Source organism: Variovorax boronicumulans (assembly GCF_040544675.1).
Lineage (GTDB): Bacteria > Pseudomonadota > Gammaproteobacteria > Burkholderiales > Burkholderiaceae_C > Variovorax > Variovorax boronicumulans_D.
This window is the reverse complement of record NZ_JBEPKK010000013.1, coordinates 110,877-165,006: the sequence shown is the minus strand read 5'-3', so window position 1 is coordinate 165,006 and position 54,130 is coordinate 110,877. Positions and strand designations below refer to the sequence as shown.

At 67.0% G+C, this 54,130-nt stretch carries 60 protein-coding genes (2 of these 60 only partly in view); 42 read left to right on the top strand and 18 right to left on the bottom strand.

Annotated elements, in window-relative coordinates:
- From rpsC to ABIC90_RS21545, 5 genes are all read left to right on the top strand, one after another.
- Positions 1 to 889 carry the 3' portion of a 30S ribosomal protein S3 gene (gene rpsC, locus ABIC90_RS21565; protein ID WP_093247293.1) on the top strand. Its footprint begins 35 nt before the window's first position, so the window shows 889 of its 924 coding nt (coding positions 36-924); the start codon falls outside the window, past its left edge; the stop codon is at positions 887 to 889.
- 28 nt (positions 890 to 917) lie between these two features.
- Positions 918 to 1,334, top strand: coding sequence for a 50S ribosomal protein L16 (gene rplP, locus ABIC90_RS21560; RefSeq protein WP_021012789.1), 417 nt, complete (start codon positions 918 to 920; stop codon positions 1,332 to 1,334).
- A 55-nt stretch (positions 1,335 to 1,389) separates the two neighbouring features.
- The gene (gene rpmC / locus ABIC90_RS21555) at positions 1,390 to 1,599 is read left to right on the top strand and encodes a 50S ribosomal protein L29 (RefSeq protein WP_280812268.1); all 210 of its coding nucleotides are present in this window, start codon (positions 1,390 to 1,392) and stop codon (positions 1,597 to 1,599) included.
- A 9-nt stretch (positions 1,600 to 1,608) separates the two neighbouring features.
- Complete coding sequence (rpsQ, locus tag ABIC90_RS21550) at positions 1,609 to 1,878, top strand: 30S ribosomal protein S17 (protein ID WP_354357685.1); 270 nt, start codon at positions 1,609 to 1,611, stop codon at positions 1,876 to 1,878.
- Positions 1,879 to 1,951: 73 nt separating this feature from the next.
- On the top strand, positions 1,952 to 2,458 hold the full coding sequence (locus ABIC90_RS21545; protein ID WP_354357683.1) for a peroxiredoxin: 507 nt from the start codon (positions 1,952 to 1,954) through the stop codon (positions 2,456 to 2,458).
- 14 nt (positions 2,459 to 2,472) lie between these two features.
- Here the strand turns inward: ABIC90_RS21545 and ABIC90_RS21540 are convergent, their stop codons facing one another.
- Positions 2,473 to 3,060, bottom strand: coding sequence for a GNAT family N-acetyltransferase (locus ABIC90_RS21540; RefSeq protein ID WP_354357681.1), 588 nt, complete (start codon positions 3,058 to 3,060; stop codon positions 2,473 to 2,475).
- On the bottom strand, positions 3,057 to 3,767 hold the full coding sequence (locus ABIC90_RS21535) for a cytochrome b/b6 domain-containing protein (RefSeq protein WP_354357679.1): 711 nt from the start codon (positions 3,765 to 3,767) through the stop codon (positions 3,057 to 3,059). Before ABIC90_RS21535 ends, ABIC90_RS21540 begins: the two co-directional genes overlap by 4 nt.
- 156 nt (positions 3,768 to 3,923) lie before the next feature.
- On the opposite strand from ABIC90_RS21535, the gene ABIC90_RS21530 reads away from it, so the two are divergent.
- A complete protein-coding gene (locus ABIC90_RS21530) occupies positions 3,924 to 4,370 on the top strand; it encodes a c-type cytochrome (RefSeq protein WP_354357677.1) in 447 nt (148 codons plus the stop codon).
- 93 nt (positions 4,371 to 4,463) lie between these two features.
- Here ABIC90_RS21530 and ABIC90_RS21525 read toward each other — a convergent pair whose 3' ends face one another.
- Complete coding sequence (locus tag ABIC90_RS21525; protein WP_354357675.1) at positions 4,464 to 4,961, bottom strand: TlpA disulfide reductase family protein; 498 nt, start codon at positions 4,959 to 4,961, stop codon at positions 4,464 to 4,466.
- A 105-nt stretch (positions 4,962 to 5,066) separates the two neighbouring features.
- On the opposite strand from ABIC90_RS21525, the gene ABIC90_RS21520 reads away from it, so the two are divergent.
- The 14 genes from ABIC90_RS21520 to ABIC90_RS21455 all read left to right on the top strand — a co-directional run bounded on the left by ABIC90_RS21520 (position 5,067) and on the right by ABIC90_RS21455 (position 18,772).
- On the top strand, positions 5,067 to 5,600 hold the full coding sequence (locus ABIC90_RS21520; RefSeq protein ID WP_354357673.1) for a hypothetical protein: 534 nt from the start codon (positions 5,067 to 5,069) through the stop codon (positions 5,598 to 5,600).
- A 161-nt stretch (positions 5,601 to 5,761) separates the two neighbouring features.
- Entirely contained in the window at positions 5,762 to 6,217 is a 456-nt protein-coding gene (locus tag ABIC90_RS21515; protein ID WP_354357671.1) for a PTS sugar transporter subunit IIA, read from the top strand.
- Positions 6,186 to 6,455, top strand: coding sequence for an HPr family phosphocarrier protein (locus ABIC90_RS21510; protein WP_354357669.1), 270 nt, complete (start codon positions 6,186 to 6,188; stop codon positions 6,453 to 6,455). Before ABIC90_RS21515 ends, ABIC90_RS21510 begins: the two co-directional genes overlap by 32 nt.
- Before the next feature lie 10 nt (positions 6,456 to 6,465).
- Complete coding sequence (ptsP, locus tag ABIC90_RS21505) at positions 6,466 to 8,265, top strand: phosphoenolpyruvate--protein phosphotransferase (RefSeq protein ID WP_354357667.1); 1,800 nt, start codon at positions 6,466 to 6,468, stop codon at positions 8,263 to 8,265.
- Between the two features lie 187 nt (positions 8,266 to 8,452).
- The gene (locus ABIC90_RS21500) at positions 8,453 to 8,839 is read left to right on the top strand and encodes a DUF4148 domain-containing protein (RefSeq protein ID WP_354357665.1); all 387 of its coding nucleotides are present in this window, start codon (positions 8,453 to 8,455) and stop codon (positions 8,837 to 8,839) included.
- A gap of 132 nt (positions 8,840 to 8,971) precedes the next feature.
- The gene (locus tag ABIC90_RS21495; RefSeq protein WP_354357663.1) at positions 8,972 to 9,436 is read left to right on the top strand and encodes a Spy/CpxP family protein refolding chaperone; all 465 of its coding nucleotides are present in this window, start codon (positions 8,972 to 8,974) and stop codon (positions 9,434 to 9,436) included.
- Positions 9,429 to 9,923 (top strand): DUF4260 domain-containing protein, encoded by a 495-nt coding sequence (locus ABIC90_RS21490; protein ID WP_354357661.1) that lies wholly within the window; start codon positions 9,429 to 9,431, stop codon positions 9,921 to 9,923. The genes ABIC90_RS21495 and ABIC90_RS21490 overlap by 8 nt, the downstream gene beginning before the upstream one ends.
- Positions 9,924 to 10,035: 112 nt before the next feature.
- Positions 10,036 to 10,758 carry a response regulator transcription factor gene (locus tag ABIC90_RS21485; RefSeq protein ID WP_354357659.1) on the top strand — a complete coding sequence of 241 codons (723 nt, stop codon included), beginning with the start codon at positions 10,036 to 10,038 and terminating at the stop codon, positions 10,756 to 10,758.
- Positions 10,755 to 12,149, top strand: a complete 1,395-nt coding sequence (locus ABIC90_RS21480) for a HAMP domain-containing sensor histidine kinase (RefSeq protein WP_354357657.1) — start codon at positions 10,755 to 10,757, stop codon at positions 12,147 to 12,149. The genes ABIC90_RS21485 and ABIC90_RS21480 overlap by 4 nt, the downstream gene beginning before the upstream one ends.
- A gap of 135 nt (positions 12,150 to 12,284) precedes the next feature.
- Positions 12,285 to 13,325 carry an NADP-dependent oxidoreductase gene (locus ABIC90_RS21475; protein ID WP_354357655.1) on the top strand — a complete coding sequence of 347 codons (1,041 nt, stop codon included), beginning with the start codon at positions 12,285 to 12,287 and terminating at the stop codon, positions 13,323 to 13,325.
- A gap of 172 nt (positions 13,326 to 13,497) precedes the next feature.
- Positions 13,498 to 14,055, top strand: coding sequence for a fimbrial protein (locus ABIC90_RS21470; protein WP_354357653.1), 558 nt, complete (start codon positions 13,498 to 13,500; stop codon positions 14,053 to 14,055).
- A gap of 210 nt (positions 14,056 to 14,265) precedes the next feature.
- Entirely contained in the window at positions 14,266 to 15,048 is a 783-nt protein-coding gene (locus ABIC90_RS21465) for a fimbrial biogenesis chaperone (protein WP_354357651.1), read from the top strand.
- A 20-nt stretch (positions 15,049 to 15,068) separates the two neighbouring features.
- Positions 15,069 to 17,780 carry a fimbria/pilus outer membrane usher protein gene (locus ABIC90_RS21460; protein ID WP_354357649.1) on the top strand — a complete coding sequence of 904 codons (2,712 nt, stop codon included), beginning with the start codon at positions 15,069 to 15,071 and terminating at the stop codon, positions 17,778 to 17,780.
- Positions 17,777 to 18,772 (top strand): fimbrial protein, encoded by a 996-nt coding sequence (locus ABIC90_RS21455; RefSeq protein WP_354357647.1) that lies wholly within the window; start codon positions 17,777 to 17,779, stop codon positions 18,770 to 18,772. The genes ABIC90_RS21460 and ABIC90_RS21455 overlap by 4 nt, the downstream gene beginning before the upstream one ends.
- 6 nt (positions 18,773 to 18,778) lie before the next feature.
- Here the strand turns inward: ABIC90_RS21455 and ABIC90_RS21450 are convergent, their stop codons facing one another.
- From ABIC90_RS21450 to ABIC90_RS21405, 10 genes are all read right to left on the bottom strand, one after another.
- Entirely contained in the window at positions 18,779 to 19,099 is a 321-nt protein-coding gene (locus ABIC90_RS21450; protein WP_354357645.1) for a hypothetical protein, read from the bottom strand.
- Between the two features lie 75 nt (positions 19,100 to 19,174).
- Positions 19,175 to 20,044, bottom strand: a complete 870-nt coding sequence (locus ABIC90_RS21445; RefSeq protein ID WP_354357643.1) for a DMT family transporter — start codon at positions 20,042 to 20,044, stop codon at positions 19,175 to 19,177.
- 195 nt (positions 20,045 to 20,239) lie between these two features.
- The gene (locus tag ABIC90_RS21440; RefSeq protein WP_354357641.1) at positions 20,240 to 20,926 is read right to left on the bottom strand and encodes an AraC family transcriptional regulator; all 687 of its coding nucleotides are present in this window, start codon (positions 20,924 to 20,926) and stop codon (positions 20,240 to 20,242) included.
- Between the two features lie 59 nt (positions 20,927 to 20,985).
- Positions 20,986 to 21,546, bottom strand: a complete 561-nt coding sequence (locus ABIC90_RS21435; RefSeq protein ID WP_354357639.1) for a hypothetical protein — start codon at positions 21,544 to 21,546, stop codon at positions 20,986 to 20,988.
- Between the two features lie 47 nt (positions 21,547 to 21,593).
- Positions 21,594 to 22,742 (bottom strand): SLC13 family permease, encoded by a 1,149-nt coding sequence (locus tag ABIC90_RS21430; protein ID WP_354357637.1) that lies wholly within the window; start codon positions 22,740 to 22,742, stop codon positions 21,594 to 21,596.
- A gap of 130 nt (positions 22,743 to 22,872) precedes the next feature.
- Entirely contained in the window at positions 22,873 to 24,420 is a 1,548-nt protein-coding gene (locus ABIC90_RS21425) for a class I adenylate-forming enzyme family protein (protein WP_354357702.1), read from the bottom strand.
- 223 nt (positions 24,421 to 24,643) lie between these two features.
- Positions 24,644 to 25,645, bottom strand: coding sequence for a lipoyl synthase (gene lipA, locus ABIC90_RS21420; protein WP_354357635.1), 1,002 nt, complete (start codon positions 25,643 to 25,645; stop codon positions 24,644 to 24,646).
- 7 nt (positions 25,646 to 25,652) lie between these two features.
- Positions 25,653 to 26,357 carry a lipoyl(octanoyl) transferase LipB gene (gene lipB, locus ABIC90_RS21415; protein WP_354357633.1) on the bottom strand — a complete coding sequence of 235 codons (705 nt, stop codon included), beginning with the start codon at positions 26,355 to 26,357 and terminating at the stop codon, positions 25,653 to 25,655.
- A 10-nt stretch (positions 26,358 to 26,367) separates the two neighbouring features.
- Complete coding sequence (locus tag ABIC90_RS21410; RefSeq protein WP_354357631.1) at positions 26,368 to 26,682, bottom strand: YbeD family protein; 315 nt, start codon at positions 26,680 to 26,682, stop codon at positions 26,368 to 26,370.
- Positions 26,679 to 27,575: a D-amino acid aminotransferase gene (locus tag ABIC90_RS21405; protein ID WP_354357629.1), complete on the bottom strand. Its 897-nt coding sequence runs from the start codon at positions 27,573 to 27,575 to the stop codon at positions 26,679 to 26,681. Before ABIC90_RS21405 ends, ABIC90_RS21410 begins: the two co-directional genes overlap by 4 nt.
- Before the next feature lie 136 nt (positions 27,576 to 27,711).
- On the opposite strand from ABIC90_RS21405, the gene ABIC90_RS21400 reads away from it, so the two are divergent.
- The 20 genes from ABIC90_RS21400 to ABIC90_RS21305 all read left to right on the top strand — a co-directional run bounded on the left by ABIC90_RS21400 (position 27,712) and on the right by ABIC90_RS21305 (position 49,346).
- Positions 27,712 to 28,218, top strand: coding sequence for an ATP synthase subunit I (locus ABIC90_RS21400; protein WP_354357627.1), 507 nt, complete (start codon positions 27,712 to 27,714; stop codon positions 28,216 to 28,218).
- Positions 28,208 to 29,086 (top strand): F0F1 ATP synthase subunit A, encoded by an 879-nt coding sequence (gene atpB / locus ABIC90_RS21395; RefSeq protein ID WP_013543870.1) that lies wholly within the window; start codon positions 28,208 to 28,210, stop codon positions 29,084 to 29,086. The genes ABIC90_RS21400 and atpB overlap by 11 nt, the downstream gene beginning before the upstream one ends.
- Positions 29,087 to 29,135: 49 nt before the next feature.
- Entirely contained in the window at positions 29,136 to 29,405 is a 270-nt protein-coding gene (gene atpE / locus ABIC90_RS21390; RefSeq protein ID WP_013543869.1) for a F0F1 ATP synthase subunit C, read from the top strand.
- Positions 29,406 to 29,438: 33 nt separating this feature from the next.
- On the top strand, positions 29,439 to 29,909 hold the full coding sequence (locus tag ABIC90_RS21385) for a F0F1 ATP synthase subunit B (protein ID WP_013543868.1): 471 nt from the start codon (positions 29,439 to 29,441) through the stop codon (positions 29,907 to 29,909).
- A gap of 7 nt (positions 29,910 to 29,916) precedes the next feature.
- Positions 29,917 to 30,447: a F0F1 ATP synthase subunit delta gene (locus ABIC90_RS21380; protein ID WP_354357624.1), complete on the top strand. Its 531-nt coding sequence runs from the start codon at positions 29,917 to 29,919 to the stop codon at positions 30,445 to 30,447.
- 49 nt (positions 30,448 to 30,496) lie between these two features.
- A complete protein-coding gene (atpA, locus tag ABIC90_RS21375) occupies positions 30,497 to 32,110 on the top strand; it encodes a F0F1 ATP synthase subunit alpha (RefSeq protein ID WP_354357622.1) in 1,614 nt (537 codons plus the stop codon).
- A gap of 21 nt (positions 32,111 to 32,131) precedes the next feature.
- Complete coding sequence (atpG, locus tag ABIC90_RS21370; protein WP_013543865.1) at positions 32,132 to 33,007, top strand: F0F1 ATP synthase subunit gamma; 876 nt, start codon at positions 32,132 to 32,134, stop codon at positions 33,005 to 33,007.
- 90 nt (positions 33,008 to 33,097) lie between these two features.
- Positions 33,098 to 33,472 carry a hypothetical protein gene (locus ABIC90_RS21365; RefSeq protein ID WP_354357620.1) on the top strand — a complete coding sequence of 125 codons (375 nt, stop codon included), beginning with the start codon at positions 33,098 to 33,100 and terminating at the stop codon, positions 33,470 to 33,472.
- A 126-nt stretch (positions 33,473 to 33,598) separates the two neighbouring features.
- Positions 33,599 to 34,999 carry a F0F1 ATP synthase subunit beta gene (gene atpD / locus ABIC90_RS21360; protein WP_354357618.1) on the top strand — a complete coding sequence of 467 codons (1,401 nt, stop codon included), beginning with the start codon at positions 33,599 to 33,601 and terminating at the stop codon, positions 34,997 to 34,999.
- A gap of 18 nt (positions 35,000 to 35,017) precedes the next feature.
- Positions 35,018 to 35,437 carry a F0F1 ATP synthase subunit epsilon gene (locus ABIC90_RS21355; RefSeq protein WP_013543863.1) on the top strand — a complete coding sequence of 140 codons (420 nt, stop codon included), beginning with the start codon at positions 35,018 to 35,020 and terminating at the stop codon, positions 35,435 to 35,437.
- Between the two features lie 258 nt (positions 35,438 to 35,695).
- On the top strand, positions 35,696 to 36,865 hold the full coding sequence (locus ABIC90_RS21350; RefSeq protein WP_354357700.1) for an ROK family protein: 1,170 nt from the start codon (positions 35,696 to 35,698) through the stop codon (positions 36,863 to 36,865).
- Positions 36,862 to 38,403: a sugar ABC transporter ATP-binding protein gene (locus ABIC90_RS21345; protein ID WP_354357616.1), complete on the top strand. Its 1,542-nt coding sequence runs from the start codon at positions 36,862 to 36,864 to the stop codon at positions 38,401 to 38,403. Before ABIC90_RS21350 ends, ABIC90_RS21345 begins: the two co-directional genes overlap by 4 nt.
- A complete protein-coding gene (locus tag ABIC90_RS21340; protein WP_354357614.1) occupies positions 38,357 to 39,397 on the top strand; it encodes an ABC transporter permease in 1,041 nt (346 codons plus the stop codon). The genes ABIC90_RS21345 and ABIC90_RS21340 overlap by 47 nt, the downstream gene beginning before the upstream one ends.
- A 142-nt stretch (positions 39,398 to 39,539) precedes the next feature.
- A complete protein-coding gene (locus ABIC90_RS21335) occupies positions 39,540 to 40,502 on the top strand; it encodes a substrate-binding domain-containing protein (RefSeq protein ID WP_354357612.1) in 963 nt (320 codons plus the stop codon).
- A gap of 77 nt (positions 40,503 to 40,579) precedes the next feature.
- Positions 40,580 to 41,746: a Gfo/Idh/MocA family protein gene (locus ABIC90_RS21330; protein WP_354357610.1), complete on the top strand. Its 1,167-nt coding sequence runs from the start codon at positions 40,580 to 40,582 to the stop codon at positions 41,744 to 41,746.
- Between the two features lie 49 nt (positions 41,747 to 41,795).
- A complete protein-coding gene (locus ABIC90_RS21325) occupies positions 41,796 to 42,506 on the top strand; it encodes a phosphatase PAP2 family protein (RefSeq protein WP_354357608.1) in 711 nt (236 codons plus the stop codon).
- Between the two features lie 76 nt (positions 42,507 to 42,582).
- Complete coding sequence (locus tag ABIC90_RS21320; protein ID WP_354357606.1) at positions 42,583 to 43,107, top strand: DUF3617 domain-containing protein; 525 nt, start codon at positions 42,583 to 42,585, stop codon at positions 43,105 to 43,107.
- An 85-nt stretch (positions 43,108 to 43,192) separates the two neighbouring features.
- Entirely contained in the window at positions 43,193 to 44,311 is a 1,119-nt protein-coding gene (locus ABIC90_RS21315; RefSeq protein ID WP_354357604.1) for a ligase-associated DNA damage response exonuclease, read from the top strand.
- Positions 44,308 to 45,987 (top strand): ATP-dependent DNA ligase, encoded by a 1,680-nt coding sequence (locus ABIC90_RS21310; protein ID WP_354357602.1) that lies wholly within the window; start codon positions 44,308 to 44,310, stop codon positions 45,985 to 45,987. Before ABIC90_RS21315 ends, ABIC90_RS21310 begins: the two co-directional genes overlap by 4 nt.
- Before the next feature lie 620 nt (positions 45,988 to 46,607).
- A complete protein-coding gene (locus tag ABIC90_RS21305; RefSeq protein ID WP_354357600.1) occupies positions 46,608 to 49,346 on the top strand; it encodes a ligase-associated DNA damage response DEXH box helicase in 2,739 nt (912 codons plus the stop codon).
- A 5-nt stretch (positions 49,347 to 49,351) separates the two neighbouring features.
- Here ABIC90_RS21305 and trxC read toward each other — a convergent pair whose 3' ends face one another.
- Positions 49,352 to 49,798: a thioredoxin TrxC gene (gene trxC, locus ABIC90_RS21300; RefSeq protein ID WP_354357598.1), complete on the bottom strand. Its 447-nt coding sequence runs from the start codon at positions 49,796 to 49,798 to the stop codon at positions 49,352 to 49,354.
- A 50-nt stretch (positions 49,799 to 49,848) separates the two neighbouring features.
- Between trxC and pdeM the strand changes: the two genes are divergently transcribed.
- Positions 49,849 to 50,559, top strand: a complete 711-nt coding sequence (pdeM, locus tag ABIC90_RS21295; RefSeq protein WP_436318232.1) for a ligase-associated DNA damage response endonuclease PdeM — start codon at positions 49,849 to 49,851, stop codon at positions 50,557 to 50,559.
- A gap of 130 nt (positions 50,560 to 50,689) precedes the next feature.
- Here the strand turns inward: pdeM and ABIC90_RS21290 are convergent, their stop codons facing one another.
- The 3 genes from ABIC90_RS21290 to ABIC90_RS21280 are packed head-to-tail and all read right to left on the bottom strand — an operon-like array spanning position 50,690 to position 52,758.
- Complete coding sequence (locus ABIC90_RS21290) at positions 50,690 to 51,220, bottom strand: TPM domain-containing protein (RefSeq protein ID WP_354357594.1); 531 nt, start codon at positions 51,218 to 51,220, stop codon at positions 50,690 to 50,692.
- 2 nt (positions 51,221 to 51,222) lie between these two features.
- Positions 51,223 to 52,146, bottom strand: coding sequence for a TPM domain-containing protein (locus ABIC90_RS21285; RefSeq protein WP_354357592.1), 924 nt, complete (start codon positions 52,144 to 52,146; stop codon positions 51,223 to 51,225).
- Positions 52,147 to 52,158: 12 nt separating this feature from the next.
- The gene (locus tag ABIC90_RS21280) at positions 52,159 to 52,758 is read right to left on the bottom strand and encodes a LemA family protein (protein ID WP_436318233.1); all 600 of its coding nucleotides are present in this window, start codon (positions 52,756 to 52,758) and stop codon (positions 52,159 to 52,161) included.
- Between the two features lie 73 nt (positions 52,759 to 52,831).
- Between ABIC90_RS21280 and ABIC90_RS21275 the strand changes: the two genes are divergently transcribed.
- Entirely contained in the window at positions 52,832 to 53,587 is a 756-nt protein-coding gene (locus ABIC90_RS21275; RefSeq protein ID WP_354357590.1) for a hypothetical protein, read from the top strand.
- A gap of 4 nt (positions 53,588 to 53,591) precedes the next feature.
- On the opposite strand, the gene ABIC90_RS21270 is transcribed toward ABIC90_RS21275, so the two are convergent.
- On the bottom strand, positions 53,592 to 54,130 hold the 3' portion of the coding sequence (locus ABIC90_RS21270) for a cysteine hydrolase family protein (protein ID WP_354357588.1). It continues 136 nt past the right edge of the window; the window shows 539 of its 675 coding nt (coding positions 137-675); its start codon lies off the right edge, out of view; the stop codon is at positions 53,592 to 53,594.

Genomic DNA, 54,130 nt, shown 5'->3' with positions numbered 1-54,130 from the left:
TGCGGTCACCCGTAACTGGTCCAGCCGCTGGTACGCAAGCGACCGCGATTTCGCGGGCATGCTGGCCGAAGACATCAAGGTTCGCGAATACCTGAAGAAGAAGCTGAAGAACGCTTCGGTCTCGCGCGTCATGATCGAGCGTCCCGCCAAGAACGCACGCATCACGATCTACTCGGCTCGTCCGGGCGTCGTGATCGGCAAGAAGGGCGAAGACATCGAAAACCTCAAGCGCGAACTGGGCAAGCAGCTCGGCGTGCCGGTTGCGGTCAACATCGAGGAAGTGCGCAAGCCCGAAATCGATGCGCAGCTGATCGCCGACAGCATCACGCAGCAGCTCGAGAAGCGGATCATGTTCCGCCGTGCCATGAAGCGCGCCATGCAGAACGCCATGCGTCTGGGTGCCCTGGGCATCAAGATCATGTCGTCGGGCCGCCTGAACGGCATCGAAATCGCTCGTTGCGAGTGGTACCGCGAAGGCCGCGTGCCGCTTCACACCCTGCGCGCCGACATCGACTACGGCACCTCGGAAGCCAAGACCACGTACGGCGTCATCGGCGTCAAGGTCTGGGTCTACAAGGGCGACACGCTGGGTCGCAACGACCTGCCGGCCGTCGAAACGCCGCGTCCCGACGAAGAGCGTCGCCCGCGTGGTCCCCGCCGTGATGGTCGCCCTGGCGACCGTCCGGGTGGCGACCGTCGTGGTCCCGGCCCCCGCGCCGGCGGCCGCGGCCCGATCGGTGGTAACACCGCTCCGGCCGATGGCAGCGACAAGCCCGCAGAAGCCACTGGTGCAGCGCCTGCTGCACCGGGTGCAGACTCGAAACCCGCCGTTAAGCGCGTCCGCAAAGCCGCGCCAGCTGCAGCAGCTGACGGTGCCAAGACCGAGTGATCGGTCTTAGAACTACGGAGTATTAAAAATGCTGCAACCTGCACGCAGAAAGTTCCGCAAGGAACAAAAGGGCCGCAACACCGGCATCGCAACCCGGGGTAACTCGGTTGCCTTCGGTGATTTCGGTCTCAAATGCACCGACCGCGGCCGCCTCACGGCGCGCCAGATCGAAGCCGCTCGCCGCGCCATTTCGCGTCACGTGAAGCGCGGTGGCCGGATCTGGATCCGCGTGTTCCCGGACAAGCCCATCTCGACCAAGCCCGCCGAAGTTCGGATGGGTAACGGCAAGGGCAACCCCGAGTACTACGTCGCTGAAATCCAGCCTGGCAAGATCGTGTTCGAGATCGTCGGCGTGCCCGAAGAACTCGCCCGCGAAGCTTTCCGCCTGGCCGCCGCCAAGCTTCCGCTGCGTACGACCTTCGTCGCTCGCCAGCTCGGCGCCTGAGAGGAGAACACCCATGGCAACCCGTAAGAAAAAAGAAACCGTGGCTCCGGCCAAGGTGACCAAGGCTGCAACCCTGCGCACGAAAGATGTCGCAGCGCTGCAAGCCGAAGTCAAAGACCTGCAAAAGGCCCATTTCGGCCTGCGCATGCAGAAAGCCACGCAACAGCTGTCGAACACCTCGACGCTGCGCGTGACGCGCCGCGACATCGCGCGCGCCAAGACCATTCTTGCGCAGAAGCAGCAAGAAGCCCAAGCCGCCAAGTAAGGAGTGAACATGACGGAAGCTAAAAAATCCCTCAAGCGCACCTTGATCGGCAAGGTGGTCAGCGACAAGCGTGCCAAGACCGTGACCGTGCTGGTCGAGCGCCGTGTGAAGCACGAGCTCTACGGCAAGATCGTGGCCAAGACGAGCAAGTACCACGCCCATGACGAAAATGGCGTGTACAAGATGGGCGACACCATCGAGATCACGGAAAGCCGTCCGATCTCCAAGACCAAGAACTGGGTTGTGACCCGCTTGGTCGAGAAGGCCGTTCTGGTCTGATCGCCGAGTCTCGAACGACTCCTCCAAAAACGGCCCACAATGTGGGCCGTTTTTCTTTTTCCGGAGCATCTACATGATCAAAATCGGCGACACCCTTCCTTCGGCCACCCTGCAGGAATATTCCGAGGTCGAAGGCGAAGGTTGCAGCATCGGCCCGAACGCCGTGGACGTGAGCAAGGCTTCGGCCGGCAAGACGATCGCGCTGTTCGCCCTGCCCGGCGCCTTCACGCCCACCTGCTCGGCCAAGCACGTGCCGGGCTATGTGCAGCACTTCGACGACTTCAAGGCCGCCGGCGTGGACGAAATCTGGTGCGTGAGCGTGAACGACGCCTTCGTGATGGGCGCATGGGCGCGCGACCAGAAGACCGGCGCCAAAGTGCGCATGCTGGCCGACGGCAGTGCCGATTTCGCCAAGGCCACCGGGCTCACGCTCGATCTGACCGGCCGCGGCATGGGCCTGCGCAGCAACCGCTACTCGATGCTGGTGAAAGACGGCAAGGTCGCCACGCTCAATGTCGAGGCACCCGGCAAGTTCGAAGTCAGCGACGCGGACACGCTGCTGGCGCAAGCTCGCGGCTGATCTGGCTCCGAGGCTCAGAGCTCCACTTTGAGGTAGTGGGCCCCGGCAATGGGGTTGTGATAGTAGGGCGGCACCTCCACGAAACCCAGGTCTTCGTAGAGTGCCCGCGCCGATTCCATCTCGTCGAGCGTATCGAGCAGCACGCACGCGTAGCCCGCGCCGCGTGCTGCATCGAGGATCGCCTCGGCCAGCTGCCGGCCCAGGCCCAGCCCGCGGAAGCCGGGGCGCACATAGAGGCGCTTCATTTCCGCCGCATTCGCATAGTCCGCGTTGTCGAGCGGACGCAGGGCACAGCAACCGGCGACATGTACCAGCGAGCCGTCGGCACGTTGCAGCGTCGGGCTCTGCCGGCCCGCGTCTTCCCTGATGTTTGCCGGGTCCACCAGCGCCAGCAAAAGCGCGCCCCGGGGTTCCACGTATTCGCCGGGCAACCCGGCCAGTTCGGCATCGAAATCCTGAAAGCAGAGGTCGATCTTCAGCGAGCTGGCGTAGTCGCTGAACACCGCGCGCGTGGCTTCGATCTCGTGGGCTTCACCGGGCGTGAGCAGCATGACGACCGGCGTGTCTGCCAGCGGCAGCGGGCGTGAAACTGGAGAGCTCATATGCGCAGCGACGCAATCCAGTTCGCCACGCCGGCGCACAGCGCGAACAGCACCAGCGCCAGTGCGCGCGATGCCGCATCGTCGCGGCTCGGGGCCACCCGGCCGCTCGCGTCGGCAAGCAGCTTGTCGCCCGACACCATCGGCCGCACCAGTCGGTGGCGCTTCACCAGCACATAGAACAGCACCGCGAGCACATGCAGGCTCACGAGCGCGATCACGATCCACTTGCCCTGCGCCTTGTGCCAGCCCGTGGCAAAGCTCACCACCGCACCGGACACGAAGCGGGTGAGCGGCCCTGAAGCGGAGATCTCGTCGTCGGCCATCAGCCCCGTGGCGACCTGGAACGCCAGGATCCCCAGCACCGCGAACACCGACAGCGCGCCCAGCGGCGTGTGCCCGATCAGATGGTCCGGATGCGCCCGCCCGCGCAAATAGGCCACGACGGAGCCCGGTGCATAGAGGAAGGCCGCAAACCGGGACCAGCGCCCGCCCACGAAGCCCCAGAGCAGCCGGAACAGCAGCAGCGACAGCACCGTGTACCCCAGGCGAAAGTGCCATTCCATGATGCCGGTCAAACCGGTGCCGATCAGGCCGAGAACGGCGACGGCCAGCGCCCAGTGAAAGAGACGTGTCGGCAGGTCCCAGACGCGCGTGCGCGACGCAGGGCCGGAGGCGGCCTGGAGGGCGGCCACAGAGGTGTCGGTCATCGGAGGGGCGCGGGGGCGCGAGGCTGCGGAAGGCGCAGATTAGCAAAATCCCGGCCCAAGGCTGCTTCGGGTTGTTGCTATGCCGCGGACATGTCCAGCCCCTACACTGCGCCGCAGCACTGCGTTCGACGGTGCCCCCACCCAAAAGGACCCACGATGATCCGACTTGCCTTGTTCGCACTTGCAGCCGCCTGCGCTGCCGTTTCCGTCCCGGCCGCGGCCCAGTTCGCCAAGCCCGAGGACGCCATCAAGTACCGCCAGAGCGCGTTGTTCGTGATGGGCCAGCACTTCAGCCGCCTGGGTGCCATGGCCAACGGCCGGGTTCCCTACGACGCGGCGGCCGCGACGGCCAATGCGGAAGTCGTGGCCGAGATGGCGAAGCTGCCCTGGGCGGCCTTCGGTCCCGGCACCGAAGGCGGCAAGGCCAAGCCCGAAATCTGGAAGGAAGACGCCAAGTTCAAGGAGCGCCAGCAGAAGCTCGTCGAGGAAACCGGCAAGCTGCTGGTCGCGGCCAAGGCCGGGAACATCGACGCGCTCAAGGCCCAGTTCGGCCCGACCGGCGCCAGCTGCAAGGCCTGTCACGACAGCTTCCGCAACCAGTAAGCAAGCAAGCGGCGGCTGCAAAAAACAAAAGGCGCTCTGCAAGGAGCGCCTTTTCGTTGGGGTACGCGAGGAATACAGCAGGGGGCGAGGGCTTCAGGCCTCCGCGAGCAGCTTCTCGATCAGCTTGTGCAACTCGGCGAAATCGGGTTCGCCCACATAGCGTTTCACGATCTCGCCGCGCTTGTTGACCAGGTAGGTGGTCGGCGTGAGCTTCACGTCGCCCCAGGCCTGCGCGACGCTGCCGGTGTTGTCGATCGCCACCTTGAACGGCAGCTTGCGGGTTTCGGCGAAGTTGACCACGTAGCTCGGCGGGTCGTAGCTCATGGCAACGGCCAGCGTGTCGTAGCCCTGGGCCTTGTACTTGTCGTAGGTGGCGATGACCTTGGGCATCTCGGCAACGCAGGTCACGCAGCTGGTGGCCCAGAAGTTGACCAGCGTGACCTTGCCCTTCATGTCGGCGGTGGTCTTCTGGCTGCCGTCGAGCAGCACGAAGGTGGAAGCCGGTGCGGCCGTGCTGCCGGAGCCGAGGTACACGCCCACGCCAACGGCCAATGCAAGAGCGACGGCGGCGGCAGCGATGTATTTTTTCATGGCAGCTGGAAAGAAGGAGCGGAGGGCGGCGCGATTTTAGGTCCGCACGCCGGATCGTGCTGGCGTATGCCCGCAGCTCCGGCGCGGCTCGATAATCGCTCCCCCATGCCGTCGTCGCTCCTTTCCCGCTCCAGGCTCGTGCTGCTCACAGCCGCAGCCGCGCTGCTCGCCGCCTGCAGCCCCACCTTCAACTGGCGCGAAGTGCCGATCGCCGGGGCCGGCCTGATGGCGATGCTGCCCTGCAAGGCCGACCACGCGACGCGCGCGATGCCGCTGGGCGCCGAATCCGTCCAGGTCGGCATGAGCGGCTGCGAGGCCGGCGGCGCGACCTTCGCGGTGGCCCATGCCTCGGCCAACAGCCCTGTGCAGGCCGATGCCTGGCTGCAGGCGTGGCGCGCGGCCACCCGCAGCCAGTTGGGGCCGCAGGCGACGGAAGCGCCGGCCACCCTTCAGCGCGCGAGCGTCTCGCCCGCGCCGTTGCGCCTCGACGCGCCGCAAGGCGCCGCACCCGTTCAGGTGCTCTGGTTCGCCCAGTCGCAAAAAGACGGCACCGTGGCGCTCTACCAGGCGACCGTGCTCGGCGCGCCGTCCTCGCCCGAGGCTGCGAAGACCTTCTTCGATGGCCTGCGCCTGCCATGAGCGCTGAGATGGCCCGCCACCGCCGCCATTGCGGGCCCGGCAACGGACAGTGCCTGTGCATCTCGCGCCGCATTGTCTGTTTTCCGGGGCTGCCGCGTTGTGCCATATCTCTACTTACGCCGGGCGCCCCCGCATAATCGACGCGTCGTCCTCCGAGCCGCATGAACAGCATCCTCATCATTGCCCACTCCCCGTTCGCGCAGGCGCTGCGGCAGTGCGCGCTGCATGTGTTTCCCGACTGCGAGCAGGCCGTTGTCGCGCTGGACGTGTTGCCCAACGTGTCGCCCGAGGAAACGCTGGCCGCCGCGCGCATCACGCTCCAGCAGCAACTGCATGCGCCGCGCTCGCAGGTGCTGGTGCTGGCCGACGTGTTCGGCGCCACGCCCTGCAACGTGGCGCAGAAGCTGGTGGACGGCGTTCATTCGCGGCTGGTGGCGGGGGTCAACCTGCCGATGCTGCTGCGCGCCGTCACCTACCGCCACGAACCGCTGGACACGCTGGTGCAGCGCGCCATCGCGGGTGGCACCGCCGGCGTCATGCAGGTGGCGGTGGCGGCTCCCCAGAACCAGGCAAAAAGAAAGCACAGTGATCAAGAAATCCGTGACCATCAGCAATAAGCTGGGCCTGCATGCGCGCGCATCGGCCAAGCTGACCAAGCTTGCAGGCAGCTACCCGTGCGAGGTGTGGCTCTCGCGCGGCGACCGCCGCATCAATGCCAAGAGCATCATGGGCGTCATGATGCTGGCCGCCGGGCTGGGTTCCACCGTCGAGCTCGAAACCAACGGCCCGCAGGAAGAAGAAGCGATGAACGCCATCGTCCAGCTCATGGACGACAAGTTCGGCGAAGGCGAATAAGGGCAACGCCATGACCTTCGCAGTCCACGGCCTCCCTGTCGCCCGTGGCATTGCCATCGGCCGGGCGGTGCTGGTGGTGTCCAGCCGCATCGACGTCGCCCACTACTTCATCAAGCCCGAAGAGATAGAGACCGAGATCGACCGCGTGCGCACTGCGCGCAACGCCGTCGCCGACGAACTCGCCAAGCTGCAGACCAGCGTCGCGCAGATGGGCCCGAACGACGCGCCGCACGAGCTCGCCGCGCTGCTCGAGGTGCACCAGATGCTGCTGCAGGACGAGGCCCTCACCGGCGGCGTCAAGCACTGGATCACCGAGCGGCTCTACAACGCCGAGTGGGCGCTGACCACGCAGCTGGAGATCATCGCGCGCCAGTTCGACGAGATGGAGGACGAGTACCTGCGCGAGCGCAAGGCCGACCTCGAGCAGGTGGTCGAGCGCATCCTGCACCGCATGAAGGGCACGGCTGCGGTGCTCGCGCCCAGCCCGCCGCGCCGCAAGCGCGCCGCCACCCACGACGAGGACGACGACCCCACCGCGGGCGACGGCATCGACGTGCCGCTGGTGCTGATCGCGCACGACCTCTCGCCGGCCGACATGCTCCAGTTCAAGAAGAGCGTGTTCGCGGGCTTCGTGACCGACGTGGGCGGGCGCACGTCGCACACCGCCATCGTCGCGCGCAGCATGGACATTCCGGCCATCGTGGGCGCGCGCACCGCGAGCCAGCTGGTGCGCCAGGACGACTGGGTCATCATCGACGGCGATGCCGGCGTGATGATCATCGACCCCTCGCCGATCATCCTGGCCGAGTACGGCTTCAAGCAGCGCCAGGGCGACCTCGAACGCGGGCGGCTCGCGCGGCTGCGCCACAAGCCCGCCGTCACGCTCGACGGCCAGCGCGTCGAGCTGCTCGCGAACATCGAGATGCCCGAAGACACCGTCGGCGCCGTCAAGGCCGGCGCGGTGGGCGTGGGTCTGTTCCGCAGCGAATTTCTCTTCATGGGCCGCGAGTCGTCGGCGCGCCAGACCCGGCTGCCCGACGAAGAAGAGCAGTACCAGGCCTACAAGCGCGCGGTCGAGGGCATGCAGGGCATGCCGGTCACCATCCGCACCATCGACGTGGGCGCCGACAAGCAGCTCGAAGGCAAGTCGACCAGCAAGCAGGAGCATCTGAACCCGGCGCTCGGCCTGCGTGCCATCCGCTGGAGCCTGGCCGATCCGGCGATGTTCCTCACGCAGCTTCGCGCCATCCTGCGTGCCGCGGCGCACGGCGAGATCCACCTGCTGATTCCCATGCTCGCGCACGCGAGCGAGATCCGCCAGACGCTCTCGCTGATCGATTTCGCGCGTGCCGAGCTCGACAACCGCGGCGCGGTGTACGGCCCCGTGAAGCTCGGCGCCATGATCGAGATCCCGGCCGCCGCGCTCACGCTCAAGCTCTTCCTGAAGCACTTCGACTTCCTGTCGATCGGCACCAACGACCTGATCCAGTACACGCTGGCCATCGACCGGGCCGACGAGGCGGTGGCGCATCTCTACGATCCCGCGCACCCCGCGGTGCTCAAGCTGGTGGCCGACACCATCGCCGAGTGCCGCCGCCAGGGCAAGGGCGTGGCGGTGTGCGGCGAAATGGCGGGCGACGTGGCCTTCACCCGCCTGCTGCTCGGCCTGGGCCTGCGCAGTTTCTCGATGCATCCCTCGCGCATCCTTGCCGTGAAGCAGGAAGTGCTGCGCGCGGACACCAGCAAGCTGGAGCCCTGGGCTCGCAGCGTGCTCGAGTCGGACGACCCCGCGGCCGCGCTCGCGGGCTGAGCGCGGCGGTACGCCGCGTTCGCCCTTCGCGAAACACCGAGGAACCGGCTTCGCCCGGCCTCAGGTGTTGCCCCCGGCAGGGGGCGAGCGACATAAAACGAAACACGCCGAAACCGCGGTGAAAGGACTTGCCGCGCCTGCGCAAGCACGATCAGGGCTCCTCAACACCCCCTGAAAGGCTTGCATCATGAAGTTCCTCTCCATCTCCGCCTCGCTGACCCAGATCCTCGCCGTCAGCTCCTTCGCCATGCTCGCCGCTGCCGGCGCGAAGGCCGAAAGCTACGAAGGCGTGCAGGCCGCCGTGTCGGCCAAGAGCCGCGCCGAGGTCAGCGCGGAAGCCGTGCGCACCGCATCGGCCCCCAACCAGAACGTCGTGCGCGGCTCGCGCGGCGCCGAAACCATGGCGGTCTCCACCGACCGCGCGCGCGTGGTGGCCGAAGCCGTGCGCACCGCCGCCGCGCCCGACCAGAACGTCTCGTCGGGCTCGCGCGTCAACAGCAAGGTCGTCTCGACGATGCAGAACCCCGTCGACGCACGCGCCGAAGCTGCGCGCGGTAACAGCAGCAAGCTCTGAACCCCAACGCCCGTGCTGCTGTCTTGCCCCTCGCAATAAAACGCAACACACCGAAACCGCGCTGAGAAGACGCCGGAGCGAGCAAATCGCACCATCGAACTTCCTCCATTCAAGACCACACAAGGATTTCTCATGAAGCACTGGATCAAACGCACCCTCTTCGGTTTCGCCGGCGCGGCAGTGGTGGCCGGCAGCATCGCCGGCTGTGCAGGCCAACGCCACGGCTGGAGCGGCGACAGCGCCGAGTTCCGCAGCAAGATGGTCGAGCGCGTGGGCAGCAAGCTGGAGCTCGATGCCTCGCAGAAGCAGAAGCTCACTGTGCTGGCCGAGAAGCTGCAGGCGCAGCGTGAAGCGATGCGCGGCGCAGGCGGTGCAGGCGACCCGCGCTCGCAGTTCAAGGCCCTGTTCGCGGGCAACAAGCTCGACCAGGCCGGCGCCGCGAAGCTGGTCGACGAGAAGACCGCCGCCGTGCGCAGCGGCAGCCCCGAGATCATCGCGGCCGCCGCCGACTTCTACGACAACCTGAACGCCGCGCAACAGCAGAAGGTGCGCGAGTTCATGGAGCGGGGCGGCCGCCGCTGGAGCCACCGTGGCTGAACTTGACTCACCCCCAGGCTTCGCGCACTTCGTGTCGCTGCGCCAACCCCCTTCGAGGGGGCGACACCTGTGGCCCGGCAAAGCCGGCTCCACGGTGTCTCACGAACAGGCAGTCGTGGGCGGCGTCCGCACCCTGCTGCGGCTCGAAGGTGCTTTCGTGCTGGCCGCGGCGTTGGCCGCCTACACGCAGTTCGGCCTGGGCTGGGGCGTGTTCGCGCTGTGGCTGCTCGCGCCCGATCTGTCATGGCTGGGCTACCTCGCCGGACCGCGCGTGGGCGCGGCGCTGTACAACGCGGCGCACTCGTATGTCGGCCCCGTCGCATTGCTCCTGCTCGGCGTGCTCGCCGCGATGCCGTGGGCGGTGGCGGGCGGGCTGATCTGGTGCGCGCACATCGGCATGGACCGCGCGCTGGGCTACGGGCTCAAGTACGGCGCGGGCTTCGGCTTCACGCACCTGGGCCGCATCGGCCGCACCGATCCATGGTGAACCCGGCCCTGTCCATGGCGACCCCGATCCACACGATGGCGGTGCGATGCCGCCCGGTCTGATGGTGAGCGAGGTCATCCGCCACATGTTTGCCAGGAGGCACAATCCCGCCATGCCGCGCATCCTGCTGATCGACGACGACGAACACCTCGCCGCGCCGCTGACCACCTACTTCGCACGCTTCGGCTGCACGCTCGAGAGCGCCGTGCGTCCGAGCCAGGGCCTTGCCATGCTGCGCGCCGGCACGTACGACGCGGCCATCCTCGACGTGATGCTCCCCGAGATGGACGGCTTTGCGCTGTGCCGCGAGATCCGCAAGGAGAGCGACATTCCCATCGTCATGCTCACCGCGCGCGGCGAGGTGATGGACCGCGTGGTCGGCCTCGAACTCGGCGCCGACGACTACGTGCCCAAGCCCTTCGAGCCGCGCGAGCTGGTGGCGCGGGTGCAGACCATCCTGCGGCGCCAGCGCAGCACCACGGCCGCCGCCAACGCCGCCGGGAACGGAAGCAACAATGGCAACGGCACGCAGCACCGCGTGTTCGACGGCCTCTCCATCGACCTGGACCGGCGGCAGGTGCTGCGCCAGGGCGAGCGCGTCGAACTCACCGGCACCGAGTTCGAACTGCTCGCGCTGCTGGCGGCCGAGCCCGGCAAGGTGTTCAGCCGCGACGACATCCTGAACCGCCTGCGCGGCCACGAGGCCGAGCTCTACACCCGCGCGGTCGACATCGTGGTGAGCCGCCTGCGCAAGAAGCTGGAGCCGCTGGACTGCATCAAGACGCTGCGCAATGCCGGCTACGCGCTGGCCGTCGCACGCAGCGAGCCTGCATGAGGTTCGGCACCAAAGACCACCGCGAAGCGTGGCGCCAGATGGCCTGCCGCCGCGCGGAAATGCGCCGCGAACTGCACGCCCAGTGGCACGAGAAGGTGCAGGGCAAGCGCCGATGGCGCCGCTCGCTGCGCATCCGCCTGGTCATGATGTTCGTGCTGCTCGCGCTGGTGATGACGGCGGTGTTCATGGGCGGCATGAAGAAGTCCTTCTCCGCCGGCTGGGCCGAGGCCGCCAGGCCCATGCTGGTGGACTACGCCGACCGGCTGGTCGCCGAGATCGGCACGCCGCCCGACGTGGGCCGCGCGCAGGCGCTGGTGGCGCGGCTGCCGATCACCATTCGCATCGTGGGCCCCGCGGTCAACTGGGACTCCAACCCGGGCGGCGCCGCCAGCCCCGGCGGCTGGATGCACGACCGCGACGAGGGCACCTGGAACGACAAGTGGTTCATTCGCCCCACGGCCGACGGCCACCGCGTGATCTTCGGCTGGGCGCCCAAGATCTGGCAGCTGGCGCCGCGCGCCGCGGGCTGGGCCACGCTTGCCATTCTTCTGTCGTGCGTGCTGCTGGGCTATGCCTATGTGAGCCGGCTCCTGCGGCCGCTGATCGACATCCGCGAAGGCGCGCAGCGATTCGGCCGTGGCGAGTTCACGCAGCCGATTCCGGTGCGGCGCAACGACGACCTGGGCGACCTTGCGGAGCGCATCAACACCATGGCCGACGACATCCAGGCCATGCTCGATGCCAAGCGCGGCCTGCTGCTCGCCCTCAGCCACGAGTTGCGCTCGCCGCTCACCCGCGCCCGGCTCAACGCCGAACTGCTGCCCGCCACGCCCGAGGGCCAGGCCGAACGCGAGGCCCTGCTGCGCGACCTCAACGAGATGCGCGACCTCATCAGCGACCTGCTGGAAAGCGAACGCCTGGCCAGCCCGCATGTGGCGCTGCAGCGCGAGCCGGTCGACCTGGCCCAGCTGGTGCGCGAGATCGTGGCCGAGATGCCCGGCGCCGACGATGTGCACCTCGACCTGGCCGAGGGCCTGCCGCCGCATGCGGTCGATCGCATGCGCATCCGCCTCCTGGCGCGCAACCTGCTGGACAACGCCCTGCGCTACAGCGCCGAGGCGCCCCGGCCGCCCTGCGTGTCGCTGCGCGCCGTGCTGGACGGCCAGGTGCAGGGCATCGAGATCGAAGTGCGCGACCACGGCCCGGGCGTCGACGAGGCGCAGCTCGAACGGCTGACCGAGCCCTTCTATCGCACCGACGGCGCCCGGGCGCGCGCCACCGGCGGCGTCGGCCTGGGCATGTACCTGTGCCGGCTGATCGCCGAGGCGCACGGCGGCAGCTTGACGGTGCGCAACGCGCACCCGGGCCTGCAGATCGTCGTGCGGATGTAGGGGCGTTTCCGCGCCTTGCGGCGGGGTGTGGGGCGCTGTCGCCTGCGCTACCAGGGCGCTCGGGGTGCGCGGCTACGATGCGCCTCCAGCCAGTCGGCCGGCCCGGCCAGCGCCAGTCAATCAAGGAGACTCCCCATGAGCAGCCCACTCACCAACCACCAGGTCCGCCTCGCCAAGCGCCCCGAGGGCACGGCCACCCGCGAGAACTGGAAGTTCACCACCGAGCCGGTCGGCGAGCCGGCCGAGGGCGGCGTGCTGGTCAAGACGCTGTCGCTGTCGCTGGACCCCGCGATGCGCGGCTGGCTCAACGACGCCAAGAGCTACATCGCGCCCGTGGCCATCGACGAGGTGATGCGGGCAGGCGGCGTCGGCCGCGTCATCGCCTCGAAGAACCCGCAGTTCGCGGTGGGCGACACCGTCTACGGCACGCTGGGCGTGCAGGAATACATCCTGATCCCCGAGGACCAGCTCAAGCGCAACGGCCTGGTCAAGATCGACCTGAACGTCGGCACCATCGGCCAATGGCTCAACGTGCTCGGCATGCCGGGCATGACCGGCTACTTCGGCCTCATGGACGTGGGCCAGCCCAAGGCCGGCGAAACCGTGGTGGTGTCGGGCGCGGCCGGCGCCGTGGGGCAAACGGTGGGCCAGCTGGCCAAGCTCAAGGGCTGCCGCGTGGTCGGCATCGCCGGCGGCGCGGCCAAGTGCGAATGGGTGGTCAAGGAGCTGGGCTTCGACGCCTGCATCGACTACAAGGCCGGCGAGGGCGCGGTGCGCGCGGGCCTGAAGGAACACTGCCCCAAGGGCGTGGACATCTACTTCGACAACGTGGGCGGTGAAATCCTCGACCAGGTGCTGGCCAAGCTGGCGCGCAAGGCCCGCATCATCATCTGCGGCGCCATCAGCCAGTACAACAACGCCAACAGCATGCCGGGCGCCGGTCCGCGCAACTACCTGAGCCTGCTGGTCAACCGTGCGCGCATGGAAGGCATCGTGGTGTTCGACTACGCCGACCGATACCCCATCGCCATCGCAGAACTCGCCGGATACCTGAAGGATGGCCGCATGAAGAGCAAGGAAGACGTGGTTTCAGGGCTCGATACCTTTCCTGAAGCGCTCAATCGGCTGTTCAGCGGTGAAAACTTCGGCAAGCTCGTGCTGCAGGTCGCCGAATAGGTATGCTTTTTTGCATTTGGGCGTATTTCACAATCGACCCAATAACAATGTCAACTACTGTTAACTGGCGATAAAGCAACATCTTCTTGCGTCTTTGAATAACTAAACTGCGGCCGCCCTGCATTCAGGCAGTCGCAATCTCAGTTCATTCAATTCCTAGGGAACGCAAAAAATGAAGAAGTCTGTACTCGTCAAGTTCGCAGCACTGGCCGTGGCCGGCGCCGTGTCGCAAGGCGCTTTCGCCGCTGACGGGACCATCAATTTCAACGGTGAAATCACTGCGGACGCTTGCTCCGTGTCGCCCAACAGCCAGAACCTGATCGTGCCGCTCGGCAAGGTCGCGAGCAAATGGTTCGAAGGCACCGTCGGCGGAAAGGCCCAGGTCGGCAAGAAGTCCACCCCCGCCAAGTTCAGCATCGATCTGCTGGGCTGTGACACCACCACCATCAAGAACGCGAAGGTCAAGTTCGACGGCGCGGCCGATGCCGATGTGAAGACCGCCCTGCGCGTTGGCGCGGGTGAGGTGAGCGGCGGCTTCGCCACCGGCGTCGCCATCGAACTCGGCGATTCGAGCGGCACAAAGATCGACTTGGGATCGCCATCCAAGGACTACGCACTGAGCGAGGGTGACAACTCGCTGAAATTCCAGGCGGCGTACGTCGCCACCAAGGACAAAGTGACGGTCGGCCCGGCCAACGCGATCGCTCAATTCACGATTGCCTACAAGTAAGTAGCGCCCCCGGCATTTCCTCGGCCAGCGTGAAGCGCTCACCGCTTCGTGTGGGCCGGATGCCATTCAGGCCTGTGCCGTGCCCGGACCTCCGCGTCCCGCCGGCACCGGCTTTTCTTCTTTCGCCTTTTTTTTACGGTGCCTCTCGGGGCGCCGAGTGGCGGGTGCGCATGTTCTTTCTTGCGTCTGACCCGCCATGAGGACTTTTCTATGTGCAGCAACCATCGCTTCTGTTGGGCTTTCGCCATCCTGCTGATGCTGGGTCTTCAATGGCCGGCCGTTGCGGGCGTATCGCTTGGCGGTACACGCGTGATCCTCGGCGAGAGGGATCGCGAAGCCTCTATTCCGATCAAGAACGGCGGCACCTCGCCTTACGTGGTTCAGGCCTGGATCGATGCCGGTGAAGGCAAGAACAAAACACCGCTGCTCGTCACGCCGCCTTTGTCGCGGCTCGACCCGGGCATGGAAAACATCCTGCGCATCATGCGCGTGGCCGGCGAGCTGCCGGCCGACCGCGAGTCGGTGTTCTGGCTCAACGTCAAGGAAATCCCGGAGAAGTCGAAGGAAGAGAACGTTTTGCAGATTGCAGTGCGCAGCCGCATCAAGCTTTTCTACCGGCCTTCGAAGCTGGCGGGCAAGTCCGATGAAGCGCGTGGCCGGCTCAAGTGGGCGGTGAGCGCGGGCGCCGAAGGGCAGGGCGCGCTGCTGAAGGTGAGCAACCCGACGCCCTATCACGTGACCTTCACTGCGCTGAACATCAACAGCGGCCAGCAGCTGATCAACGCCGACATGCTGCCGCCGTTCGGCGAAACAAACTACCCACTGGACGCGGTCAAGACGCCGCAGGCGATCCAGGTCAACTACACCACGATCAACGACTACGGCGGAGAGACGCCCGAAGAGCGGGTGCAGGTTCCCGCAGGCGCCGAACCGGTGGCTGTGAAGGCCGAGCTGGTTCCGCCCGCGCCTTCCATCGACGGCGCCAGGCGCTGAGACGCAAGAGACGAATCGCCATGCGCCGTTCATCCGCTCTTCGCGCGCCGTTCCGGCTGACCGTGTGCGCGGCCCTGCTGGGTGCGCTCGGCGCGCCCGGCCACGCGCAGGAGAAGCCGCAGCCGTCGGCCGGCTCCAGCTTCAACGAGGAATTCCTGAGCATCGGCGGCGACCAGCCGCATGCGGACCTCTCGCTCTTTTCCTTCGGCAACCGCGTGCTCGCGGGCAAGTACATGGTCGACGTGTCGCTCAACGAGCGCGGCGCGGGGCAGGCCGAGATCCGCTTCGCCGCCAAAGACGGCAAGAACGATGCCGAACCCTGCCTCACGCGCGGCATGCTCGATGCATGGGGCGTCAACGTGACGGTGTTTCCTGAACTGTCGGGTGCCGCGGAGGAGGCCTGCATCGAGCTGACCCAGGTCATCCCCGATGCGGCCGTGACCTACGACGCCGGCAAGCAGCGCCTGTTCGTGAGCATTCCGCAGGCGGCGCTCAAGCGCTCGGCGCGGGGCGCGGTCGGTCCCGAGAAATGGGACAAGGGCATCACCGCCGGCATGCTGGACTACCAGGTCAACTTCGCGCGCTACAGCGGCAATAACTATCGCAACGACGTGAACACGTTCGCGTCCCCGCAGAACGTGTTCGACGGCAACCCTTTTGCCGAGCGCGACAGGCGCCTGCAGCGCAACACCCTGTTCGCGGGCCTGCGCGCCGGTTTCAATTACGGCGACTGGCGCTTTCGCCACTTCTCAACCTACAACCGCGGCATCGACGGCAAGAGCCGCTGGCAGGGCATCAATACTTACGCGCAGCGCGATCTGGCTTCGATCAACGGCCAACTCCTGATCGGTGACGGCAACACGCCGGGCAGCTTCTTCGACAGCCTGCCGTTTCGCGGCGTGCAGCTCTCGTCCGATGACGCGATGCTGCCGGACAGTCAGCAGGGCTACGCACCCACCATCCGCGGCGTGGCGCAGACCAACGCGCGCGTCACCGTGCGCCAGAACGGCTACGTCATCTACAGCACCTTCGTGGCGCCCGGGCCGTTCATCATCGACGACCTGTATCCCACCTCGTCGAGCGGCGACATCGAGGTGACCATTGCCGAAGCCGATGGCCGCCAGACCAGGTACACGCAGGCCTTCTCGGCCGTGCCCACACTGCTGCGCGAAGGCTCCTGGCGCTATTCGGCCACGGTCGGCAAGTACCGAAACGACCACGACGGCGGCAGCGTGCTCGGCATCCGGTCGTCGCTCTCGCAACCCGCCTTCATGCAGGCAACGCTCGCGCGCGGGCTCGGCAGCGAGTTCTCGCTTTACGGCGGTGTGCTGATGGCGAACATGTACCAGTCGCTCCTCGTGGGCATGGGCAAGAACCTGCGCGACTTCGGTGCCGTGTCGTTCGACTTGTCGAGCGCGCGCACGACGGACCGTACGCCGGCCAACAGCGTGAACACCTACGACGGCCAGTCGGTGCGCTTTCTCTATTCGAAGTCGTTCATCGCCTCCGGCACCAACTTCCGCGTGGCGGGCTACCGTTACTCGACCAGTGGCTACCGCACCTTCCAGGAAGCGGTGCAAATGCAGGACCTGCGGCCCTTCGAGTCGTTCAACAGCCGCCGCAACGAAGTGCGCTTCGAGGTTTCGCAGCAGATCGGCGACCTGGGCACGGTGTTCGCGTCCGCACGCCAGCAAAGCTACTGGGGCACCGGTGCGAAGGACCGGCTGGTGCAGCTGGGTTACTCGGGCAGCTACAAGCAACTCGGCTACAGCGTCTTCTACAACCACTCCTCCAGCCTGAGTCGATCGGCCGTGCGGCAGGTGATGTTCACGCTGAGCATTCCGCTGGGCGACACACGCGCCAGCGCGATGTACTCGCTCAACCGCGACGACATGGGTCGCATCAACCAGCAGGCCAGCGTCTACGGCTCGGCCTTCGACGACAGCCGCCTGACCTACAACATGACGGCCGGCGCTGCCAACCAGAACGGCGGCAGCAGCGGCAGCGCAAGCGCCAGTTACCTGTCGCCGGTCGGTCGCTTCGACATCGGCCATTCGAAGGGCCGCGGCTACGGCCAGAGCACCTTCGGCATGTCGGGAGGCGTGCTGATGCACGCCGACGGCATCACGATGTCCCAGGCGCTCGGCGAAACCGTTGCGCTGGTGCAGGCGCCCAAGGCCTCAGGCGTGGGCTTTGAGTCGCAGCCCGGCGTGGCGACCGACTGGGCTGGCAACGCGGTCATTCCCAATCTCACGCCTTACCGCCTGAATCGCCTGGCGCTGCGCACCGGCGACCTGGGGGACACGGTCGAAGTAAAGAATGCCGCCACCGAGCTGGTGCCCACGCGTGGCGCCGTCGTGGTCGCGAAGTTCGAGACTTCGGTGGGCTTTCGCCTGCTGATGGTGTTGACCGACGGCAAGGGGCGGGCGCTGCCGCTGGGTTCGAAGATCGAGAACGAGGCGGGTCAGGAGGTCGGTATCGTCGGTCCCGACGGTCAGGCTTTCGTGAGCGGCGCGGCCGACAGCGGACAGCTCACGGTGCGGTGGGGTCAGGACACGGCCGACCAGTGCGTCGTGCCCTACAGCCTGCCCGATGAAAAGAATCCGCCACCGATCCGCGAGTTGACGGGTCGGTGCTCGACGTCCGCACTGGCGCCGGCGCCTGCGGCGAATACCTTGGACGCGGCGCGATCCGGAAGAACGCGGCCAATCATCATGGGAGTCGATCAATGAAAAGAAATGCGATGCGTTGGCTGTTCCCCGCCGCCGCGCTCTTGTTCTGTGCACAGGACGCGTGGGCCATTTGCACACTGTGGCCGGGTTTTTCCCCCATCACGATCAACATGGTCATGGGATCGATCCTCGTGCCCCATGACGCCGTCGTTGGTCAAAAGCTGCGTGAGAAAGACTTCAAGATCAACACCACGGGAGGGCCTCTGTCCGCTGTGAAATGCCCCTACGGCGGCGTTGCTCGCGGCGTGATGAAACAGGGGCAAGATCTGAACTTCCCGGGCCTTGAGAAGCTGTATTCCACCAACGTACCCGGTATCGGTATCCGGCTGCTTCGCACCATCAGCGAGTGGGAAAAAACCTACTATCCGCATGTCTTGACGCTCGAGAGCGATAGCGATTTCGACCCGATGGCCGCATTCCGGGTGGAGGTGTACAAAACGGCCGCCGTCACGGGCAGCGGAGCGTTGGCCGAGGGTACTTACACAGAGTACCTGATCGAAGACGGTATGTCGGTCCTGACCACTTTCCTGAGCGCCAATGCGATCACCATCATCACGCCCTCCTGCACGGTGGACACGGGCTCGCGCAATATCCCAGTGCAGTTCGGGAAAGTCCCGAAGAGCAATTTCAAGGGTCGCGGCACCGTGACGGCCGAGCGCGATTTCAATATCACGCTCAAGTGCAAGGCCGGCATAGGCGTGCGCAATACCGTCTACCTGCGTATGGATGCGACGCCGGACCCATCGAACGAGCAAGGCGTTCTGCGGATCACGCAGGCCGGTACGGCCACTGCAGGCGGCGTCGGCATCCAGGTGACCCGGAGGATCGACGGCAAGAAAGAGCCGGTCAGGTTTGGTGACGAGGTTGAGGTGGGCCCGTCGAAGGACGGCGACTACGTGCTGCCCTACACCGCGCGCTATTACCAGACCAGCGACGAAATAAAGGCAGGCCGCGCCGACGGCAAGGCCACCTTCACGCTCGACTACAAATAGGGGGAGTCAGTCGGCCGGCCGCATCGGAATATCGCCCATCGCGTCATCCTCCCGCAGGCCGCGTGCCGCCTTCAGCAGTTCGATCGACAGGCCGTCGCTCTGGCCCGCAAAGCCCTTGGCGACGCCTTCGAGTACCGTCGACAGGCCGACCTCGCCGTCGGCGCGCGCGTCCATGCTGACATTGAGCACCCGTGCCGCCATCTGGCGATAGGTGAGGGCGCCCGCGCTTTCCAGCGCGGCCACCAGGTCGAGATACAGCGCCAGGTTCAGGTCGAACACCAGCTTGGGTGTGATCTCGAAATCCTCGTTCTTGTTCTTGTCGTGCATGGATGTGGCTCCTTTTTTTCCTGAGGCTCCACTCTAGCCACAAAAAGTCGCCGGGCTCGTCGGATACCGCCTGATTCATCGTGCACGCGAGCCCATGACGGCGGCCGAGATGATGAGCAAGGCCGCGAGCACGATGGTCCAGGTCAGCGGCCGGCCGGTGACGAGCAGCAGCAGCGCGGTCGATGCCAGCGGCGTGATGTAGCTCAGGATGCCGATCTGCCGCGCATCTCCGCGCTTGAGCGCCATGTCCCAGACGAAGAAGGCCGCGCCCAGCGGACCGAGGCCGCACAACGCGACCAGCAGCCAGTCGCGCGCGCCCAGCGCCGTCGAAGGCTCCAACAGCGCATGGCAGACCAGCGACAGCGCGCCCGACACCAGCCCGAAGAGCCCGATGGCCGAGGTCGGAAATGCCGGCACCCGCTTCGTCCACAGCGAGTAACTTGCCCAGATGAAAGCCGAGCCCAGCGCCGGCAGGAAGCCCCAGTACGCCATGAATGCGGTGGATGGGGTGGACGTGTCCGCGGACGGCGCCGCGCCGCCGCGCGCGCCCAGGATCGCCATGGCCGCGCCCGCGAACCCCAGCAGCGCCGCGATCACATGCAACGGCCGCAGCGACACCCCCGGCAGCAGCACCGGCGCCAGTACCACCATGAAGAGTGGCCAGAGGTAGTTGACGAGATTGGCCTCGACCGGCGGTGCGTGCCGCAGCGCAATGAACAGCAGAAAGTGAAAGCCGAACAGGCCGTACACGCCGAGCGCCAGCGTGCGCGGCGGCACCTTCCAGGCCGCGCGGTCGCGCAGCACCAGCGGCCAGCTGGGCACGCTGCCGATGATCAGTGCCAGGCCGGTCAGCAGAAAGGGCGGCAGGTGCGAAAGGGCGGTGCCCAGCGAGGCGAGCGTGGCCCAGAGCGCGATGGCGACAAGGGCGTAGACGGTGGAGGACATGGCGCTCGAGCCTAAGCCAGCCCGTCGTCGCGCAATGCCGGTGCGTCGTCGCAAGCCGCCGGTCTTGGCGTTGCTCCTTCCCCCGCTGGGGGAAGGCGGGGATGGGGGCAGGCCTTCGATGGAGTGCTGCGCTTGTTCGAGGCGCCGCGTGCCCCCACCCCACCCTCCCCCAGCGGGGGAGGGAGAAGAACAAAGTCAGCGCCGCAGCGCCGCGGTCAGCGCCGACGGCGAGCGGTAGCCCGTGCGCCGCGCCGTCTCCGCCACGCTCAGGCCGCCCAGCCGCAGCTCGCGCGCATGCGCAAGCCGCAGCGTGCGAAGCCAGTGCATCGCGCTCACACCTTGCTCCTCGCGGCAGCGCTGCGCGAACTGGCTCGCGCTCAGGCAGGCCACCTCGGCCAGATCGGCGACGGCCAGGGGCTCGTGCCACCGCGCCCGCGCCCATGCTTCCAGCGCCTGCCAGTCGATGCGGCGACGGCGCGCCTCCGCCGATGAAGGCGCCGGGCGCCATGCCTCCAGCAGCAGCGCGGGGCCCTGCCGGAGCGCGAGCGCGGATTGCTGCGGCTGCCCGATGCAATGCGCCAGATACCGCGCCAGCGCATGCAGTTGCGGCGCGTCGGCCGCTGCGCGCTCGGCACAGCGGGCCCACGGCGCGTGTGCGGTGTCCAGCACCAGGCACAGGCTGCCCTGGCCGCGCGCCTCGAAGTCATGCCGGTCGCCCGGCGCGACCACCTGCGCCTGCCCGACGCCGATGCCGGCACCGCGGCCCTCCACTTCGATGTCGAGCCTGCCGCGCAGGCCGATCAGCACCTGGAAGTGGTCGTGCGCATGGCTGCCGCGCGAAGGGCCGTAGTCGCGCAGCGAAAGGGCGGGGGTGATGGGCATGGCTGCCGGGGATTGTCCGCGCTGCCCGCGCCAGGCCGCAAGCCGCGCGCGTCGCTGAATCAGGCCTCTTGGCGCTCCTCGACGCGCCGGCCATTGACCCGGACCGCCTCGACCACGCGCCCGCCGCCGGTCGACAGCGCCTGGGTGCGGCCCTCGGCAAGCACTTTGTCGCCGACCTTCAGCCCCAGGCGTACGAAGCCGTCCGGCTTCGTGTGGACGAAGTCGCCGGTGTCCAGCACCACGCCGTTGGCTTCGCCGTGCCGCGCGTAGTTCAGGCGCACCACGGTGCCGGCGATCTGCTGGCCTGCCGGCGTATCCGCCGGTGCCAGGCCATCGACCGACACCAGCCGTTCGAACTGGTAGACGGTGTGCGCCGCGTCGCGATCGGTGCCCTTCGGCGAAGGACCCTGTTCGGCCCCTTCGATCACCAGCGCCTGGCCCGGGCGCAGGCCGGCGAAGGCGGCGGCCGCGGCCTCGTCGTGGCGGTCGAACACGAACTGCGTGGCGATGCCGTCGGTGTCGATGAGCACGCCCTCGATACCGCCCTTCGGGCTGTAGACGAGGTGCTGGAAGCGGCCTTCGACGGACCAGATGTCGATGGTTTCCTGGGGATGCGGCATGAGGGAGTTCCTTTGTGAGAGTGGTTATGGAGCGGGGGAGACAGCAATCAGCCGAGCCGCAGCAGCACTGCGGACGCCGCGCACACGAGCAGAAAGGGAATGCTGATGCGATGGAATTCGCGCAGCCCGTTGGGCAGCTTCGCCAGGCGCAGCGCGATCAGGTTGGCCAGCGAGCCCAGCACGCAGCCGAAGCCGCCCACGCTCACCCCGGCCGCCAGCGCGGGCAGGTCGCGCACATGGCTGTCCAGCAGAATCGCCGCCGGCACGTTGCTGATGAACTGCGAAGTGACGATGGCCGCGAGGTAGGCGCGCCATCCCTCGGTGATCGGCCAGTGGCCGAGCAGCGCGGTGACGGCGGGCAGCTCGGCCAGCTGCCGCAGGTCCACGAACATCAGCGCGATGATCGCGAGCAGCGCCCAGTCGATGCCGCGCAGCACGCGCGGGTACGTCACCAGGAACACGCCGAACACCACGCCCAGGCCCGCCAGCAGCCAGTGCCGGTCGAGCGCGACGACGAAGCCCACGAACAGCACGCCCGCCAGCGCCAGCAGGCGCGGCTGCACCGCCGCCGCTTCGCTCGCGGGCTTGAGCGCGATGGGCGTGCGCGGCACCAGCAGCCACACCGCCACGAAAAGCCAGAACAGCATCACCGCCACCGTCGGCCCCATCATTCCCATGAAGCCGAAGAAGCTCTCGCCGGAGCGGTGCCAGAGGTACAGGTTCTGCGGATTGCCGATGGGCGTGAGCGCGGAGCCCGCGTTGACCGCCAGCGCCTGCAACACCACCAGCCGCGCGAGCGGCAGGTGCGCCTGGTTGGCCAGCACCCGGGTGAGCGGCACCAGCAGGAACAGGCTCACGTCGTTGGTGACCAGCGCCGACAGCAGCGCCGCGCTCGCCGTCAGCAGCAGGGCCAGGCTGCGCTGGTCGTGCGTGCGCGCGAGCAGGCGCTGGGCGGTGGCCTGCAGCATGCCGCTTTTTTCCACGCCCTGCGTGATCGCCAGCAGGCCGGCGAGCGCGCCCACGGTCTGCCAGTCGACCAGCCGGAGCCAGTCCATGGGGGCGCGCGGGCGCAGGAAGGCGAACGCGACGGCCACGGCGACCAGCACCCACAAGAGGCCGTTGCCGCCGCCTTCGTGCGGGGAGGATGCGTCGTCGGATGAAGAAGCGGGCAGGGCGGGCGCGGTGTCTTTGGTCATGAAGCGGCGGAGGTCAGTACGGAGGCGGCCGGCTCGCCGGCTGGCGGGCGGCCATGACGGCGAGTTTCGGGCATTGCCGCCGCGAACAATGCCAGCACGCCCTGCGCCTCATGGTTCAGGCCGTGCCGCGTCAGCCGGAGGCGCGTTCTCGCAGCACCTGTTCCCGCAGCTCGCGCTTGAGCACCTTGCCGATCGCGCTGCGCGGCAGCTCGGCGATGAAGTGAAGGCGCGCCAGCCGCTGGGTCTTGCCGAGCTGGTCGTTGGTCCATTGCAGCACCGCGTCTTCGGTGGTGGCGTCGCCTTCACGGCGCACCACGAAGGCCACCGGCGTCTCGCCCCATTGCTCGGAGGGCACGCCGACCACGGCCACGTCCGCCACCGCCGCATGGCCGCGCAGCACGGCTTCCAGGTCGCTCGGGTAGATGTTGAAGCCGCCGCTGATGATCATGTCCTTCTTGCGGTCGAACAGCGTGAGGAAGCCGTCGGCATCGAAGCGGCCCACGTCGCCGGTGCGGATGAAGCGCTTGCCGGCGGCGTCGAACCATTCGGCCTCGCGCGTCTTGGCGGGCTGGCGGTGGTAGCCGGTCATCATGCCGGCCGAATGGCCCACCACCTCGCCGGCCGTCTCGGTGTCGTGGCGCGGGAGCTCGTGGCCCTCCTCGTCGATCAGGCGGATGTCGCTGCCCTCGGCCGGCTGGCCCACGGTGTGCAGCTTGGTCGGATGCAGGTGCGCCTCCAGGATGCAGGTGCCGCCGCCCTCGGTCATGCCGTAGAACTCGATCAGGCCCCCGGGCCAGCGCTGGAGCACATCGGCCTTGAGCGCCGCGTTGAAGGGCGCGCTGGTGCTGAACTTGAAGCGGAACGACGAGAGGTCGTGCGCGTCGAAGCGCGGGTGCGCCATCAGCCGCTGGTATTGCACCGGCACCAGCATCGTGTGCGTCACGCGGCGCTGCTCGGCCAGCTGCAGGTAGCCGCCGGCATCGAACTTGGGCATGAGCACCACGCAGCCGCCGAAGGCGATGGTCGGGAAGAACACCACCAGCGTGGTGTTGGAGTAGAGCGGCGTGGACAGCAGCGCGACGGTGTCGGCGCTGTATTCGTACTTGGCGCCGCGCTGCACGTGGGCCCAGCGCATGCCGTGCCCTTGCACGATGCCCTTGGGCTCGCCGGTGGTGCCCGACGAATAGATGATGTTGAAGGGCCACGACGGCTGCGTGTCGACAGGCGTGGGCTGCGCGCCGGCCGGTGCGAGCCAGTGCGCCAGGCTGCCGCCGACCGCGGAGCCATCGAGCGCGACCCGCGGGATGCCGCCGTCCCTGGCGGGGCCGATCACCTCGGCCGCCGATGCATCGGTGAAAAGGATGCGCGCGTCGGCGTCTTCGATCATGCGGGCCAGGCTGGCCGGCGTGGAGCCGGGCGCCAGCGGTGCCACGGCCACGCCCGCGCGCAAGGCGCCCAGGAATACCGCCGCGTAGTTCACCGACGACGACGCGCAGACCGCGACGGCATCGCCGGCTCGGAGGCCGTCGCGCTGCAGGCTGGCCGCGATGCGGTCCATCAGCGCGTCGAGCGCGCCGTAGGTCAGCGTGTGCTGCGCATCGGCCAGCGCGGCGTGGCCGGGGGTGTGCTGGGCGTGCAGGCGAACCAGGTCGGCGATGGCGCCGAATTCGCGTGCCATGGCGGCTTGAAAGGCGGGGTTCATGAGGGCGTCGGTCCTTCGTCTTTGGCAGCCGGCAGGATAGCGGAGCCCTCGCTTCCAGCCAGCACCTTGGCGACGCTCTCGGCGTGCGGAACCTCCGGCTACACCTCGGCATGGCTGGCCAACGCGATGTGCCGGTCCTAAGTCGCAAAGCAAAAAGGCCCTCGACGGGCCTTCTTGCTTTGCTTGATCGGGGGCTCGCTCAGCCGCCCGCGGCCTGCGCCTGCTGGGCCGAGTGGGCCTGCTGGTCGGCGTGGTAGCTCGATCGCACCATGGCGCCCACGGCCGCATGGCTGAAGCCCATCTTGTAGGCCTCTTCCTCGAACATCTTGAAGGTGTCGGGATGCACGTAGCGGCGCACCGGCAGATGCGAACCCGACGGCGACAGGTACTGGCCGATGGTCAGCATGTCGATGTCATGCGCGCGCATGTCGCGCATGACCTGCAGGATCTCTTCGTCGGTTTCGCCCAGGCCCACCATGATGCCGCTCTTGGTCGGCACCTTCGGATGCAGCGCCTTGAACTTCTTGAGCAGGTTGAGGCTGAACTGGTAGTCGCTGCCGGGGCGCGCTTCCTTGTAGAGGCGCGGCGCGGTTTCCAGGTTGTGGTTCATCACGTCCGGCGGCGCGGCCTTGAGGATTTCGAGGGCGCGGTCGTCGCGGCCGCGGAAGTCGGGCACCAGAATTTCGATCTGCGTCATCGGCGAGAGCTCGCGGATGTGGGTGATGCAATCCACGAAGTGCCGGCTGCCGCCGTCGCGCAGGTCGTCGCGGTCCACGCTGGTGATCACCACGTACTTCAGGCGCAGCTTGGCGATGGTCTTGGCGAGGTTGAGCGGCTCGTCCTTGTCCAGCGGGTCGGGGCGGCCGTGGCCCACGTCGCAGAACGGGCAGCGGCGGGTGCACTTGTCGCCCATGATCATGAAGGTGGCCGTGCCGTTGCCGAAGCATTCGCCGATGTTCGGGCACGAGGCTTCTTCGCAGACGGTGTGCAGGTTGCTCTCGCGCAGGATCTGCTTGATTTCGTAGAAGCGCGTGGTGGGGCTGCCCGCCTTCACGCGGATCCACTCCGGCTTCTTGAGCACTTCGCCGGTCTGCACCACCTTGACGGGGATGCGCGAGAGCTTGGCCGCGGCCTTCTGCTTGGCCAGCGGGTTGTAGTTTTCGGCGCTTTGCGCGTCGCGGACGACTTCGGTGGTGCTCATTGGATTGCTAGGGCGCCAGGTAGGTGGTGAGTTTGCGGCTCAGGACCCGGGCAGCTTCTTCCCATGTGGTGTGGATGCCGATTGTAGAAAGGTCGACCGTCTGCAGCCCCGCGTAGCCGCAAGGGTTGATGCGCGAGAAGGGTTCGAGGTCCATGTCGACGTTGAGCGCCACGCCGTGGTAGGTGGCGTGGCGGCTCACCTTGATGCCCAATGCGGCGATCTTGCCGAGGCCCCGGAACGGGTCGCTGGCGGGCAGCGGGCCAGTGAGCGCGGCGTGCGAGAACGGATCGTCCAGCCGCACGTAGATGCCCGGCGCGCCCGGCACGCGGTGGCCGGTCACGCCGAAGTGGGCCAGCGTGCGCAGCACCGACTCTTCGATGCGGTAGACGTATTCCTTGACGAAGTAGCCGGCGCGGCGCAGGTCGATCAGCGGGTACGCCACCACCTGGCCCGGGCCGTGGAAGGTGACCTGGCCGCCGCGGTCTGTTTGCACGATGGGAATCTCGCCGGGGTTGAGCACATGGTCCTGCTTGCCGGCGATGCCCTGCGTGAAGACCGGTGCGTGCTCGCAGATCCAGAGCGCATCCGGCATGTCCGGGGTTCGCTCCAGCGTGAACTGCTTCATGGCGGCGTAGGTGCCGGCGTAGTCGGCGCGCCCCAGCCATTGCAGCGCGATGGCGGTGCCCGGCTGGCGTTCGGCGACCGTCGTCATCGTCGATGCCTCAGAGCACGACCTTGACCGACGGATGCCCCGACAGCGCGCGATAGAGGTCGTCGAGCTGCTCGCGGCTGGTCGCGGTGACGGTGATCGTCACGCCCAGGTAGTTGCCCGCCTTGCTGTCGCGCAGCTCGACGGTGGTGGCGTCGAAGGTCGGATCGAACTGCTCAGCGATCTGCGTGATGGCGTGCACCAGGCCGTCGGTCTTGGCGCCCATCACCTTGATCGGGAACTGCGAGGGGTACTCGATCAGCGATTCCTTGCGCGGATCGGGAATCGGCGTGTTGATTTCGTCGGCGGTGTTCGTGTTCTCGGTCATGTCGTGGCTCCTTCTTGCGTCTCGGCGTTGCGTTGCTTGGCCTCCTGGTAGGCCGCATACAAGCTCTTGTAGATGGGGCCGGGTCGGCCGTTGCCAATGGGCATGCCGTCCAGCGTCACGACAGGCAGCACTTCCTTGCTGGCCGAGGAGAGCATGAGCTCGTCGGCGGCGAACACTTCGTCGCGCGAAACGCGGCGCAGGGCGAAGGGAATGCCGCCATCGCGGCACAGACGCTCGAGCAGGCCGTAGCGGATGCCGGTGAGCACGAGGTTGTCCTTGGGCGGGCCGATGAGAACGCCGTCCTTCACGATCCACACATTGCTCGAAGAAGCTTCGCTGAGCCACTCGCCGCGGAACATGACGGTGTCGGCCGCGCCGGCCTCCACGCTGATCTGCCGCGAGAGCACCGCGCCCAGCAGGCTGGTGCTCTTGATGTGGGCCTTTTCCCAGCGAAAGTCGTCCGCGCTGACGCAGGCCACGCCCTTGTCGCGCACCGCTTCGGACACGGGCGGGAGCGGGTTCACCATCACGAAAACCGTGGGCGCGAGGCCCTTGATCATGGCGTGGTCGCGCGGTGCCACGCCGCGGGTGATCTGGAAGTAGACGGCCTGGGGCGCGGCGCCGCCCGGCGCGATCAAGCGCATCACGATGTCGCGCCATTGCGCGAGGTAGAGCGGATTGACGATCTGCAACTCGGCGAGCGAGCGATCGAGGCGTGCCATGTGCTCCTCGAAGCAGAAGGGCTGGCCGCCGTAGACGGGAATCACCTCGTAGATGCCGTCGCCGAAGATGAAGCCGCGGTCCAGCACGCTGACCTTGGCGTCCCGCAACGGGACGAAATTGCCGTCGAGATAGCACTGCGAATCGGGCAGCGCGGGGGAGATATAGTCCATCCGCAAATTATGGACGGCGCGAACTTTCGGCGCCTGACGCACACGGCGTGCCCCGCGATGCTGGGATCGCCTGGGTTTTTACTTATAATCAATGGCTTTGTGAAATTCTGCGGAGACGGCGTGGACGGCAATTCAAATGACAACAAACGCCCACGTTCCCGCAACTGATGCCGAAGAAATCGATTTCAAGCTGCTGACGGCTGAAGAAGCCGCGCAGTTGCGCAAGCAAAACCCCGAGATGTCGCCCTGGTGGGTCATTGGTGCCCAGGTGGCTGCGGGTTTGCTTGTCGCATGTGTGGCTTGGATATGGGTTGGGCGGCCAGTGGCTGCCGTGTCGGCCTTTTACGGGGCGATGGCGGTGGCGATTCCTGCGGCATTGTTTGCACGCGGGGTTCGTCAAAGGCCGGGCATGGCAACGCAAGCTGCCATGTTGAGGTTCTTTGTATGGGAGTCGATCAAGATCGCGTTGACTGTGGCCCTGCTTGCGGCCGCACCGTGGCTGATCGGGGGTCTCGTATGGCTGGCGCTGCTGGCTGGCGTGGTGATCGCCATGAAAATGTACTGGGTGGCACTCATGGTGCGGCCCGGTTGGTTGAAACGGAATGGACTGTTTGGAAAAGAGAAGCTGAAAGATGGCCGCTGAAGGACACGCCCCGACCGCGAGTGAATACATCGTTCACCACCTCCAGCACTGGCAAGTGGACTGGAGCTTCAAGCCCGTGGTCCAGACCGCCATTGTTGACTTCAACGTCATCAACCTCGACTCGGTCCTCTATGCGCTGCTTTGCGGCGTGCTGGGCTGTTTCGTGTTGTGGCTTGCGGCGCGCAAGGCCACGCCCGGCGTGCCGGGCCGCTTCCAGGCTGCCGTCGAGATGCTGGTCGAAATGGTCGACAACCAGGCCAAGTCGAACATCCACAACGCGCAGAGCCGCAAGTTCATTGCGCCCCTCGCACTCACGGTGTTCGTCTGGATCTTCCTCCTGAATGCGATGGACATGCTGCCTGTCGACCTGCTGCCCTCCATCTGGGCTGCGGCGTTCCAGGCCATGGGCCACGACCCGCACCACGCGTACATGCGCGTCGTGCCCACGGCGGATCTCTCGACCACGCTCGGTCTGTCGACTTCCGTGCTGCTCCTGTGCCTCTTCTACAGCATCAAGGTCAAGGGCCTGGGCGGCTGGGGCCACGAGCTGATCACTGCTCCTTTCGGTGCCCATCCCGTGTTGTGGCCCATCAACCTGCTGATGCAGGTCATCGAGTACTTGGCCAAGACGGTTTCGCACGGCATGCGGTTGTTCGGCAACATGTATGCAGGCGAGCTGGTCTTCATGCTCATCGCTCTCATGGGCGGCGCCATGGCGGCCTCGTTCTCCGGTGTCCTGCTGCCCGTCGGGCACGTGATTGCCGGGCTCGTCTGGGCGATCTTCCATATTCTGGTGATCACGCTGCAGGCGTTCATCTTCATGATGCTGACCCTGATTTATCTGGGCCAGGCGCATGAGGCGCATTGAGTTCCCCTTTTTCTTTTCGTTCGCTTTCAATCTGTCCTAAGGAGTCATCATGGAAAACATTCTCGGTCTCGTCGCTCTCGCTTGTGGTCTGATCGTCGGTCTTGGCGCCATCGGTGCGTCCATCGGCATCGCCCTGATGGGTGGCAAGTTCCTGGAATCGTCGGCCCGTCAACCCGAACTCATGAACGACCTGCAAACCAAGATGTTCATCTTGGCCGGTCTGATCGACGCCGCATTCCTGATCGGCGTGGCCATCGCTCTGCTGTTCGCGTTCGCCAATCCGTTCGCCGCGACCTTCCTGGCCAACCTGCCCAAGTAAGCCCGTTCAACGCCACTCCAGAAAGGTGTTGCCGTGAGTATCAACGCGACCCTGTTCGTTCAGGCCATCGTCTTCTTGTTGCTGGTGCTGTTCACGATGAAATTCGTGTGGCCGCCCATCGCCAAGGCGCTGGACGAACGTGCACAAAAGATCGCCGCGGGCCTGGCGGCCGCCGAGAAGGCCAAGGCTGAACTCGCTTCCGCCAACCAGCGCGTCGAGCAGGAATTGGTGCAATCTCGTAACGAGACCACCAATCGCCTGGCCGATGCCGAGCGCCGCGCCCAGCAAATCGTCGAAGAGGCCAAGGGCCGTGCAACCGAGGAGGCCAACAAGATCGTGGCCGCCGCGCACGCCGAAGCCGAACAGCAGTCCGTACATGCCCGCGAGGCCCTGCGCGAGCAGGTGGCCGCGCTGGCCGTCAAGGGTGCCGAGCAGATTCTCCGCAAGGAAGTCGACGCTGGCGTCCATGCCGATCTGCTCCAGCGCCTGAAGACCGAGCTCTGAGGACGACATGGCCGAACTAGCGACCATCGCCCGTCCTTATGCGGAAGCGCTCTTCAAGGCCTCTTCGAAGGACCTTGAAGGCGCGGCCGGCTGGTTGGACCAGCTGGCGGCCATCGCGGCCAATGACCAGTTGCTCGCATTCGCGGCCAATCCGAAGGTTCCCGACGATCAGGTCATCGACCTGACGGCAGGCCTTGTGCCTCAACCGCTTCCCGAGGCGGGGCGCAATTTCCTGCGCGCGATCATCGAAAACGGCCGGCTGACCGCATTGCCCGAGGTGGCGGCCCAGTTCCGCCTTCTTTGCAACGCGCGTGCCGGAGCGTTCGACGCCGTGGTCTACAGCGCCTTTCCCATCGACGATGCAGCGCTGAAGGACGTGGGCGCAGCCCTCGAGAAGCGTTTCGGGCGCAAGCTGAAGCTGCGTCTGGAAATCGATGAAACCCTCATCGGCGGCATTCGTGCCGTGGTCGGCGACGAGGTGCTCGACACGTCCGTGCGTGCACGCCTGGATCAAATGAAAGCGGCGCTCACCGCCTGAGGGCGGACTGCAGCCGGTTGGCCCCATTTAAAGAAAGAAGGAAAGAGTCATGCAACTCAATCCCGCAGAGATTTCCGAGCTGATCAAGAGCCGTATCGAAGGACTCGGCGTCAGCGCCAACATTCGCAACGAAGGCACCGTGGTGTCCGTGACGGACGGCATCGTGCGCGTGCACGGCCTGTCCGACGCGATGCAGGGTGAAATGCTGGAATTCCCGCCGAGCGCCGATGGCACGCCCTCGTTCGGCCTGGCGCTGAACCTGGAGCGCGACTCTGTCGGCGCCGTGATTCTGGGTGAATACGAACACATCTCCGAAGGCGACACGGTCAAGTGCACCGGCCGCATCCTGGAAGTGCCCGTGGGTCCCGAACTCATCGGGCGCGTGGTCAATGCGCTCGGCCAGCCGATCGACGGCAAGGGCCCGATCAACGCCGCCATGACCGACGTGATCGAAAAGGTCGCGCCCGGCGTGATCGCCCGCAAGTCGGTGGATCAACCCATGCAGACCGGCCTGAAGTCCATCGACTCGATGGTGCCGATCGGCCGTGGTCAGCGCGAGCTGATCATCGGCGACCGCCAGACCGGCAAGACCGCCGTGGCGATCGACGCGATCATCAACCAGAAGGGTCAGAACATGACCTGCGTCTACGTTGCGATCGGCCAGAAGGCTTCGTCGATCAAGAACGTGGTGCGCTCGCTGGAACAAGCCGGCGCGATGGACTACACCATCGTGGTGGCCGCATCGGCCTCTGAATCGGCTGCCATGCAGTACGTGTCGGCCTACTCGGGCTGCACGATGGGCGAATACTTCCGCGACCGCGGCCAGGACGCGCTGATCGTCTATGACGACCTGTCCAAGCAAGCCGTGGCCTACCGCCAGGTTTCGCTGCTGCTGCGCCGCCCGCCAGGCCGCGAAGCCTACCCCGGCGACGTGTTCTATCTCCACAGCCGCCTGCTCGAGCGCGCCGCCCGCGTGAACGCCGACTACGTCGAAGCCTTCACCAAGGGTGAAGTCAAGGGCAAGACCGGTTCGCTGACGGCCCTGCCGATCATCGAAACGCAAGCCGGCGACGTGTCCGCCTTCGTTCCGACCAACGTGATCTCGATCACCGACGGCCAGATCTTCCTGGAAACCAGCCTGTTCAACGCCGGCATCCGCCCCGCCATCAACGCCGGTATCTCGGTGTCGCGCGTGGGTTCGTCGGCGCAGACCAACCTGATCAAGAACCAGTCGGGCGGTATCCGTACCGACCTGGCCCAGTACCGTGAACTGGCCGCGTTCGCGCAGTTCGCTTCCGACCTCGATGAAGCGACCCGCAAGCAACTCGACCGCGGTGCGCGCGTGACGGAACTGCTCAAGCAGACCCAGTACAGCCCGCTGCCGATCTCGCTCATGAACGCCACGCTGTTCGCAGTGAACAAGGGCTTCATGGACGACATCGACGTCAAGAAGGTGCTGTCGTTCGAACACGGCTTCCATCAGCTGCTCAAGACCAGCCACGCCGCCCTGCTCGAGACCATGGAAAAGCACGGCGCCAAGTGGGACGTCAAGCCCGCCAAGCCGGACGACAGCGCCGAAAAGCAGGCCTTCAAGAAGGTTTGCCAGGACGCCGAAGCCGAACTGCTGGCCGCCGCCACTACGTTCAAGAAGTCGTTCGCCTGATCGAAGCGACAAGGAGCTCTTATGGCAGCTGGTAAGGAAATCCGCGGCAAGATCAAATCGGTGGAGAACACCAAGAAGATCACCAAGGCCATGGAAATGGTCTCGGTTTCCAAGATGCGCAAGGCGCAAGAGCGCATGCGTGCCGCCCGCCCCTACAGCGAGAAGATCCGCAACATCGCTGCGAACCTTGGCAAGGCCAACCCCGAGTACACGCACGCCTTCATGAAGAAGAACGAGGCCAAGGCCATCGGCTTCATCATCGTGACGAGCGACAAGGGACTGTGCGGTGGCCTGAACACCAACCTGCTGCGCGCCGTGACCGTGAGGATGCGGGAAGCGCAGGCTGCCGGCGTCGCCATCGAGTCGGTCGCCATCGGCAGCAAGGGACTGGGCTTTCTGAACCGCATCGGCGCCCGCGTGGTCGCGCACGTCACCCACCTGGGTGACACGCCCCACCTGGACAAGCTCATCGGCCCGGTCAAGACGCTGCTGGACGCTTACGCCGAAGGCAAGCTCTCGGCCGTGTACCTGTGCTACACGAAGTTCATCAACACGATCAAGCAGGAGCCGCTCGTGGAGCAGCTGCTGCCGCTGGCCGCAGACTCGCTGCAAGTCGAGGAAGGCCAGCATTCGTGGGACTACATCTACGAGCCCGATGCGCCGAGCGTGATCGACGAGCTACTGGTGCGCTATGCGGAATCGCTGGTCTACCAGGCGGTTGCCGAAAACATGGCGTCCGAGCATTCGGCGCGGATGGTTGCCATGAAGGCTGCCACCGACAACGCGGGCAACGTGATCAGCGAACTGAAGCTGGTCTACAACAAGACCCGCCAGGCCGGTATCACCAAGGAACTGTCGGAAATCGTGTCGGGTGCGGCAGCGGCCGCCGGCGTTTGATGATCGAGGCGATGCAACAGGCCACATTGCCGAACGGACGCGCTCTGCGAGTCCGATAACAAAGGCCTACTTTTTAGGGAATCTGCGCACATGAAGAAACTTCTCGTTCTGGTGGCTGTTGCTGCCGCTCTGACGGCTTGCTCCAAGAAAGAAGAAGCGCCTGTTGCCGCGCCGGCGCCTGCCGCCGCACCGGCAGCTCCGGCCGAACCGACGCCCGCCCCAGCGCCTGCTGCAGCTCCGACGGCATCGGCCGCCGACCTGCCGCAAGAGTGCAACGACTACCTGACGAAGGTCCAGACCTGCGTGGGCGCACAGAGCGGTGCTGCCGCCGACGCGATGAAGGCCAGCCTCGACCAGACCAAGGCCACCTGGGCTTCGATGAGCGCCGACAAGGCTGCCCTCGGCCAGGCCTGCAAGGCAGCTTCTGACGCTTTCGCTGCTCAAGCGACGGCCATGAAGTGCTGATCTGACGAAGTAGTTCAAGGGTGCCGGCCCGTCCGGCATTCTTGCAAAAGCGGCCCGTTGTGGCATCAGGACGCTTCTGCAAGAACCTGTCGCAAATTTATAGAGATCCATCCAGAAGGAAACGCCATGGCTGAAGGAAAAATTGTCCAATGTATCGGCGCCGTGGTCGACGTGGAGTTCCCGCGTGACCAGATGCCCAAGGTGTACGACGCCTTGAAATTCGAAGGCGGCGGACTGACCCTCGAAGTTCAGCAGCAGCTGGGCGACGGCATCGTGCGCACCATTGCGCTGGGCTCGTCCGACGGCCTGCGTCGCGGCCTCGTCGTCACCAACACCGGCGCGCCCATCACGGTGCCGGTCGGCAAGGCCACGCTCGGCCGCATCATGGACGTGCTCGGCCGTCCGATCGACGAGCGCGGCGAAGTGGGCCAGGAGCTCACCGCTTCCATCCACCGCAAGGCCCCCGCGTACGACGAACTGTCGCCTTCGCAGGACCTGCTGGAAACCGGCATCAAGGTGATCGACCTGGTGTGCCCGTTCGCCAAGGGCGGCAAGGTGGGCCTGTTCGGCGGTGCCGGCGTGGGCAAGACCGTGAACATGATGGAACTCATCAACAACATCGCCAAGGCTCACTCGGGTCTGTCGGTTTTCGCCGGTGTGGGTGAACGTACCCGCGAAGGCAACGACTTCTATCACGAGATGGCCGACTCCGGCGTCGTGAACCTCGAGAAGCTCGAGGACTCGAAGGTCGCCATGGTCTACGGCCAGATGAACGAACCCCCGGGCAACCGTCTGCGCGTGGCGCTGACCGGCCTGACCATCGCCGAGTCGTTCCGCGACGAAGGCCGTGACGTTCTGTTCTTCGTTGACAACATCTACCGCTACACGCTGGCCGGTACCGAAGTGTCGGCGCTGCTGGGCCGCATGCCTTCCGCCGTGGGCTACCAGCCCACCCTGGCCGAGGAAATGGGCCGCCTGCAAGAGCGGATCACCTCGACCAAGGTCGGCTCGATCACCTCGATCCAGGCCGTGTACGTGCCGGCGGATGACTTGACCGACCCGTCGCCCGCCACCACCTTCGCCCACCTGGACTCGACCGTGGTGCTGTCGCGCGACATCGCTTCGCTCGGTATCTACCCCGCCGTGGACCCGCTGGACTCGACCTCGCGCCAGCTCGACCCGAACGTGGTCGGCGAAGAGCACTACAACGTGGCGCGCGCCGTGCAAGGCACGCTGCAGCGCTACAAGGAACTGCGCGACATCATCGCGATTCTGGGCATGGACGAACTGGCTCCCGACGACAAGCTCGCCGTGGCCCGCGCCCGCAAGATCCAGCGTTTCCTGTCACAGCCGTTCCACGTGGCCGAAGTGTTCACGGGTTCGCCGGGCAAGTACGTGCCGTTGTCGGAAACCATCCGCGGCTTCAAGATGATCGTGAACGGCGAAGCCGACCACCTGCCGGAACAAGCGTTCTACATGGTGGGCGGCATCGACGAGGCGTTCGAAAAAGCCAAGAAGATGGCCTAAGGCCATAGAGGAACTCAGATGGCAAACACCATTCACGTCGACGTGGTCAGCGCGGAAGAGTCGATCTTCTCGGGCGAGGCCAAGTTCGTCGCGCTGCCCGGTGAAGCCGGTGAGCTCGGCATCTATCCGCGTCACACGCCGCTGATCACGCGCATCCGCCCCGGTGCCGTGCGCATCGAAACGGCCGACGGCGGTGAAGAGTTCGTCTTCGTGGCCGGTGGCATTCTCGAAGTGCAGCCCAACGCCGTCACCGTGCTGTCCGACACCGCGATTCGCGGCAAGGACCTGGATGACGAAAAGGCGAACGTGGCCAAGGCCGCGGCCGAGGAAGCGCTCAAGAATGCGAAGAGCGACATCGACATCGCGATGGCGCAATCCGAACTGGCCGTGATGGCTGCTCAGATCGCTGCGCTGCGCAAGTACCGCCAGAAGAAGTAATTAAGCAAGCAAGCAAGAGCCCGCGCTTTTGCTCTTCAGAGAAAGCCGCCTTCGAGGCGGCTTTTTCACGTCTGTGCTCAGCTTCGACACGGCCAGCAGGCATCTTCGATCTGAAACTGGTCGAAGTTCGGCCTTGTCCGGCTGAAGCCATGCCCCTAGTATTCGCGTTCGCCCGACTGCCCAAGGCTGCGGGATGGCAAAGCAAAAGAACACGGAGACAAGCGCGTGGCACCCTGGAGTGGCATCACTGCTCATGAGATGCGGTTGCTGGAAACGACCTTCTGGTCGGCCGGCGGCTCGCGCCATGCCATGGCCGAACAACTCGGCTTTTCCAAGAGCAAGGCCAATGCGCTGATCGCCGGCCTCGTCGACCAGGGCCTTTTGGCCGAAGCCGGCCTCCAACGCTCATCCGGCGGCCGCCGCGCCGAAAACCTCCAGCTGCATGCCGACCTCGGCGTGCTCATCGGCATCGACATCGGCGCCACCAGCCTCGACGTGGCGGTGCTGCGTCCCGATCTCACCGTACTCGCCCAGCACGACGAACCCGCCGACGTGCGCGACGGCCCCGCGGTTGTGCTGGCCCGCGTGCGCACGCTGATGCGCGAACTGCTTGCGCGCTGCGGCCACAGCGCCAAGAGCGTTCTCGGCATCGGCATCGGCGTGCCGGGCCCCGTCAACTTCGAGATCGGCCAGCTCGTGAACCCGCCGCTGATGCCGGCCTGGGACAGCTTCTCGATCCGCGAGTACCTGCGCGAAGACTACGCCGCGCCCGTCTTCGTCGACAACGACGTGAACCTGATGGCGCTGGGTGAACTGTGGCGCCTGAAGCGCTCGCTCAGCAATTTCCTCGTGATCAAGATCGGCACCGGCATCGGCTGCGGCATCGTCTGCCACGGCGAGGTGTACCGCGGCGCCGCGGGCTCCGCCGGCGACGTGGGCCACATCTGCGTGGACCAGGAAGGCCCGCGCTGCCATTGCGGCAACCTCGGCTGCGTCGAGGCGATGGCGGCGGGTCCCGCGATCACGCGCATGGCGATGCAGGCAGCCGAGGCGGGCGAGAGCGAGGTGCTGGCCGAGTGCCTGCGCGTGCACGGCCGCATCGACGCGATCGACGTGGGCCAGGCCAGCCGAGGCGGCGACACCGCGGCCAACGGCATCATCCAGCGCGCGGGCAACCTGATCGGGCAGATGCTCGCCTCGGTCGTCAATTTCTTCAACCCGTCGCATGTGTTCATCGGCGGCGGCATCACGCGCATCGGGCCGTTGTTTCTCGCGGCGGTGCGGCAAAGCGTGTACCAGCGCTCGCTGGCGCTCTCCACCCGGCACCTGGAGATCCAGTACACGCCGCTCGGCTCGCAGGGCGGCCTCGTCGGCGCGGGCGTGCTCGCGATGCATGAGACCCTCAAAGTTCGCGGAGTGGCGCCATGAACAGCGAAACCAAAGGCAGCGTCGCCGTCGAGTTCGACGGCGTGGTCAAGGCTTTCGGTCCCGTGCAGGTGCTGCACGGCGTGAGCTTCGCGCTCGCACCGGGCCGTGTGTACGGTCTCCTCGGCGAAAACGGCGCGGGCAAATCCACGCTGATGAAGATCCTCGCGGGCTACGAACAGCTCACCGGCGGCGCGCTGCGCATCAACGGCCAGCCGCAGCAGTTCACCAGCTCGCGCGATGCCGAGGCGCTGGGCATCGTGCTGATCCACCAGGAATTCAACCTCGCCGAAGACCTGAGCGTGGCGCAGAACATCTTCCTGGGCCACGAAAAGAAGAAGGGCTGGCTGCTCGACGACGCATCGATGGAGCGCGATGCCGCCGCCGCGCTCGCAGCCGTGGGCTTGCAGGTCGATCCACGCACCAAGGTGCGCAAACTCATCGTCGCCGAGAAGCAGCTCGTCGAAATCGCCAAGGCCATCGCCCGCCGCGCGCGCCTGCTCATCATGGACGAGCCCACCGCCACGCTCACGCCCGGCGAGACCGAGCGGCTCTTCAAGCTCATTGCTCAGTTGCGCGCAGACGGCGTGACCATCGTCTACATCTCTCACAAGCTCGACGAGGTGGAGCAGGTGACCGACGAGGTGATCGTGATGCGCGACGGCCGCTTCGTCGCCCGCGCGCTGACGCCCGAAGTCACGCGCCACCAGATGGCCAACCTGATGGTGGGCCGCGAACTGTCCGACCTCTACCCGCCGCGCGACCTCGTCGTGGCGGCCGATGCCCCGGCGATGCGCGTGCGCAACTTCAACGTGCCCGGCTGGGCGCAGGACGCGAGCTTCGAGGTGCGCCCCGGCGAGATCCTCGGTTTCGCGGGCCTGGTCGGCGCCGGCCGCACCGAACTCTTCGAGGGCCTGCTCGGCCTGCGCCCCGCGAGCGGCAGCGTCGAGATGCTCGGCAAGCCCGTGCCTCACAACAAGGGCTGGCGCAATCCGCGCGATGCCGCCAAGCACGGCCTCACGTACCTGAGCGAAGACCGCAAGGGCAAGGGCCTGCACGTCAACTTTGGCCTTCGCCAGAACCTCACGCTGATGGCGCTGGAGCGCTACGCCCAGCCCTGGCTGCAGCCCGACGCCGAACGCGGCGCGCTGGCCGAGGCGGTGAAGGACTACGGCATCCGCACCGGTTCGCTCGACGTCAAGGCTTCATCGCTCTCGGGCGGCAACCAGCAGAAGCTCGCACTCGCCAAGGTGCTGCAGCCGCAACCGAAGGTGGTGGTGCTCGACGAGCCCACGCGCGGCGTGGACGTGGGCGCCAAGCGCGACATCTATTTCCTGATCCAGCGACTCGCCCGCGAAGGGCTCGCGGTGATCGTCGTCTCGTCGGAGCTGATGGAACTGATCGGCCTGTGCCACCGCGTTGCGGTGATGCGCGCGGGCAAGCTGGTTGCCACCCTGGATGCAGACCATTTGACTGAAGAGGAGCTCATCGCTCATGCCACCGGAACAGCCAACTCCCCAATCGCAGCCTCAGCCGCCTGACGCCGCGGCCGCCGCGCACCGCAGCGAAGCCAAGCCGCGCTGGACCGAGCGCCTGCACGGCCTCGGCCCTGTCATCGGCCTGGTGCTGCTGTGCATTGCGGGCACGGCGCTCAACGGCGACTTCGCCACCGTCGACAACGCGATGAACGTGCTCACGCGCACCGCCTTCATCGGCATCATCGCGGTGGGCATGTGCTTCGTGATCATCTCGGGCGGCATCGACCTGTCGGTGGGCTCGATGGCTGCGCTCATCGCGGGCAGCGTGATCATGTTCATCAACTGGGCGGGGCCCGCCTCCGGTTCGCCGATGCTCGCGGTGGTGATGGGCGCGGTGCTGGCCATCGTGCTCGGCGCGGTGTTCGGCCTCGCGCACGGCCTCCTGATCACCAAGGGGCGCATCGAGCCCTTCATCGTGACGCTGGGCACGTTGGGCATCTTCCGCGCGTACCTCACCTACTTTGCGGACGGCGGCGCGCTCACGCTCGACAACGACCTGTCGGACCTCTATGCGCCGGTGTACTACGCGAGCCTTGCGGGCATTCCGGTGCCGGTGTGGGTGTTCGTGATCGTCGCGATCATCGGCGGCGTCATCCTGAACCGCACGGCCTATGGGCGCTATGTGCAGGCCATCGGCTCCAACGAGCAGGTGGCGCGCTATGCGGCGGTGGACGTGGACCGCGTGAAGATCATGACCTACGTGCTGCTCGGCGTATGCGTGGGCATTGCCACGCTGCTGTACGTGCCGCGCCTGGGCTCGGCCTCGCCGACCACGGGCCTCTTGTGGGAGCTTGAAGCGATCGCCGCGGTGATCGTCGGCGGCACCGCGCTCAAGGGCGGCGCGGGCAGCATCACCGGCACGGTGGTGGGCGCGATCCTGCTCTCGGTCATCAGCAACATCCTGAACCTCACCAGCATCATCAGCGTGTACCTGAACGCTGCGGTGCAGGGCTTTGTGATCATCATCGTCGCGTTCCTGCAAAGGGGCCGCCGTTGAACCGTGCGGGCCCAACCCCCACGACCGTTCGGGCTGAGCTTGTCGAAGCCTCGCGCAGCGCTTCGACAAGCTCAGCGTGAACGGTAGGGGTGCCGTCCCCACGTTTCGTGTCAGTCGTTTTTCAACTCAGGAGACATCCAGCATGACAACTTTCACCCGCCGCATCGCACTCACGGCCGTCGCCGCAGCAGCGCTTGCAAGCCTGCCCGCGCTCGCCGCCGAAAAGGTCAACCTCGGCGTTTCGATTCCCGCGGCCACGCACAGCTTCATGGGCGGCATCAACTACTGGGCCAACCAGGCGAAGAAGGACCTGGAGAAGGAACACAAGGACCTGAAGATCACGATCAAGACCGCAGCCAACGCGCCCGAGCAGGCCAACCAGCTGCAGGACTTGTCGACGGTCACCAAGATCAATGCGCTCGTCGTGTTCCCGTTCGAATCCGCCGCGCTCACCAAGCCGGTCGCGCAGGTCAAGGCCAAGGGCGCCTACGTCACCGTGGTCGATCGCGGCCTCACCGACACCAGCGCGCAGGACGCGTATGTGGCCGGAGACAACACCGCCTTCGGCAAGATCCCCGCCGAATACATCGTCAAGCAGCTCGGCGGCAAGGGCAACGTGGTTGCGCTGCGCGGCATTGCGACCACGCTGGACAACGAGCGCATGGACGCCTTCAACGCCGTGCTCAAGGGCAGCCCCGACATCAAGCTGCTCGACGCCAAGTACGCCAACTGGAACCGCGACGACGCCTTCAAGGTCACGCAGGACTACCTCACGCGCTTCAAGCAGATCGACGCCATCTGGGCGGCCGACGACGACATGGCCGTGGGCGTGCTCAAGGCGATTGCGCAAGCCAAGCGCGACGACATCAAGATCGTGTTCGGCGGCGCGGGCGCCAAGGACATGGTCAAGACCATCATGGACGGCAAGGACAAACGCATCGGCGCCGACGTGAGCTACTCGCCCAAGTTCATCTACGACGCGATCAAGCTCACCGCCGAAGCGCGACTGAAGGGCGAGAAGCTGCCGGCGACGACGATCATTCCTTCGGTGCTGATCACCAAGGAAAACGCAAAAGATTTCTACCACCCGAACTCGCCGTTCTGAATGCCATCGGCCGCGTGGCCGATCGCTTCACTCCCTCTCCCCTTGGGGAGAGGGAACAGTTTCCAGGAACGTTCGATATGACCGATACACCTCCCCGCAAGCTCCGCTACGCCATGGTCGGCGGCGGCCGCGACGCCTTCATCGGCGCCGTGCACCGCAAGGCCATGGCGCTGGACGGCCAGATCGAATTCGTCGCGGGCGCGCTCTCGTCCAGCCCAGACAAGGCGCGCGCCTCGGGCCGCGACCTGGGACTGGCCGACGACCGCAACCACGGCGACTGGCAGACGCTGCTGGCCGACGAGCTGCAACGCCCGGCGGACCAGCGCATCGACTTCGTCTCCATCGTCACGCCCAATCACGTGCATTTCCCCGTCGCGCAGGCTTTCGCCGACGCGGGCTTCCACGTGGTCTGCGACAAACCGCTGGTGCACACGCGCGACCAGGCCGATGCATTGGTCGCCACCGTCGCGAAGCAGGGCACGGTGTTCGGCGTCACCTACAACTACACCGGCTATCCGATGGTGCGGCAGGCGCGCGAGATGGTGCGCTCGGGCCAGCTGGGCGACATCCGCAAGGTCGTCGTCGAATACAACCAGGGCTGGCTCGCGAGCCACGTCGAAGCCAGCGGCAGCAACAAGCAGGCCGACTGGCGCACCGACCCCGCGCGCAGCGGCGCGGCCGGCGCCATCGGCGACATCGGGTCGCATGCCGAGAACCTGGTCGCGAGCATCACCGGCCTTGAAATCGAAAGCCTGTGCGCCGACCTCACCGCGCACGTGCCGGGCCGCATGCTCGACGACGACGGCAGCCTGTTGTTGCGCTTCAAGGGCGGCGCGCGCGGTGTGCTGATCGCCTCGCAGATCAGCACGGGCCTGGAGAACGACCTGCGCCTGCGCATCTCGGGCGCGCTGGGCACGCTCGAATGGCACCAGGAGCAGCCGAGCCAACTGGTGCACCTGCCGCACGACGGGCCCAAGCGCATCCTCACGCGCGGCGCATCGTGGCTGTGCGAATCGGCGCGGCGCGCGAGCCGCCTGCCTGCGGGCCACCCCGAAGGTTTCATCGAGGCCTTCGCCAACATCTACGCGGGCTTGGCGGCGGACATCCGCGCGCGGCTCGCGGGGCAGCCGGCCGATCCGCTCGCGGCGGACTATCCGCGCGTGGAAGACGGCGCGCGCGGCGTGCGCTTCATCGAGCGCACGGTGACCTCGGCGCAAAGCGAATTAAAGTGGACGCCCTGGTGATGCGCCGGCCTCGCACCCGCGAGGCCATCCCGCATTGCTGCCGGCATCCATGACGCATTCTTCTTCCGCCGATTCCTCTTCTTCTTCTTCTTCTTCTTCGACGCGATGGCCGCGCGCCCTGTGGCTGCGCTGCACCACGCTGTGGCCGCTGAAGCTGGTCGGCAACACCGTCGCCACCATCGGTTTCTTTCCGCTGTACTTCTGGATCATGAAGAACGCGGGCGAGGCCTGGGTGTTGCCGCTCACCGCCTTCGACCGGCTGATTGCGTTCTGGCCGGCGGTGCTGCCCATCTATCTTTCGCTCTGGGGCTACATCGCGTTGCCCGTGCTGCTGGCCAAGGACAAGCGCGAGCTCTGGAGCTTTTCCATCGGCTGCGCGGCGATGACGGCGCTGGCGCTGGTCGTGTTCTGGTTCATGCCCACGGCCATACCCAACTTCAGCATCGACGCCACGCCCGGCACCTCGCTGCATTTGCTGAAGAGCGTCGACTCGGCGGGCAACGCATTCCCGTCCCTGCATGTGTCGTTCTCGGTGTTCGCCTGCATCGCGCTGGCGCGGCAGTTGCGCGACGTGGGCGCGCCGGCCTGGCTGCGCCTCTTCAACGTGGTGTGGGCCGTGGCCATCGTGTATTCGACGATGGCGGTGCGCCAGCATGTGCTGATCGATGTGCTCGGCGGGCTGGCGCTGGGCCTTGCGCTCGGATTCGTCTCGCGCGAGCGCGGCGCCGTGGCGCAACCACCGCGGGCGCGCACGGCGTAGACCGATTGCGGTATTCCGCTGTGCCGGTGCGGGCGGTACAAAGCGGCATCGTCGTCCACCGACTGCGGAGCCCGCCATGAAGATCCGTTCGTCCATTGCCGTGGCCTGCATGGCCGCCTGCACCATCGCCGCCGGTTCCGCCTTTGCCACCGATTACCCGCCGCGCAAGCCCGGCCTCTGGGAAATCAAGACCGGCGACGGCACCGCCGGCAAGGCGGCCGGCCAGACCATCCAGCAATGCATCGATGCGGCCAGCGACAAGGCGCTGCGCGACATGGGGCAGGGCATGGGCAAGGACATGTGCGCCAGGCAGGACCTGCGCACCGAGGGCGGCAAGCTGGTCATGGACTCGGTCTGCAAGATCGGCACCACCACCGCCACCTCGCGCGCCGTGATGACGGGCGACTTCAGCGCGAGCTACCGCATGGAGAGCACCTCGACCTACAACCCGCCGCTGATGGGCCGCACCGAAGGCAGCAGCGTCATGGAGGCCAGGTGGGTCGGCCCCTGCAAACCGGGCCAGAAGCCGGGCGACATGGTGATGTCCAACGGCATGACGATGAACGTGCTCGACATGATGGGCGGGCGCGGCAAGAAGTAGCCAGGCGAAGTAGGCGCCGGCCCACAGCGCTTTGCGGCTGCCGTTCGGCGGCGGGAAGGCGCGGCACCGCCTACGATGGCGCGCTATGCCCGCGAAGGAAGATCTCGTCATCGCCCGGCCCGAAGGCCTGTACTGCCCACCCGGCGATTTCTACATCGACCCGTGGCGGCCGGTGGATCGCGCCATCATCACGCATGCGCATTCCGATCACGCCCGCATCGGCCACGCGCGCTATCTGGCGCACACCGACAGCGAAGGCACGCTGCGTACCCGGCTCGGGGCCGACATCAACCTGCAGTCGCTGCCGTACGGCGAAGCCATCGTGCACCACGGCGTGCGCGTGTCGCTGCACCCGGCGGGCCATGTGCTGGGCTCGGCGCAGGTGCGGCTTGAACACGGCGGTCGCGTGTGGGTCGCCTCGGGCGACTACAAGACCGAGCCCGACGGCACCTGCCCGCCCTTCGAGCCCGTGCCTTGCGACACCTTCATCACCGAGTCCACCTTCGGGCTGCCGATCTACCGTTGGCCGACGCAGGCGGTGCTGTTCTCGGAGATCGATGCCTGGTGGCGCGCCAATGCGGAAGCGGGCCGCGCGTCGGTGCTGTTCTGCTATGCCTTCGGCAAGGCGCAGCGCATCCTGCACGGGGTGGATGCGTCGATCGGGCCCATCGTGGTTCACGGGGCGGTCGAGCCGCTGAATGCGGTGTATCGCGCGGCGGGCGTGGCGTTGCCGCACACCTTTCGCGTGAGCGACGAGGGCGTCGATGCGGCGCTCCTGAAACGCGCCCTGGTGCTGGCGCCGCCTTCGGCGCAGGGCACGCCGTGGATGAAGCGCTTCGGCAACTACGCCGATGCGTTCGCGAGCGGATGGATGCAGCTGCGCGGCACGCGCCGGCGTCGTGGCGTGGACCGCGGCTTCGTGATGTCGGACCACGCCGACTGGCCCGGCCTGCAGCAGGCGATTGCCGGCACCGGGGCCGAGCGCGTGTTCGTCACGCATGGCAGCGTCCAGGTGATGGTGCGGTGGCTCACTGAGAACGGGTTGCAGGCGCAGGGCTTCAAGACCGAGTACGGCGATGAAGACGACCAGGAAACCCCCTCCCCCTCCGTGGGAGGGCAGGAGAGGGGGCAAGCGGCGATCGATGGGGACGCTGCCAGCCCCCATCCCAGCCTTCCCCCGGAGGGGGAAGGGGCGCAGACATGAAAGACTTTGCTGCGCTCTACCGCGAACTCGATGCGAGCACATCGAACCTCGCCAAGCAGGCCGCGCTGCAGCGCTACCTGCGCGACGCCGACGCGGCCGACGCCGCATGGGCCGTGTACTTTCTCGCGGGCGGCAAGCCGCGCCAGCTGGTGCCCACCAAGCTGCTGCGGCTGCTCGCGCGCGAGTCGGCGGGCCTGCCCGAATGGCTGTTCGACGAAAGCTACGACGCCGTCGGTGACCTGGCCGAGACCATCGCGCTGCTGTTGCCGCCGCCGGACAAAGTGCACGATCTCGGACTTGCGCAGTGGGTCGAGCAGCACCTGCTGCCGCTGCGCGAAGCCGCGAAGACCGCGCCCGATCAACTGCCGGACCGCCTGCGCGCGCAATGGCGACAGCTCGCGGCCGACGAACGGCTGGTGTACTTCAAGCTCATCACCGGTGCTTTTCGCGTCGGGGTGTCCAAGCTGCAGGTCACGCAGGCCCTTGCGGCGGTGGGCGGCATCGATGCCAAGCGCGTGGCGCAGCGGCTGATGGGCTACACGCACATCGGCGCGCGTCCGCAACCGGCCGACTATGCGGTGCTGATCGCGCCGGAGTCCGATGCCGAGCAGGTGCAGAAGACCAGCGGGCAGCCTTACCCCTTCTTCCTTGCGCATCCCTTCAACATCCCGCTCGCGCAGTTCGATGCGGTGCTGGGCCCGCCGGCCGATTGGATCGTGGAGTGGAAGTGGGACGGCATCCGCGCGCAGCTGGTCAAGCGCGCCGGTGTCGTGTGGGTGTGGTCGGGCGGGGAAGAGCTGGTGACCGAGCGCTTCCCCGAACTTGCGGTGCTCGGCGAAGCGCTGCCCGACGGCACGGTGCTCGACGGCGAGATCGCGGTATGGCGCAATCCTGAAATCTCGCCTGACGGCGAAGGCAAGGTACAGCCCTTTGCCGAGCTGCAACGGCGCCTGGGCCGCAAGACGCTGGGCCCGAAACTGCTGCGCGAGATTCCCGTGGTGCTGCTCGCCTACGACCTCCTCGAATGGGAGGGCCGCGACCTGCGCACGTTGCCGCAGTCGGAGCGACGCACGCTGCTGGACGAACTGGTCGCGCGCATGCAGCACCCGTCGCTGCGGCCCAGCCCGATGCTCACAGGCGTCGACTGGGCCGACCTCGCCCAGCAGCGCGAGGCCGCGCGCACCATGGGCGTGGAAGGAATGATGCTCAAGCGCCGCGACGCGCAGTACGGCGTGGGCCGCACCAAGGACGTGGGCGTGTGGTGGAAGTGGAAGATCGAGCCGCTCAGCATCGACGCCGTGCTCATCTACGCGCAGCGCGGGCATGGGCGCCGCGCGAGCATCTACAGCGATTACACCTTCGCGGTGTGGGACGGCCCGCCCGAGCAGGCAGACCGCAAGCTCGTGCCTTTCGCCAAGGCTTACTCGGGACTCACCGATGCCGAAATGGGACGCGTGGACGCGATCATCCGCAAGACCACGGTCGAGACCTTCGGGCCGGTCAAGAGCGTCAAGCCGACGCTGGTGTTCGAGCTGGGCTTCGAAGGCATCGCGCGCAGCACGCGGCACAAGAGCGGCATCGCGGTGCGCTTTCCGCGCATGCTGCGATGGCGGGAGGACAAGCCGGCGGCCGAGGCCGACACGCTGCAGACGCTGGCTGCGCTGCTGCCGTCATGACCGACCCGACAGACCCCGCATTTCTCCCTCCCCTTCCGGGGGAGGGCAGGGGTGGGGGCAAGCGGCGTATCAAGGATCGGCCGCTTGTCGAAGGCCGCGCGCCCCCATCCCAGCCTTCCCCCGGGAGGGGAAGGAGCAAGGCGGCCGATGCCGATCGGGTGATGGACCCCGCATTTCTCCCTCCCCTCCCGGGGGAGGGCAGGGGTGGGGGCACGCGGCGCGTCAAGGATCAGCCGCCCATCGAAGGCCGCGTGCCCCCATCCCAGCCCTCCCCCGGGAGGGGAAGGAGCAACGCAGCCGATGCCGATCGGGGGATGGACCCCGCATTTCTCCCTCCCCTTCCGGGGGAGGGCAGGGGTGGGGGCCAGCGGCGTATCAAGGATCAGCCACTTGTCGAAGGCCGCGCGCCCCCATCCCAGCCTTCCCCCGGAAGGGGAAGGAGCAAGGCAGCCGATGCCGATCGGGTGATGGACCCCGCATTTCTCCCTCCCCTCCCGGGGGAGGGCAGGGGTGGGGGCCAGCGGCGCATCAAGGACCAGCCGCTTGTCGAAGGCCGCGTGCCCCCATCCCAGCCTTCCCCAGGAAGGGGAAGGAGCAAGGCAGCCGATGCCGATCGGGTGATGGACCCCGCATTTCTCCCTCCCCTACCGGGGGAGGGCGGGGGTGGGGGCACGCGGCGCATCAAGGACCAGCTGCTTGTCGAAGGCCGCGTGCCCCCATCCCAGCCTTCCCCCGGGAGGGGAAGGAGCAAGACCGACGTCAAGGCGGCGCTCGATGCGTGGTTCGTCTCGCGCGGGTGGAAGCCGTTCAAGTTTCAACGCGAGGTGTGGAAGGCCATCGCCGAAGGCAGGTCCGGCATGCTGCATGCGACCACCGGCGCGGGCAAGACCTATGCGGTGTGGCTCGGCGCGCTCATGGCCTTCTCTCAAGCCCGCAAGGAAACGGCGAGGCCCGCCGCGCCGCCGCTCACCGTGCTGTGGCTCACGCCGATGCGCGCCCTCGCGGCCGACACGCTGCGCGCGCTGAAGCAACCGCTCGAAGCCCTGGGCGCCGAAGTGCGTCCGTGGAGCAGCGGCGCGCGCAGCGGCGACACCTCCTCGGCCGAGCGCAGCGCGCAGAACACGCGGCTGCCGACCGTGCTCGTCACCACGCCCGAAAGCCTGTCGCTGCTGCTCGCACGCGCCGATGCGAGCGAGGTGCTGGGCCGCGTCAGGATGGTGGTCGTGGACGAATGGCATGAGCTGCTCGGCAACAAGCGCGGCGTGCAGGTGCAGCTTGCGCTCGCGCGCCTCAAGCGATGGAATGCGGGCCTCGCGGTCTGGGGCATGTCGGCCACGCTCGGCAATCTGCAAGAGGCGATGCACGCGCTGCTGGGCCACGAAGACGGCGTGCTCGTGCAGGGCCAGGTGCCCAAGAAGCTCGTCATCGATTCGCTGCTGCCCGGCCGCGCCGAACGCTTTCCCTGGGGCGGGCACCTGGGCCTCACGATGCTGCCGCAGGTGATCGAGGAGATCGCCGCGAGCAGCACCACGCTGGTCTTCACCAACACCCGTTCGCAGGCCGAGATCTGGTACCAGGCGATGCTCGAAGCCAAGCCCGAGTGGGCCGGCACCATCGCGCTGCATCACGGCTCGCTGGACCGGGCGGTGCGCGAGTGGGTCGAGCTGGGGCTCAAGAGCGGCGAGCTCAAGGCGGTGGTCTGCACCTCGAGCCTGGACCTGGGCGTGGACTTCCTGCCGGTCGAGCGCGTGCTGCAGATCGGCTCGCCCAAGGGCGTCGCACGGCTGCTGCAGCGCGCGGGCCGCTCGGGCCATGCGCCGGGGCGGCCGTCGCGCATCACGCTGGTGCCCACGCACAGCATCGAGATGGTGGAGGGCGCAGCCGCGCGCGCGGCGATCGCGGAGGGCCACATCGAGGCGCGCCAGTCGCCCGACCAGCCGCTCGACGTGCTCGTCCAGCACCTGGTGACGGTGGCGCTGGGCGGCGGCTTCGTGCCCGATGACCTGTATGACGAAGTGCGCGGCACCGCGGCCTATGCGGCGCTCTCGCGAGAGAGCTGGCAGTGGTGCCTCGATTTCGTGTCGCAAGGCGGCCAGTCTCTTGCCGCCTACCCCGACTACAAGCGCGCGGTGCCCGATGCGCACGGCGTGTGGCGCGTGCCCGATGCACGGCTCGCGCGCCGCCACCGCATGAACATCGGCACCATCGTGAGCGATGCGAGCATGTCGGTGCAGTACCTGGGCGGCGGAAAGATCGGCAGTGTCGAAGAAGGCTTTGTCGCGCGCATGAAGCCGGGCGACTGCTTCCTGTTCGGCGGCCGGCTGCTCGAACTCGTGCGTATCCACGACATGACCGCCTGGGTGCGGCGTGCCAGCGGCAAGCGCGCCGCGGTGCCGCGCTGGAACGGCGGGCGCATGCCGCTGTCGAACACGCTGGCCGACGCGGTGGTGGAGCAGCTTGCGCTGGCCGGCGGGTCGCACTACGACTCGCCCGAGCTGCGCTGCGTGCGCCCGCTGCTGGAGATACAGCAGCAGTGGTCCGCACTGCCCACGCCGCAGACGCTGCTGGCCGAAACGCTCACCACGCGCGAAGGCTCGCATCTCTTCCTCTATCCCTTCGCGGGCCGTCATGTGCATCTGGGCCTTGCGAGCCTGCTGGCCTGGCGCGTGGCGCAGCACGAGGCGCGCACTTTCTCCATTGCAGTCAACGATTACGGCTTCGAACTGCTGAGCGCGACCGAGGTCGACTGGCCCGCGCTGTTGCCAGAGGTGCTGCGCCTGCCGCAAGGCGACGGCGACACCGATGCGCGCACCGTGCTGCTGCACGAAGTGCTGGCCTCGCTCAACGCCGGTGAACTGGCGCAACGGCGCTTCAGGGAAATCGCACGCGTCTCGGGGCTGATCTTCCAGGGCTATCCGGGCGAGAAGCGCAGCAGCAAGCAGCTGCAGGCGTCGTCGTCGCTGTTCTGGGAGGTGTTCCGCAAATACGACCCGCAGAACAAGCTGCTGCAGCAGGCCGAGCAGGAACTGCTGGCGCAGGAGCTCGAAATCGGGCGCCTGCGCGCGAGCCTGGAGCGCATCGCCACGCAGCAACTGGTGCTCAAGCCGATCGCGCGGCCGACGCCATTTTCTTTCCCGCTGATGGTCGAGCTGTTCCGCGAGAAGCTGTCGAACGAGAACGTGGCCGACCGCATCGCGCGCATGGTCGAGCAGCTGGAGAAAGCCGCGGGCGGCGTGGTCACGGCTGGCGGTGTGGAGCGCGTGAAGCGCACCATGGCGTTCGGGCAGGAGGGGGCGGGCAAGCCGCCCGCGCCGCGGCGCGAGCGCAGGCGGCCGTCACGGCCGTTGCCGCCGCTGTGAGCCCGTCAGGCGCCGTGCGCCTTCACCCAGCGCACGATGTCCGACGCGCTCATCGCACCGGCCTGCCGTGCCACCTCGCGCCCGCCGCGGAAGAGGGCCAGCGTCGGGATGCTGCGGATGTTGAAGCGCGCGCCGAGCGCGGGCACGGCTTCGGTGTCGACCTTGGCCAGGCGCACATGAGGTTCGAGCTGGGCCGCGGCTTGTTCGTAGCCCGGTGCCATCTGGCGGCAGGGGCCGCACCATGGCGCCCAGAAATCGACCAGCACCGGGATCTCGTTGCGCGTGATGTGGCGGTCGAATGTCTTTTCGTCGGGCAGCGCGGTCGAATGGCCGGCGAACAGCGCCTTGTGGCAACTGCCGCAGTCGGGCGCGTCTTGCAACTGCGCAGCCTGCACGCGGTTGGTCGTGTGGCAGTGCGGGCAGACGATGTGCAGCTTGGGCGATTCGGTCATGCCAAAGAGCTGGGGTTGGCGCGGGTGAATTGCAAGGCGGCAGCGGGCGCGTGCGCGGTTTGCGACACTCGGCGACCGTGACTTCCCCGCACCTTAGCGCTTCGACGCTCGATGTCCAATGGGCAGGCGAGCCCTTGCAACTGCTGCCCGAGCGCGCGCTATGGTGGCCCGGCGAGCGCGTGCTGTTCATCGCCGACCTGCACATCGGCAAGGCGGCGACCTACCGCGCGCTGGGGCAGCCGGTACCGGGCGGCACGACGCAGGAGAACCTGTCGCGGCTCGATGCGTTGATCGTGAGGCATGCGCCTCTGCACATCGTTTTTCTGGGCGATTTCCTGCATGCGGTGCAGGCCCGCACGCCGCAGGTGCTGGCCGCGCTCGCGGCGTGGCGCGACACGCACACGGCCATCGCGATGACGCTGGTGCGCGGCAACCACGACAGCCGCGCGGGCGGTCCACCGGCGGCGCTGCGCATCGAGGTGGTCGACGAGCCCTTCCTGCTCGGCCCCTTCGCCTGCTGCCACCACCCGCAATCGCATGCGACGCACTTCGTGCTCGCGGGGCATCTGCATCCGGTGTGCCGGCTCTACGGCCCGGGGCGCGACAGCGTGCGGCTGCCCTGTTTCGTGAGCGATGCGCAGCAGGCGGTGCTGCCCGCTTTCGGCGAATTCACGGGCGGGTGGTTGATGGAGAAGGCGCCCGGGCGGCGCTTCCATGCGGTGGGCGGCGAGACCGTGTGGGCGCTGCCGCCGGCTGACTGATGGTTTTGCTCCTTCCCCTTCCGGGGGAAGGTTGGGATGGGGGCTCGCGGCGCTTGAAAAGGCTGCGCGTGCGCGAAAGCCGCTTGCCCCCACCCCGGCCCTCCCCCGGAAGGGGAGGGAGAAAGAAAACTCAGAGCACGACCGGCTCGTCCGGCAACTCGTTCGTATCGGCCTCGTCCTCGGCCAACGGAAAGTGCGCGACCAGCAGGGCCGACATCTCTTCCAGCGCCTGCGTGAGCCCATCCTCGAAGCGGCCTTCGCGAAACGCGGTGCCCATGCGTTGCGCCATCGCGGCCCACTCGGCATCGTCCACGCGCGAGTCGATGCCGCGGTCGGCCACGATCTCGATCGCGTGCTCGGCCAGCAGCAGGTAGATCAGCACGCCGTTGTTGTGCTCGGTGTCCCACACACGCAGCTTGCCGAACAGGGTGACGGCGCGCTCACGGGCCGGCGCATGGCGCCAGAGATACGACATCGGCAGGCCGGCCTCGACGCAGATGCGCACCTCGCCGCTGTGGCGCCGCTCGCTCGCGGCCACCCGGCTTGCGAGCCGCTGCATCGCGTCGGCTGGCAGCACGCGGCGCACCGCGCTTTCATCGGTCCACCGGTGGCGCCAGATGCGGCCTAGCTTCGAGAAGAGCGTGGGTTCTGCAGTTGCCATGTTCACCAGTCTCCCGAGGCGCCGCCGCCGCCGAAATTGCCACCGCCACCGGAGCTGAAGCCGCCGCCCCCACCCCCGCTGCTGCCTCCGCTCCATCCGCCGCCACCGCCGCTGCTCCAGCCGCCGCCGCTCCCACCGCCGCCGCCGCGTCCACCACCGAACCCGGCAAGGCCCGCGAACAGCGAGACCATGAGTGCGACCATCCCGGCGATCACCGCGATCACGAAGCTGGTCGTGAGAAAGAACGCGACCACGCCGATGCCCCCACCCATGACCACCGAGCCCAGCGTCTTGCCCATCATGGCGCGCACGATCGGCGCGCCGACGAAGACACCGACGAACAGGAAGATCGCGAGGTTCTCCCAGTCGAAGTCGCCGCCTGAATCGCCATTGCCGCTGCTGCGCGAAGGCTCGGGCAGCGGCTCGCCGTCGACCAGGCCGATGAGCCGGTCCACCGCCGCATTCAGCCCGCCCGCAAAGTCGTTGTTGCGAAAGCGCGGCTTCATCTCCTCGTCGATGATGCGCACCGCCGCCAGGTCGGGCACCGCGCCTTCGAGCGCCTTGGCGGTGGCGATGCGCATCTTGCGATCGTCCTTGGCCACGATCACGAGGAGGCCGTCGCCCACGTCCTTGCGGCCGATCTTCCAGGCGTCGCCCACGCGCTGGGCATAGCTTTCGATGTCCTCGGGCTGCGTGGTCGGAACCATCAGCACGACGATCTGCGAGCCCTTGCGTTGCTCGAAGGCCGCCAGCTTGGTGTCGAGCCCGGTGCGCTGCGCGCTGTCGAGCGTGCCGGTCTGGTCGATGACGCGCGCGGTGAGCGCGGGCACGGGCAGCAGGCTTTGCGCCAGCACGGGCAAGCAGGCCCACGCCAGCGCTGCGACGAAGACTGCAGCCAGCGCGCGGCGGATCAGGGCTGCAACCATCGGCGCGTCTTCTTACTTCTTGGGTGCGCTGAAGTCGACGGTCGGAGGCGTCGAGATCTGCGCTTCGTTCTGCACGGAGAAGTTGGGCTTGGGCGCGTAGCTGAAGATCTTGGCCGTGATGTTGGTCGGGAAGCTGCGCGCGAGCACGTTGTACTCCTGCACCGTCTCGATGTAGCGGTTGCGTGCCACGGTGATGCGGTTCTCGGTGCCTTCGAGCGTCACGCGCAGGTCGCGGAAGGCCTGGTTGGCCTTGAGCTCGGGGTAGCGCTCCGACACCACCATCAGCCGCGACAGCGCCGAGGAGAGTTCGCCCTGCGCCTGCTGGAACTTGTTGAAGGCCTCGGGGTTGTTGAGCGTCTCGGGCGTCACCTGGATGGAGGTGGCCTTGGCGCGCGCCTCGATCACCTGGGTGAGCGTGTCCTGCTCGAAGCTGGCCTCGCCCTTGACGGTGGCCACGATGTTGGGCACGAGGTCAGCGCGCCGCTGGTACTGGTTGAGCACCTCGCTCCAGGCCGACTTGCTGGCTTCGTCGAGAGACTGGAACTCGTTGTAGCCGCATCCGGAGAGGGACAGGACCGCCGCGACCGCCAGCAGCCAGCGCTTCATCATCATCATCGTCGTCGTCTTCATTTGCATTACCTCCGCAGAACATCCCAGAAGAGCCGGACGGTAGCATAGGCGGCTCATGTCCCTCGATCCCCTACAGGCACTCCAGGCGGCCAACCGCCGGGTATCGCCCGCCACCGCGGCGAGCGTCGGCACGCTCCTTGTCGCGGGCGCCACCGGCGCGCTCGGGCAGGAGTTGTTGCGAAGGCTGGCCGGCAGCCACCGCTTCGCCCATGCACGCGTGCTGTCGCGCGAGCCGATGCACGACGGGGTGCGCGGCGTCGAAACCTTCCTCGGCCCCGACCTGCCGATCGCGCAATGGCCGCTGACCTCGGCCGACACCGCGGTCGTCGCCTTCGACCCGCCGCGGCTCTACCACGGCCGCGAGCGCGCGCTGTGGGTGCCCAAGCCCTCCGACCTGCCCGAACTCTCTCGCTGGCTGCGGGCCTGCGGCGTTCGCACGCTGGCCATCGTGCAGCCGCACGACCAGGGCCGCTTACCCGAAGCACTCAAGCGCGGCATTGCGAGCCTGGACGAGCAGGCGGTGGTCGCCTGCGGTTTCGAGCGCGTGATCCTGGTGCGCTCGGCGCGCAAGCCGCAGAACGCCGGCTTCGCCAACCCCGCCGAACGGTTGGCAGCCTGGATGCTGTCGACCCTGCGCCTCATGGTGCCGGCAAGCGAGCAGCCGGTGCGTGCCTCCAAGGTGGCCGAGCTGGTCGATGTCGCGCTGCGCATCGCACCGCCCGGCGTGCACGTCGCTGCGCCCGAGACGGTGTGGCAGGCCGCGCAGCCCCAGCAGATGCAGGACGTGGTGCGGCGCTGGCTGGGGCCCTAGCTTGTCATCCGCGCCATTGGCGCAGCAGCTCCGCCGAATCGAGCACCAGGCCCAAGTGCAGCGACACCATGGCGAGCGCCGCGTTCTCCAGATGCGCATCGGTGCCGCGCACCAGGTCGCGCAGCACGATCACGCGGTAGTTGCGGTTGTTGGCATCGAAGGCGGTGTTGAGCACGCAGCAATCGGTGAAGCCGCCGTTGAGCACCACCGTCTCGATGCGCTGGTTGCGCAGCAAAAAATCGAGGTCGGTCGGATAGAAGGCCGAGAGCCGGCGCTTGGTGTCCACGCGCATGTCGCCGGGTTCCACGCGCGTGACCCATTCGGTCCAGCGCGAGCCTTCGATGGCGTGCGCGTTGGCATTCGGAATCTCGCCCACATGCAGCGGAAAGGTGCGCCGCCAGGCGGACGGGATGCCGTGGATGTCGTCTTCGCCGCCCGGCCGCAGCACCGACTTGATGTGCACGATGCGCACGCCGAGTGCGCGCACATCGTCATGAAAGCTGTCGATGGGTGCCACCACGTCGCGCGCACGCGGCGCGGGGC

Excerpts from the sequence above, each read along its gene's own strand:
- ABIC90_RS21440 (WP_354357641.1), bottom strand. The coding sequence starts at position 20,926 with ATGCCCATCACCCCCGCCCTTTCGCTGCGCGACTACGGCCCTTCGCGC.
- ABIC90_RS21310 (WP_354357602.1), top strand. The coding sequence starts at position 44,308 with ATGAAAGACTTTGCTGCGCTCTACCGCGAACTCGATGCGAGCACATCG.
- ABIC90_RS21380 (WP_354357624.1), top strand. The coding sequence starts at position 29,917 with ATGGCCGAACTAGCGACCATCGCCCGTCCTTATGCGGAAGCGCTCTTC.
- ptsP (WP_354357667.1), top strand. The coding sequence starts at position 6,466 with ATGACCTTCGCAGTCCACGGCCTCCCTGTCGCCCGTGGCATTGCCATC.
- ABIC90_RS21465 (WP_354357651.1), top strand. The coding sequence starts at position 14,266 with ATGTGCAGCAACCATCGCTTCTGTTGGGCTTTCGCCATCCTGCTGATG.
- ABIC90_RS21305 (WP_354357600.1), top strand. The coding sequence starts at position 46,608 with ATGGACCCCGCATTTCTCCCTCCCCTACCGGGGGAGGGCGGGGGTGGG.
- atpB (WP_013543870.1), top strand. The coding sequence starts at position 28,208 with ATGGCCGCTGAAGGACACGCCCCGACCGCGAGTGAATACATCGTTCAC.
- ABIC90_RS21480 (WP_354357657.1), top strand. The coding sequence starts at position 10,755 with ATGAGGTTCGGCACCAAAGACCACCGCGAAGCGTGGCGCCAGATGGCC.
- ABIC90_RS21500 (WP_354357665.1), top strand. The coding sequence starts at position 8,453 with ATGAAGTTCCTCTCCATCTCCGCCTCGCTGACCCAGATCCTCGCCGTC.
- ABIC90_RS21345 (WP_354357616.1), top strand. The coding sequence starts at position 36,862 with ATGAACAGCGAAACCAAAGGCAGCGTCGCCGTCGAGTTCGACGGCGTG.
- ABIC90_RS21530 (WP_354357677.1), top strand. The coding sequence starts at position 3,924 with ATGATCCGACTTGCCTTGTTCGCACTTGCAGCCGCCTGCGCTGCCGTT.
- ABIC90_RS21280 (WP_436318233.1), bottom strand. The coding sequence starts at position 52,758 with ATGATGATGAAGCGCTGGCTGCTGGCGGTCGCGGCGGTCCTGTCCCTC.
- ABIC90_RS21515 (WP_354357671.1), top strand. The coding sequence starts at position 5,762 with ATGAACAGCATCCTCATCATTGCCCACTCCCCGTTCGCGCAGGCGCTG.
- atpD (WP_354357618.1), top strand. The coding sequence starts at position 33,599 with ATGGCTGAAGGAAAAATTGTCCAATGTATCGGCGCCGTGGTCGACGTG.
- ABIC90_RS21460 (WP_354357649.1), top strand. The coding sequence starts at position 15,069 with ATGCGCCGTTCATCCGCTCTTCGCGCGCCGTTCCGGCTGACCGTGTGC.
- ABIC90_RS21445 (WP_354357643.1), bottom strand. The coding sequence starts at position 20,044 with ATGTCCTCCACCGTCTACGCCCTTGTCGCCATCGCGCTCTGGGCCACG.
- ABIC90_RS21540 (WP_354357681.1), bottom strand. The coding sequence starts at position 3,060 with ATGAGCTCTCCAGTTTCACGCCCGCTGCCGCTGGCAGACACGCCGGTC.
- ABIC90_RS21290 (WP_354357594.1), bottom strand. The coding sequence starts at position 51,220 with ATGGCAACTGCAGAACCCACGCTCTTCTCGAAGCTAGGCCGCATCTGG.
- ABIC90_RS21335 (WP_354357612.1), top strand. The coding sequence starts at position 39,540 with ATGACAACTTTCACCCGCCGCATCGCACTCACGGCCGTCGCCGCAGCA.
- lipB (WP_354357633.1), bottom strand. The coding sequence starts at position 26,357 with ATGACGACGGTCGCCGAACGCCAGCCGGGCACCGCCATCGCGCTGCAA.
- ABIC90_RS21400 (WP_354357627.1), top strand. The coding sequence starts at position 27,712 with ATGACAACAAACGCCCACGTTCCCGCAACTGATGCCGAAGAAATCGAT.
- ABIC90_RS21365 (WP_354357620.1), top strand. The coding sequence starts at position 33,098 with ATGAAGAAACTTCTCGTTCTGGTGGCTGTTGCTGCCGCTCTGACGGCT.
- ABIC90_RS21340 (WP_354357614.1), top strand. The coding sequence starts at position 38,357 with ATGCCACCGGAACAGCCAACTCCCCAATCGCAGCCTCAGCCGCCTGAC.
- trxC (WP_354357598.1), bottom strand. The coding sequence starts at position 49,798 with ATGACCGAATCGCCCAAGCTGCACATCGTCTGCCCGCACTGCCACACG.
- ABIC90_RS21405 (WP_354357629.1), bottom strand. The coding sequence starts at position 27,575 with ATGGACTATATCTCCCCCGCGCTGCCCGATTCGCAGTGCTATCTCGAC.
- ABIC90_RS21425 (WP_354357702.1), bottom strand. The coding sequence starts at position 24,420 with ATGGCACGCGAATTCGGCGCCATCGCCGACCTGGTTCGCCTGCACGCC.
- ABIC90_RS21435 (WP_354357639.1), bottom strand. The coding sequence starts at position 21,546 with ATGCCGCATCCCCAGGAAACCATCGACATCTGGTCCGTCGAAGGCCGC.
- lipA (WP_354357635.1), bottom strand. The coding sequence starts at position 25,645 with ATGAGCACCACCGAAGTCGTCCGCGACGCGCAAAGCGCCGAAAACTAC.
- ABIC90_RS21520 (WP_354357673.1), top strand. The coding sequence starts at position 5,067 with ATGCCGTCGTCGCTCCTTTCCCGCTCCAGGCTCGTGCTGCTCACAGCC.
- ABIC90_RS21525 (WP_354357675.1), bottom strand. The coding sequence starts at position 4,961 with ATGAAAAAATACATCGCTGCCGCCGCCGTCGCTCTTGCATTGGCCGTT.
- ABIC90_RS21450 (WP_354357645.1), bottom strand. The coding sequence starts at position 19,099 with ATGCACGACAAGAACAAGAACGAGGATTTCGAGATCACACCCAAGCTG.
- ABIC90_RS21355 (WP_013543863.1), top strand. The coding sequence starts at position 35,018 with ATGGCAAACACCATTCACGTCGACGTGGTCAGCGCGGAAGAGTCGATC.
- ABIC90_RS21535 (WP_354357679.1), bottom strand. The coding sequence starts at position 3,767 with ATGACCGACACCTCTGTGGCCGCCCTCCAGGCCGCCTCCGGCCCTGCG.
- ABIC90_RS21285 (WP_354357592.1), bottom strand. The coding sequence starts at position 52,146 with ATGGTTGCAGCCCTGATCCGCCGCGCGCTGGCTGCAGTCTTCGTCGCA.
- ABIC90_RS21320 (WP_354357606.1), top strand. The coding sequence starts at position 42,583 with ATGAAGATCCGTTCGTCCATTGCCGTGGCCTGCATGGCCGCCTGCACC.
- ABIC90_RS21475 (WP_354357655.1), top strand. The coding sequence starts at position 12,285 with ATGAGCAGCCCACTCACCAACCACCAGGTCCGCCTCGCCAAGCGCCCC.
- ABIC90_RS21330 (WP_354357610.1), top strand. The coding sequence starts at position 40,580 with ATGACCGATACACCTCCCCGCAAGCTCCGCTACGCCATGGTCGGCGGC.
- atpG (WP_013543865.1), top strand. The coding sequence starts at position 32,132 with ATGGCAGCTGGTAAGGAAATCCGCGGCAAGATCAAATCGGTGGAGAAC.
- ABIC90_RS21470 (WP_354357653.1), top strand. The coding sequence starts at position 13,498 with ATGAAGAAGTCTGTACTCGTCAAGTTCGCAGCACTGGCCGTGGCCGGC.
- ABIC90_RS21485 (WP_354357659.1), top strand. The coding sequence starts at position 10,036 with ATGCCGCGCATCCTGCTGATCGACGACGACGAACACCTCGCCGCGCCG.
- ABIC90_RS21455 (WP_354357647.1), top strand. The coding sequence starts at position 17,777 with ATGAAAAGAAATGCGATGCGTTGGCTGTTCCCCGCCGCCGCGCTCTTG.
- ABIC90_RS21275 (WP_354357590.1), top strand. The coding sequence starts at position 52,832 with ATGTCCCTCGATCCCCTACAGGCACTCCAGGCGGCCAACCGCCGGGTA.
- ABIC90_RS21495 (WP_354357663.1), top strand. The coding sequence starts at position 8,972 with ATGAAGCACTGGATCAAACGCACCCTCTTCGGTTTCGCCGGCGCGGCA.
- atpA (WP_354357622.1), top strand. The coding sequence starts at position 30,497 with ATGCAACTCAATCCCGCAGAGATTTCCGAGCTGATCAAGAGCCGTATC.
- ABIC90_RS21545 (WP_354357683.1), top strand. The coding sequence starts at position 1,952 with ATGATCAAAATCGGCGACACCCTTCCTTCGGCCACCCTGCAGGAATAT.
- ABIC90_RS21325 (WP_354357608.1), top strand. The coding sequence starts at position 41,796 with ATGACGCATTCTTCTTCCGCCGATTCCTCTTCTTCTTCTTCTTCTTCT.
- ABIC90_RS21410 (WP_354357631.1), bottom strand. The coding sequence starts at position 26,682 with ATGACCGAGAACACGAACACCGCCGACGAAATCAACACGCCGATTCCC.
- ABIC90_RS21430 (WP_354357637.1), bottom strand. The coding sequence starts at position 22,742 with ATGACCAAAGACACCGCGCCCGCCCTGCCCGCTTCTTCATCCGACGAC.
- ABIC90_RS21350 (WP_354357700.1), top strand. The coding sequence starts at position 35,696 with ATGCGGTTGCTGGAAACGACCTTCTGGTCGGCCGGCGGCTCGCGCCAT.
- rpsQ (WP_354357685.1), top strand. The coding sequence starts at position 1,609 with ATGACGGAAGCTAAAAAATCCCTCAAGCGCACCTTGATCGGCAAGGTG.
- ABIC90_RS21315 (WP_354357604.1), top strand. The coding sequence starts at position 43,193 with ATGCCCGCGAAGGAAGATCTCGTCATCGCCCGGCCCGAAGGCCTGTAC.
- atpE (WP_013543869.1), top strand. The coding sequence starts at position 29,136 with ATGGAAAACATTCTCGGTCTCGTCGCTCTCGCTTGTGGTCTGATCGTC.
- rplP (WP_021012789.1), top strand. The coding sequence starts at position 918 with ATGCTGCAACCTGCACGCAGAAAGTTCCGCAAGGAACAAAAGGGCCGC.